The 41564-nt window shown below is 65.9% G+C and carries 38 protein-coding genes, 1 tRNA gene and 2 pseudogenes; 12 read left to right on the top strand and 29 right to left on the bottom strand.

Features of this window, described 5'->3' with window-relative positions; translation table 11 throughout:
- Positions 1-98: 98 nt before the first annotated feature.
- The 11 genes from KMW22_RS16735 to KMW22_RS19740 all read right to left on the bottom strand — a co-directional run bounded on the left by KMW22_RS16735 (position 99) and on the right by KMW22_RS19740 (position 10224).
- Positions 99-689, bottom strand: coding sequence for a DDE-type integrase/transposase/recombinase (locus KMW22_RS16735; protein WP_221091167.1), 591 nt, complete (start codon positions 687-689; stop codon positions 99-101).
- Positions 686-955, bottom strand: a complete 270-nt coding sequence (locus KMW22_RS16730; protein WP_221091166.1) for a transposase — start codon at positions 953-955, stop codon at positions 686-688. The genes KMW22_RS16735 and KMW22_RS16730 overlap by 4 nt, the downstream gene beginning before the upstream one ends.
- A gap of 606 nt (positions 956-1561) precedes the next feature.
- Complete coding sequence (locus KMW22_RS16725; protein WP_221091165.1) at positions 1562-2572, bottom strand: glycosyltransferase family 2 protein; 1011 nt, start codon at positions 2570-2572, stop codon at positions 1562-1564.
- Complete coding sequence (locus KMW22_RS16720; protein ID WP_221091164.1) at positions 2569-3876, bottom strand: lipopolysaccharide biosynthesis protein; 1308 nt, start codon at positions 3874-3876, stop codon at positions 2569-2571. The genes KMW22_RS16725 and KMW22_RS16720 overlap by 4 nt, the downstream gene beginning before the upstream one ends.
- Before the next feature lie 39 nt (positions 3877-3915).
- Positions 3916-4836, bottom strand: a complete 921-nt coding sequence (locus KMW22_RS16715) for a transketolase family protein (protein ID WP_221091163.1) — start codon at positions 4834-4836, stop codon at positions 3916-3918.
- Complete coding sequence (locus tag KMW22_RS16710) at positions 4833-5681, bottom strand: transketolase (RefSeq protein WP_221091162.1); 849 nt, start codon at positions 5679-5681, stop codon at positions 4833-4835. Before KMW22_RS16710 ends, KMW22_RS16715 begins: the two co-directional genes overlap by 4 nt.
- Before the next feature lie 3 nt (positions 5682-5684).
- Positions 5685-6647 (bottom strand): NAD-dependent epimerase/dehydratase family protein, encoded by a 963-nt coding sequence (locus KMW22_RS16705; RefSeq protein ID WP_221091161.1) that lies wholly within the window; start codon positions 6645-6647, stop codon positions 5685-5687.
- Positions 6647-7960, bottom strand: a complete 1314-nt coding sequence (gene rfbH, locus KMW22_RS16700; RefSeq protein WP_221091160.1) for a lipopolysaccharide biosynthesis protein RfbH — start codon at positions 7958-7960, stop codon at positions 6647-6649. Before rfbH ends, KMW22_RS16705 begins: the two co-directional genes overlap by 1 nt.
- Entirely contained in the window at positions 7957-8949 is a 993-nt protein-coding gene (locus KMW22_RS16695; protein ID WP_221091159.1) for a GDP-mannose 4,6-dehydratase, read from the bottom strand. The genes rfbH and KMW22_RS16695 overlap by 4 nt, the downstream gene beginning before the upstream one ends.
- Positions 8946-9719, bottom strand: coding sequence for a glucose-1-phosphate cytidylyltransferase (rfbF, locus tag KMW22_RS16690; protein ID WP_221091158.1), 774 nt, complete (start codon positions 9717-9719; stop codon positions 8946-8948). Before rfbF ends, KMW22_RS16695 begins: the two co-directional genes overlap by 4 nt.
- Before the next feature lie 25 nt (positions 9720-9744).
- On the bottom strand, positions 9745-10224 hold the full coding sequence (locus KMW22_RS19740) for an integrase core domain-containing protein (protein ID WP_407928456.1): 480 nt from the start codon (positions 10222-10224) through the stop codon (positions 9745-9747).
- A gap of 440 nt (positions 10225-10664) precedes the next feature.
- Between KMW22_RS19740 and KMW22_RS19775 the strand changes: the two genes are divergently transcribed.
- A complete protein-coding gene (locus tag KMW22_RS19775; RefSeq protein ID WP_235693075.1) occupies positions 10665-11129 on the top strand; it encodes a hypothetical protein in 465 nt (154 codons plus the stop codon).
- Here the strand turns inward: KMW22_RS19775 and KMW22_RS16675 are convergent.
- Entirely contained in the window at positions 11074-12222 is a 1149-nt protein-coding gene (locus KMW22_RS16675; protein WP_221091156.1) for a hypothetical protein, read from the bottom strand. The genes KMW22_RS19775 and KMW22_RS16675 overlap by 56 nt on opposite strands.
- Positions 12223-12562: 340 nt before the next feature.
- On the opposite strand from KMW22_RS16675, the gene KMW22_RS16670 reads away from it, so the two are divergent.
- The 4 genes and pseudogenes from KMW22_RS16670 to KMW22_RS16655 all read left to right on the top strand — a co-directional run.
- Positions 12563-14188 carry an AAA family ATPase gene (locus KMW22_RS16670; RefSeq protein WP_221091155.1) on the top strand — a complete coding sequence of 542 codons (1626 nt, stop codon included), beginning with the start codon at positions 12563-12565 and terminating at the stop codon, positions 14186-14188.
- Positions 14189-14308: 120 nt separating this feature from the next.
- Positions 14309-15811 carry an O-antigen ligase family protein gene (locus KMW22_RS16665; protein ID WP_221091154.1) on the top strand — a complete coding sequence of 501 codons (1503 nt, stop codon included), beginning with the start codon at positions 14309-14311 and terminating at the stop codon, positions 15809-15811.
- Complete coding sequence (locus KMW22_RS16660) at positions 15808-16617, top strand: hypothetical protein (protein ID WP_221091153.1); 810 nt, start codon at positions 15808-15810, stop codon at positions 16615-16617. The genes KMW22_RS16665 and KMW22_RS16660 overlap by 4 nt, the downstream gene beginning before the upstream one ends.
- A 180-nt stretch (positions 16618-16797) precedes the next feature.
- Positions 16798-17727: pseudogene (locus KMW22_RS16655) on the top strand (transposase); the annotation flags it as partial.
- A gap of 193 nt (positions 17728-17920) precedes the next feature.
- Here the strand turns inward: KMW22_RS16655 and KMW22_RS19455 are convergent.
- The 5 genes from KMW22_RS19455 to KMW22_RS16635 form a co-directional block, all read right to left on the bottom strand.
- A complete protein-coding gene (locus tag KMW22_RS19455; RefSeq protein WP_235693074.1) occupies positions 17921-18169 on the bottom strand; it encodes a transposase in 249 nt (82 codons plus the stop codon).
- A complete protein-coding gene (locus KMW22_RS19450; RefSeq protein ID WP_328774741.1) occupies positions 18166-18771 on the bottom strand; it encodes a hypothetical protein in 606 nt (201 codons plus the stop codon). Before KMW22_RS19450 ends, KMW22_RS19455 begins: the two co-directional genes overlap by 4 nt.
- A 158-nt stretch (positions 18772-18929) precedes the next feature.
- Positions 18930-19061, bottom strand: coding sequence for a transposase (locus tag KMW22_RS16645; protein WP_221091152.1), 132 nt, complete (start codon positions 19059-19061; stop codon positions 18930-18932).
- Positions 19062-19179: 118 nt separating this feature from the next.
- On the bottom strand, positions 19180-20022 hold the full coding sequence (locus KMW22_RS16640; RefSeq protein WP_221091151.1) for an SDR family oxidoreductase: 843 nt from the start codon (positions 20020-20022) through the stop codon (positions 19180-19182).
- Positions 20023-20168: 146 nt separating this feature from the next.
- Entirely contained in the window at positions 20169-20918 is a 750-nt protein-coding gene (locus tag KMW22_RS16635; RefSeq protein WP_221091150.1) for an enoyl-CoA hydratase-related protein, read from the bottom strand.
- A 104-nt stretch (positions 20919-21022) separates the two neighbouring features.
- Here KMW22_RS16635 and KMW22_RS16630 point away from each other — a divergent pair, with 104 nt between their 5' ends.
- Positions 21023-22555, top strand: coding sequence for a sensor histidine kinase (locus tag KMW22_RS16630; protein ID WP_328774740.1), 1533 nt, complete (start codon positions 21023-21025; stop codon positions 22553-22555).
- A gap of 270 nt (positions 22556-22825) precedes the next feature.
- Here the strand turns inward: KMW22_RS16630 and KMW22_RS16625 are convergent, their stop codons facing one another.
- On the bottom strand, positions 22826-23419 hold the full coding sequence (locus KMW22_RS16625) for a hypothetical protein (protein ID WP_221091149.1): 594 nt from the start codon (positions 23417-23419) through the stop codon (positions 22826-22828).
- Between the two features lie 140 nt (positions 23420-23559).
- Positions 23560-24447, bottom strand: coding sequence for a pyridoxal kinase PdxY (pdxY, locus tag KMW22_RS16620; RefSeq protein WP_221091148.1), 888 nt, complete (start codon positions 24445-24447; stop codon positions 23560-23562).
- 290 nt (positions 24448-24737) lie between these two features.
- On the opposite strand from pdxY, the gene KMW22_RS16615 reads away from it, so the two are divergent.
- On the top strand, positions 24738-25238 hold the full coding sequence (locus KMW22_RS16615; protein WP_221091147.1) for a hypothetical protein: 501 nt from the start codon (positions 24738-24740) through the stop codon (positions 25236-25238).
- Positions 25239-25361: 123 nt separating this feature from the next.
- Here the strand turns inward: KMW22_RS16615 and KMW22_RS16610 are convergent, their stop codons facing one another.
- On the bottom strand, positions 25362-26885 hold the full coding sequence (locus KMW22_RS16610; RefSeq protein WP_221091146.1) for a Ppx/GppA phosphatase family protein: 1524 nt from the start codon (positions 26883-26885) through the stop codon (positions 25362-25364).
- A 140-nt stretch (positions 26886-27025) separates the two neighbouring features.
- A complete protein-coding gene (locus tag KMW22_RS16605) occupies positions 27026-28057 on the bottom strand; it encodes a GNAT family N-acetyltransferase (RefSeq protein WP_235693073.1) in 1032 nt (343 codons plus the stop codon).
- A 250-nt stretch (positions 28058-28307) separates the two neighbouring features.
- On the opposite strand from KMW22_RS16605, the gene KMW22_RS16600 reads away from it, so the two are divergent.
- Entirely contained in the window at positions 28308-28862 is a 555-nt protein-coding gene (locus tag KMW22_RS16600; protein ID WP_328774739.1) for an endonuclease dU, read from the top strand.
- A gap of 172 nt (positions 28863-29034) precedes the next feature.
- Positions 29035-30135, top strand: coding sequence for a DUF4384 domain-containing protein (locus KMW22_RS16595; protein ID WP_221091144.1), 1101 nt, complete (start codon positions 29035-29037; stop codon positions 30133-30135).
- 72 nt (positions 30136-30207) lie between these two features.
- Here the strand turns inward: KMW22_RS16595 and KMW22_RS16590 are convergent, their stop codons facing one another.
- The 7 genes from KMW22_RS16590 to KMW22_RS16560 form a co-directional block, all read right to left on the bottom strand.
- On the bottom strand, positions 30208-31926 hold the full coding sequence (locus tag KMW22_RS16590; protein ID WP_221091143.1) for a M3 family oligoendopeptidase: 1719 nt from the start codon (positions 31924-31926) through the stop codon (positions 30208-30210).
- A gap of 129 nt (positions 31927-32055) precedes the next feature.
- Positions 32056-32928 carry a PSP1 domain-containing protein gene (locus KMW22_RS16585; RefSeq protein WP_235693072.1) on the bottom strand — a complete coding sequence of 291 codons (873 nt, stop codon included), beginning with the start codon at positions 32926-32928 and terminating at the stop codon, positions 32056-32058.
- Between the two features lie 157 nt (positions 32929-33085).
- On the bottom strand, positions 33086-33463 hold the full coding sequence (locus tag KMW22_RS16580; RefSeq protein ID WP_221091142.1) for a RidA family protein: 378 nt from the start codon (positions 33461-33463) through the stop codon (positions 33086-33088).
- A gap of 43 nt (positions 33464-33506) precedes the next feature.
- Positions 33507-34559: a PP2C family protein-serine/threonine phosphatase gene (locus KMW22_RS16575; protein ID WP_221091141.1), complete on the bottom strand. Its 1053-nt coding sequence runs from the start codon at positions 34557-34559 to the stop codon at positions 33507-33509.
- A 109-nt stretch (positions 34560-34668) separates the two neighbouring features.
- Positions 34669-35076: a methylglyoxal synthase gene (locus tag KMW22_RS16570; RefSeq protein ID WP_221091140.1), complete on the bottom strand. Its 408-nt coding sequence runs from the start codon at positions 35074-35076 to the stop codon at positions 34669-34671.
- 176 nt (positions 35077-35252) lie between these two features.
- Positions 35253-36140: a DUF1206 domain-containing protein gene (locus tag KMW22_RS16565; protein WP_221091139.1), complete on the bottom strand. Its 888-nt coding sequence runs from the start codon at positions 36138-36140 to the stop codon at positions 35253-35255.
- 152 nt (positions 36141-36292) lie between these two features.
- Positions 36293-36781 (bottom strand): YbjN domain-containing protein, encoded by a 489-nt coding sequence (locus KMW22_RS16560; RefSeq protein ID WP_221091138.1) that lies wholly within the window; start codon positions 36779-36781, stop codon positions 36293-36295.
- A gap of 97 nt (positions 36782-36878) precedes the next feature.
- On the opposite strand from KMW22_RS16560, the gene KMW22_RS16555 reads away from it, so the two are divergent.
- The 3 genes from KMW22_RS16555 to KMW22_RS16545 all read left to right on the top strand — a co-directional run bounded on the left by KMW22_RS16555 (position 36879) and on the right by KMW22_RS16545 (position 41367).
- Entirely contained in the window at positions 36879-37919 is a 1041-nt protein-coding gene (locus tag KMW22_RS16555) for a bifunctional nicotinamide-nucleotide adenylyltransferase/Nudix hydroxylase (protein ID WP_221091137.1), read from the top strand.
- Positions 37920-38590: 671 nt separating this feature from the next.
- Positions 38591-41239 carry a DEAD/DEAH box helicase gene (locus KMW22_RS16550; protein WP_221091136.1) on the top strand — a complete coding sequence of 883 codons (2649 nt, stop codon included), beginning with the start codon at positions 38591-38593 and terminating at the stop codon, positions 41237-41239.
- A 54-nt stretch (positions 41240-41293) separates the two neighbouring features.
- A tRNA-Gln gene (locus tag KMW22_RS16545) sits at positions 41294-41367 on the top strand.
- A 99-nt stretch (positions 41368-41466) separates the two neighbouring features.
- Here the strand turns inward: KMW22_RS16545 and KMW22_RS16540 are convergent.
- Positions 41467-41564: pseudogene (locus KMW22_RS16540) on the bottom strand (IS5-like element ISDge16 family transposase); the annotation flags it as partial.

Here is a 41564-nt window from a genome sequence, read left to right as displayed (position 1 = left end):
AACCAACGATCACGCTCGTCGGCGGTTGAGGCTTGGCGTTGACGACGCAGCAGTTCGTCTTCATCTAAGTGCTTCAGAGGAATGATCGCTTTGATACACTAACTATACTTCAAATTTGTATAACTGTTTAATCGGAATTCGTATGAACCATTGTCACTGCGGATGAATCCTGGTGGACCACGTTCAGCGATGACCTCGCTCAGGACGTCCTTCACGTCCGCGAACGTGAAGGAGTCGCGGGCCCGCACGGCCAACGACTGCCGGGTGAATTCGTCGGTCAAGGTCAGGATTTTCAGGGTGGTTCCTCTCAGGGTCCGGTCAAAGATGAAGTCGTAGGTCCAGATGTGATTGGGAGACTCGGCGCTCATTGGAATTGACGCTCCGGTGCGGATTTTTCTGCTGCACTTGGGTTTGATCGTGAGGGCTTCTTCGCGCCAGATGCGCCTAACCCTCTTGCGGTTGATGTGCTGACCTTCCTGGACCAGCAGCGCATGGATGAACCGGGAGCCGCACCGAGGGTGGAGCAGCGCTAGCGCGCGGATCCGTTGTCGGATTTCGCTGTCCTGGCGCGGTTGTGGTCGGTCGTGCCAGGAGGATTTCGGGAGGCCCACCAGCAAGCAGGCCCGACCGGGCCTGACCCGCGCGGTGATCCAGGAACTGATCACCGCGCGTTTCTCGGTGGGCGTCACCGCTTTTTCTGAAGCACACCCTTCATGGCGTCGATCTCCAGGCGCTGCTCGCCGACGATCCGCAGGGGACGGGCATTCTCCTTTTCCAGCTGACGAAGCCGTTTGGCTTCGTCCACGGTGGTGTCGCCGTATTTCTTTTTCCAGCCGTAATAGGACGCCGGACTGCATCCGAAGTCCCGGTAGAGCTCCTCGATCGGTTTCTCGCCCTTCTTAGCGTCCTGGAGCAATTTGATGATCTGGTCTTCGGTGAACTGGCGCGTTTTCATCGGTGGGCCTCGCTTTCCAGCCTAAGGCTGGGGGCGAGCCGGAGTCTCTATTTCATCCCGTCCAGTTTTCGGGGGGCAGACCACCCTGGGCGACTTGACGCCAATGGAAGCGGACCGCCAAGCTTTAGTGGCTTAACCACAAATGTGCACAATCGGGGTAACCCCACAGGGTTGAGAGCGACCAGGTAGCGGTACCGTCCTGTTCCCGATCTGGGGACGACGCGCCGTCTCCAAGATACGGTTCCGCTCAGCGGAACCGTACACGATGGGAGGACGTCCACCTGAACGTGTTTCGAGTGCTTTTAATCCGTGTGCGTTGAACCGCGAGACCAGACGCGCGACCCCTTCACCGGATCGACGTTCACACAGACGAGCCGCTTCGGTATAGGGCACACGCGTCGAAACCGCGAGTAACGTCTTCGCGCGCCCCACGACGATGGCGGCGGTGTGCTGCGATCAACTTACCCGTTCCAACACGGCCCGTTCCTCTTCGGTCAGGGACCGGAGTGGGTTTTTCTGAACACGGGGCGTTATCCAAGCCTATACTCGTGGCAACTGATCCACTAGAGATATGCCATGAGTCAGCTGATAAGTGACCGACCGGGATTACCTCCTGAGACTCGCCGCAGCTCGGCGGGCAATCTGCTTGGCATTGAACAGCAATCGCAGCAGGCCCGTCGGCAGATACAGGACCGGCACAGCCCCCAACCAGTAGGTGGCATTCGTACTGTACGCCTGGTAGAACAATCGCCGGGTTCCGGCCCAGTCAATATTGAAGCGCCCATTGCGGTTGATCCGATGTGCGATGACTGTCGAGATCAGAAATCCTCTGAGGTGCTTGGTACGAATCCGTGCCGCAGTAGCTGCGTCCAGACCCCGGCTACAGCCGTAGTCCAGCAGGCTATTGAAGCTGTTAACGAACACCTTGAAGTACGAATAACCTCCAGCGTTGTCATGACGCATCGAGAGCAGCGGTTCCGAGACGTACACCGTGCGTCTGGAGTGCAGCAGGGCGTCCATGAACATGTAGCTCTGCGGCAGGTTCGTGCCAAAGGTCGGCCGGTAGTCGATGTCCTGGGTCAGCGAATGGCGGAAGCACAGCACGGAGAGGAACGTGATCCAGGTTCCGAGTTCGCCGATCACTTCGCTGGGGCGCGTGTGTCCGTTCCGGTAGGCTGCGGGCAATACAGGCTGCACCAACCCGCCGGGAGCCCCCCCGTCAATGAAGTGGTTACACGTCACCACCACAGCGTCCGTTTCCGGATTCAACTCGGCCATCAGGCGGCTGATGGCTCCAGGGAGCAGCAGGTCGTCGTCGGAGAGTATCCAGACAAATTCACCCCGCGCGTAGTCTGTGACGATCTGAACGTTATCGGCGCCGACTGACACGGCGTGGTGGTGAATGTTCCAGGCGACCTCCGGGTACCGCTGCTGAAAGTCGCTGATCACGCTCCGGGTATCGTCGCTTGAGGCATTGTTCGCAATGACGATCTCAACGCCCCTGGCGTGAGGCATAGCGGCCAAATCGTTCAGAATGCTCTGGAGCATCTGCCGGAGTAGCCCGGCGCGGTTGTATGTGGGAATACAGAGACTCAGAAGCGGGGAGCGCAGATTCATGTGGCCTCGGGAGCATCGGCCGTTGCCGGCGAGAGGGGATTTAGGTGCCTACGCACAACAGCATTGACCTTGAACGTGGCGTAGAGGGCAATGGGCAGGATAGAAACGATGGCCCCGATCAGGACGCCCGGTACGCCCATCCGGTGGCCCAGGAAAACGCTGAGCGCGATGTGCAGCGCCGCAGCGGCGGCGGTGATCAGGGCCTGTCCCCGCACATATCCCAGACCATTGAGAACCACGGAATAGCAGTTGATCCAGGCATATATGGAAATCCAAAGCGAGAGCAGCGCCAGGTGCAGCCGCTCGGTACCCTGAACCCCGGTCCATAGCTGTACCAGAAGGTCCCCAAAAAGGATCATGACTGTCGATCCGGCCACGCACAGCGCGGCCGTCAACAGTACGGAGCGGCGCACGGCACGGGCGATCCAGGGCCAGTCACCGGCCCCGAGTGCGTGGGTGTAGGCGCTCCAGAGCGGGTTGAGCACCGTGAAATGCAGTGTGATCAGCATGATGAACAGGCGCTGATACACGGAAAAGCGGCCGCCTTCTTCCAGGCCTGCCACCCTCGAAACGATGATGGGATCGGTGGAGAACAGCAGGATCGCAGAAACGCCCAGAACCCAGAAGGAGACGCTCGATCCGGCAATGCTCGAAACCATCGCCTTGATCTGTGCCCATGGCAGCAGGGTAAGTCTCCAGCGGCGTAGAATCAGGAAAGCGGCCAGTCCGAGGATCGCCGCCATGTTGTACACGCCATAGTAAGAGCCGATAAATGGAGCAATGGGCAGGCTCGCGTACGCCGTGACCGCGAAGAGGAGAAGCAAGGCCACCTGCAGAAGATCAATCAGGCTTTTTTGCCAGACTTCCTGGTAGGCCATGAAGCCCGCGCTGTAGAGATTGAGGGGCAGATTCAGAAGCATCAGGATGATCACCATCGTGATGGCCCAGCGCGCAGGCATGAAGAGTTCGGGGGCGTTGATGCCCAGGATGTGCTCCCAGGGAACTTGCGGGACCAACGCAATGACCAGCGCCGAGAGGGACAGCGCGAAGAGCAGCAGCGCCGTGAAGACCGCAGAAAAGAGGCGCCGCTGTTCCGCTGCTGAGTCGGTGCTTGTGGATGACAGAAGGGCCAGCTGGTTGCGCAGTCCCTGGCCCAGCCCCAGGTCGAAGTTACCTGCGAAGCTAACGAAAGTGGCCATCAGTGTCCAGAGACCGAAATGGGCCGCATTCAGGTGCCGGGCAAGAAAGCCGATGGAAACGAAGCTGATGACCATCCCAAGTATTCGGGAGGCCAGCAGGGCCACCGAGCCGAGCGCGACTGTACGCGTTCTGGACGTCACAGATCAGGGCGCCTGGATCTGACCCAGGAACGCATCAACCTTTTCCCGGACCGCTTCGAGGTTCAGCCCGTGCTCGTGCATCAGGTAGTCGTAGGTGCCGCAGAACTCCGAGAAGCGGTCCTCAATGCCGATCCGGCAGACGTACGTTGGCGCCCTCGCCGTGACGATTTCCGAGACCAGCGAGCCCAGCCCTCCGGCGGTGGCGTGCTCCTCCAGAACCACGATCAGGCGGCTGTTCCGTGCAATCTGCGTCACCTGCGCTTCGGAGATCGGTTTGATCATGGGCGCGGTCCAGACGCCACGCGTGGGGTAGTGCGCCGCCAGCTGCCGGGCCGTGATGGCCATGGAGCCGGTCGCGATGAAGCTGATGTCCCCTTCCCCACGGTCCACCTGAAGCAGCTCACCCGCCTCAAACTCCGGCACCTGCGTATGAACGCTGCCCAGGTCGGCTTTGCCCATGCGGATGTAGGCAGGCCGGGCGCGCTCGTAGGCCAGCTGCATGCACGCGCGCATCTCATAGGCGTCGGCCGGGGAGTAGATGTCAATGCCAGGCAGGGCGCGCAGCGCGGCGATGTCCTCCGTACTTTGATGACTGCTGCCCAGGGCGCTGTACACCACCCCCGCGCCGTCCCCGATGAACGTGACGGGCAGACCGACATAGCACACATCCAATTTGATCTGCTCAAGAACCCGGACCGGCACGAAGGCGCTCAGACCGTACACCAGGGGCCGCAGACCCGCCTGAGCCATCCCGGCGGCCACACCCACCATGTTCTGCTCGGCGATTCCCGCGTTGATGAAATACTGCGGGCAGGTGCGCCGGAACTCGTCGAACAGCGCGTAGCCGTGATCGCCGGTGAGCATACGGATTCGGGGGTCGGACTGCGCCAGGCGCACCAGTTCACTGGAAAAGGCATCTCTCATGGCTGAATATCCTCAGCGATCTGCTGTTCGGCGGCGAGCTCGGTGTTGGCCAGGGCGAAGGTCTCGGGATTGAGCCGGGTGTAATGCCAGCGGTTGTCGTGCTCCATAAAGGACAGGCCCTTCCCTTTGACCGTCCGGGCGATGATGGCCTTTGGCCGGCCATCCTGGGCACGCAGCTCCTGCAGCGCAGCCGCAATGGCCGCTTCGTCGTGTCCGTCCGTGGAGCGGGTGTCGAAACCGAAGGCCGTGAACTTGGCGGCCAGATCGCCCAGGCTCAGGACCTCGTCGGTGGTGCCCATGGCCTGGAAGCCGTTGGCATCCACCAGGATGACCAGGTTGTCCAGCCGGTGATGGGCGGCGAACAGCATGGCTTCCCACATCGGCCCCTCGTTCATCTCACCGTCACCGACCACGGCGTAACAGCGCTGGGTGGTCCCCAGCTGCTTGGCCGCCAGCGCCAGCCCGACCCCCACGGACAGGCCGTGGCCCAGCGAGCCGGAGGTCACTTCCAGGCCGGGAACGTGCGCGTCTGAAAGGCCCTTGAGCCGCGTGCCGTCGGCAAAATAACGGTCGATGTCGTCGTCACTCAACCAGCCGAGCGCGTACAGACAGGCGTACTGGGCCATGACGCCGTGGCCCTTGCTCAGGACCAGATAATCCCGGTCCGGCGCCTGCGGACCGTTGCCCAGGTGCATCTCTTCCCGGTACAGCACCGCCAGCAGCTCAATAATCGAAAAGGCGCAGGCAATATGAACGGTAGAGCCGGCGTTGGCCATGCGGATAACGGTCCGGCGAAGCGCTCTGGCTTCCAGCTTTGCCTGCTCGCGACTCTGAATGTGCGGCATACCTTATTCTCCCTGTGTCTGAGCCTTGCGGGATTCTCCCTGTGTCTGAGCCTTGCGGGTGCGGTTCCAGGCGACAGTCCGGCGCATGCCTTCCTGAAGGGAAGTGGAGGGCTGCCAGCCGGTCTCACGCGCCAGGCGCTCAATATCGACGCGCAGACTCATGATCTGTTGTGGGCCGTACGCCCGGCGTCCCAACCCGAGCGGAAGTTGGGGATCGATAAGGTCCCGGGCCATCCGCACGTAATCCGCGACGGCCTGGGACTGTCCACTGCCGAGATTATAGGTACCCGACGCCGTAGGGGTGCTTGCCAGCGCCAGCAGGGCCTGGGCCGCGTCCTGAACGTACAGGTAGTCCCACAGCTGTTCGCCGGGCGTCAGCTCGGGTTCTCGCCCGTCCAGGTAGCAGCCGATGGCATACGGCAGCAGGTGATTGGGATCGTCGTATGGGCCGTAGGTCGCGGCCAGCCGCACCCAGATCAGCCGCATCCCGAGCTGCTGACACAACCCGGCCGCCCTCTGGTGAAACTGAACTTTCGCCCTTCCATACGCCGTTTCCGGGGCTGGAGGTAACGACTCGTGCAGCGGGGCGTCCGGACGCCCGTACTCGGCCTGGGACCCCAGAGCCACGCAGGTGGTCGCGCCCGCCTGGGCGGCCACACGGATCAGGTCCAGGCCGCCCGCCACGTTCTCATCGGCCTGGTTTGGATTATTCAGCTGGGCGTGGGTCACGCCCGACCAGGCGAGGTGAAAGAGCGTGTCCGGCCGGAACGCCTGGAGGGCCGGCAGGAGTTCGGGCGCCGTGGACAGTGAGCCGTGAACCACCGTGACCCGTGAGGCCAGATCCGTGAAGTCGGAGAGCGAACGCTCTGGGCGCACCAGCACCGACACCTCCGCGCCCTGATCAAGCAGGACTGGAATCAGCGCCCGGCCCAGGTGCCCGGTGCCGCCGGTGACGAAAGCGCGCATCAGCGCCGGCAGACTTCACCGATGGACTGCGCGATGAAGTCAAGCTGCGCCTGGTGCAGGCCTGGGTAGATGCCCACCCACAGGGTGCCGTTCATGATCTGATCGGTGACTTCGGTGCTGCCCACGACGCGGTGCTGGATGCCCTGGTATGCAGGCTGACGCAGCAGGTTTCCTCCGAACAGCAGGCGGGTCCCGATCTTGCGGTCTTCCAGGTGCCGGACCAGCTGGGCGCGTGTGAACGGCGCCCCTTCCCGCACGGTGAGGGGAAACCCGAACCAGCTCGGTTCGGCGCCTGGCGTCGCTTCGGGTAGGATCAGCCACTCCTGGTAGGGCTCCAGCGCGGCGCGCAGGTAACGGAAGTTCTCCTGACGGCGCGTGATGAACTCGTCAAGTTTGCCCAGCTGCGCCACGCCGACCGCCGCCTGCATGTCGCTAAGTTTCAGGTTGTACCCGATGTGCGAGTAGGTGTATTTGTGATCGTACCCATACGGCAGTTCGCCCAGTTGCCAGTCGAACCTCTTGCCGCAGGTGTTGTCCACGCCGGGTTCGCACCAGCAGTCGCGCCCCCAGTCGCGGAAGGATTCGACCAGTTTTTTCAGAAGCGGCTGGTTGGTCAGCACCGCGCCGCCCTCACCCATGGTCATGTGGTGGGCCGGGTAGAAGCTGACTGTCGCCAGGTCGCCGAAGGTCCCGACCTTCTTTCCCTGATAGGTCGCGCCTACGGCGTCGCAGGTGTCCTCAATCACCCACAGGTTGTGGCGCCGGGCGACGTCCATCACCGTTTGCAGGTCGAAGGGGTTACCCAGCGTGTGGGCCACCATGATGGCCTTGGTGCGGGGTCCCACGGCCTCTTCCAGGCGCTCGGTGTTGATGTTGTAGGTGGGAATGTGGGCGTCCAGAAAGACTGGAATCAGGCCGTTCTGGATGATCGGGTTGACGGTGGTAGGAAAGCCCTCGGCCGCCGTGATGACCTCGTCTCCCGGCTGCAGGCGGCGGTCGCCCAACTGCGGCGAGGTGAGCGCCGAAAGCGCGACCAGGTTGGCACTGGAGCCGCTGTTGACCAGCAGGCAGTGCCGCAGGCCGAACCAGCGGGCGAAGTTCTTCTCGAATTTCTTCGCGAATCTTCCGGTGGTCAGCCAGAAATCCAGCGAGGCGTCCACGAGGTGCTCGACCTCATCGGCGTCAAAGACCTTGCCGCTGACCGGCACGGCGGTGCTGCCCGGTTCGAAGGGACGCTCCGGCCAGTTCGCGGCGTGGTACTCACGGGTCAGTTTCAGAATTTCCTGACGGATGTCATCGGGTGAACGGCTCACGCTTGCTCCTTGAAATACTTGAGATACCAGTCCACCGTTTCACGGAGCCCGGCCTCGAAGGAGTACTCCGGCTTCCAGCGCAGCACAGAAGCTGCCTTGGTCGAGTCGAGGTACTGGTGCTTGATTTCGGCTTTCGCCTCGTTGCGGATGACCGGCTGCAGGTGGCCCTGGTCCATCACGTCGGCCAGCGCAGAAATAACGTCCAGCACGCTGCGCGGCTGATCCGGACCGAAATTGAAGATCTCACCGGCGACGTCCTCGCGGCTGGCCTGCTCGGCCATCAACAGGTAGGCCTGGACGGCGTCCTGGACGTACACGTAGTCGCGGGTGAGGGTGCCGTCACTGCGAACCACGGGGGCCTGTCCGTCCAGGAAGGAGCGGATCGTCCCCGGGATGATGCGGCTCCAGTTGAGGTCGCCGCCGCCATAGATGTTGCCGCAGCGCGCAATGACCACCGGAAGCCCGTAGGTGTGGAAGTAGGTCTGGCTGATCAGGTCGGTGCAGGACTTCGAGACGTCGTAGGGGTGTTTGCCAGCCGACGGCATGTCCTCGGTGTAGGGCAGCACCTCGCTGTCGCCGTAAGCCTTATCGCTGGAGGCCACCAGCACGCGCTGAACGAGATTGCGGTGCACACGGCAGGCTTCCATCAGGTTGTAGGTGCCGCGCACGTTCGCCTCAAAGGTGGGCAACGGGTTGCGGTAGGCGGTCCCCACGATGGTCTGCGCCCCCAGATGAAACACCGTGTCGATCTCGTGCTCGTTGATCGCCCGCTCCAACGCCCCGTAGTCCTCCAGTGACCCGCTGACCACGTTGACCCGGCTGAGCAGGCCGCTGCGGATCAGCTCGGTCTGAGGATCCCAGTCGCGCAGAAGCACCACCACATAGGCCCCGCGCTCCACAAGGGCGCGCACCAGCCACGAGCCGACCAGGCCCGAGGCACCCGTCACAAAAGCGCGCTTTCCGCGCCAGAAGGCGGCATTGTTCATCATTTCCAGACCTTCCAGGGTGCCTGACCGGACTCCCACATCTCGTGCAGCATCACCTTTTCACGTAGCGTGTCCATCGGCTGCCAGAAGCCCTCATGGCGGTAGGCCATCAGTTCTCCGCTGCGGGCCAGCTGCTCCAGCGGCTCGTGCTCCCAGATGGTGCTGTCGTCCGTGATCAGGTCCAGCACCCTGCGGTGCAGCACGAAGTATCCCGCGTTGACCCAACCCTCCCCCACCTGTGGTTTTTCCGTGAACTCCGCCACGCGCTCGCCCTCAAACACCACACCGCCGAAGCGGGCAGGGGGCCGGGCGGTGGTGACGGTCGCCTGCTTCCCATGCGCCTCATGAAAAGCGCGCAGCTGCGCGACGTCGATGTTGGCCAGCCCGTCACCGTAGGTGGCCATGAACGTTTCGTCCTCAGCGAATAGGTGGCGCAGGCGACCGAAACGGCCGCCGGTCTGACTGGTCAGTCCTGTGTCGATGAGGTGCACCTTCCAGTCGGTCTGATTGCGGTGCTGGATCGCCACCGAGCCGTCGGACAGGTCAACGGTGATGTCGTTGTCGAGGGCGTAGAAGTTCAGGAAGTATTCTTTGATCACCTCGCCCTTGTAGCCCAGGGCAATAATGAATTCTTTGATCCCCCCAGCGGCGTAAATATTCATGATGTGCCAGAGCATCGGCTTACCGCCGATTTCGACCATCGGTTTGGGTTTGATAGAAGTTTCCTCGGCCAGCCGGGTACCGAGTCCACCGGCAAGGATGACTGCTTTCAAGGGGTTCTCCACAACATGCTGCCCACTATAAGGTCTGGGTCATAGACCGCGCCGCTGGGCTTGGTCTGGCCCCAAAGTTTGGGCGGATTCGAGTAGAGATTCGTTCTATGAGCAGCGTACAACACAGACCTTCTTCACTTGCCCAGGAGTCGGGGCGACCGCATCCTCCGCGGTTCCTGTCCGCTGAGGGGGGCGGCAGTCCGGCTACTGGCCTGCTGGGCACACTCGTCGGGTGTGCGGCACTTAACGACGAATGTGACTGCCTAGTGTTGGAAAACGATCGCCAGTCATCCAGCAAGACCTGAGCGTGCCTGGCGGAGTAGAACACCTCCTGGTTGAGGCACTCGTCGCGCAGCCTGGAGTAGAAACTCTTGGCAAAGCCTTTCTGCCAGGGCGTTCCAGGTTGGATGAACCGGGTACCGATGTCCTGTACGGCCAGCCAGACGTCCAGGGCACGGGCAATGAATTCCGGTCCGTTGTCACTGCGGATAAATTTTAGGTGCACACGCTCGGCGATGACTTCATTGAGCACGTCCTTGGAGGTGAAGGGTGTCGAGACCCAGAGCGCGACGGACGGCCAATTCGGCGGTCAGGTTAAGGGTTTTTAGGGTGGTGCCGCCCAGAGTCTGATCGAAGATGAAGTCGGAGGTCCAGCCATGGTCGGGAGATTCGGCGCTCATCGGAACGGAGGTCTTGCGGCGCTTCCTAAGGGGTTTGGATTTGATGGTGAGCGCTTCCCGCCGGACCTTCTTGCGCTGGATGCGCTGGCCCTCCTAGACCAGGAGGGCGTGAATGAATCGATAACCCCGATGAAGGTGGAGCAACGCCAGTTCACGGAGACGTTGCCGCAATACGCTGCCCTGGCGGAGTTTCGGTCAGAAATGCCAGGACGATTTGGGTAAGCCCACCAGGAAGCAGGCCCGGTCGGGCCTGACGTGTGCCAGGATGAGCGCACTCACCGCGCCACGTTTCTGGGTGGGCATTCCCGCTTTTTCCCATCACGTCCTTCATAGGGTCGATCTACAGGCGCTGCTGACCCACGATGCGCAACATCCGGGCGTTTTCTTGCTCCAGCCGATGAAGCCGTTTGACTTCGTCCGGTGTGGCATCGTCGTACTTTTTCTTCCAGCCGTCAGAGGACGCTGGACTAAAGCCGAACTCCCGGCACAGGTCCTCAATAGGCTTCTCGCCTTTTTCGCCTTCCTGAGGCAGCTTGATGATCTAGTCTTCGGTGAACTGACGGGTTTTCATGACATGGCCTCGCTTTCCAGCCTACGGCTGGGGGCGAGCCTGACTCTTTACTTCATCCCGTCCAGTTTTCGGGGGCAGACCACCTCTCGCAAAGCGGCGCAGGTCAATCTGAATCTGGTAAGGTCGTCCGCTGTGTGCCAGCGGGAAGACCATTCCTGAGCGACGCGCTATGTAACAAAATGAGAATGACAAACCAGATCAGGATATTGGCGCGGTTGACGGTCAGTACAGGCCCGCCCTGGTTCGCCAGAAAGAGGAATACTGACATGGTAACTATCATCCGTCCATACACCTTCGTGAACTGGGAGACCCCGATGACAAGAAGATAGAATATTACGGGGATGAAGAGAATCAAGCCAACAATCCCGGCCTGTGCATAAGCGTCAAAATAACCATTGTCGATAGCTGTAAAACTCCGGAATCCAAAGCCGAACAGTGGCTCATCGCGAAAGGTCTGGGCAAGCTGCTCAAGGAGCAGTGTCTCTCCGCCAAAGCGCCCAGCGGTGTAAAGATACAGAGCACTCTCACCGCTGCTCTGACTCTGAAACAGACGCAGCAGATAGTCGGTTCCGGCCCACTTTCCAGCGACTGTCCACGCGGCAGCCCCCATAATAACTGTGAAGACAGAGATGGCGAGCCACTGCCGCAGGGTCAGGAAGAAGCCGCGCCGACTCATCTCGAACAAGATGGTCAGGAAAACGACGATCGGCACGCCAAGCACAAATACCTTAGAAACGCTCAGGGTACCGCCAATGAGCAAAGGGATCATGCAAGCCCAGGTCCAGAAAGTGTCCTTTCGCGTGACGATCGCCCGCATAAGCAGAGTGATACCCGCTACATAGGCCACGCCGGTTTCCAGCGGCTGATTGAATACCCCGGAATACCGCCCGTTTTCTATGCTGAGGCTCGCCACACTCGTTTCGCCCGGTGGCAACCAGAACTTGAGCCAGGCCGGAGAGCCAGAATAGATTTGGATCAGTTGAACTGCGACATTGGCGGTCAAAGCGATCAGAATCGCTTGCGATGCTGAAGCGAGTTGATGCTGAAAACGGTGAACGATCAGCACGATCAGCATTGGTTGAATCCAGTTGTCGGCCTGGGCGAAAATCTTGGCTGCGGACACAGGATAGCTGAGTGTCTGAAAGGCAGACATAATCAGAATCCCGGAAAAGCAAAGCAGAACTACCACTTCAAACAATAGAAGTTTCCGCCGGGCCTGGAGCAAAGTGAGCAGCGAATAGAGGCCCGCCAAGTAGAGAACAGGGTGCTCGAACCGCACTCCCTGCCAGATATAGGGTCCGAAAGCGGAGAGGACCACCAATACCGGGACCAGGCGACTGTCTATTTTCCATCGCACAGTCGGCCGCGCCTCCGAACGTGTGGCTGTAGAAAGCGGTTCATGTTTAACTGAGGTCAGCACTCTATCCCACTATAGACCTTGGCTACGGAAATGAGGTTGACCTTTCGTGTTGCAAGCCTGCGTAGGCTTTGGATCAAGCCGTATATTGAGGAAGTATGCCCCGAGCCCCCGCCAACAAGAACCCTGAAGCCTCCTTCGTAACGCGGCTGCCTATCAGGAGCCGAGCTGAGCTATGACCGCATCCACAAACGAGGTCGATTCGACCCTCCTGCTGCGCGGCCTACGCCGGCACTTCAAATGGATTCTGGCCTGTTCCGTTGCTGTGGCGGCCATCATGTATCTCCTCGCCGACGCCAAACCGCGTATTTATCAGGCGCAGGCAAGCCTGCTGGCCGCCAATGTCTCCCTGGGTAACACCTCGGTGGATACCGCCATCATCAAAGCGCCGCCTCTCCCGGAGGGTGCGATCGGTCAGGCCCTGATCAGCAGCAGCGTGATGGAGCCTCTGATCAAGGCTATCCTTGCCTCTGCCACCATCAATCCCGCCGAGAAGACACGCCTGCGTGACACGCTAAGGATGGAGCTGCGGACGCGCTCCTCCAGCACCGTGACGCTGAACTCGCAGGTTGACCCGTACGGCAACGGCATCTACACCGTGAGTGCCCGTGCCCGCAATGCCCAGGTGTCCCGGGACCTGGCCAACCTCGCGGCGTCGGCGCTGCTGACCTGGGACCGCAACCGCGCCCTGACCAGCGTGCGCCGGGCCCAGGCTGGTTATAAGGCCCAACTTACGCAGATTGACGATCAGCTCAGCCGTCAGTCGACCGGAATCGACCGCCAGACGCTGATCGCTCGCCGTGCCACCATTGTCGGTAACCTCAGTCAGGTCAGCATGATGGAGGATTCAGTGGCCGGGGTGCTCAGCCCACTGGCCGACGCTCAGGTTCCTCTCGCCCCAGTCTCTCCTAGGCCGCTGCGCGACGCCATACTAGGTGGGATCGGCGCGCTGCTCATTGCAACGCTGCTGTCGCTGGGGGTGACCGCGCTGGACCGCACGGTACGCAACGAAGAGGACCTCCTGGCTCTGGGAATTCCGACCCTGGCCACTGTACCCAGGATGCGTCAGCGCGAACTGATCATGATGGGACTCGTCCGGGCCGCCAGACAGGCTGGTCTCTATGAGGCCATTGGATTCCTGAGGGTCAACCTGCTCTCGGCGCTTCCGCAGGTCGCCCACCCGGTGGTGATGATCAGCAGCACTGGGCCTGGCGAAGGCAAGAGCAGCATTACAGCCGCCCTTGCAGACGGCGTGGCCACCAGCGGCAAGCGGGTGCTGATTCTGGACGCTGACTTGCGGCGCGGCACCCAGCGTGAGGTGTGGAAAAAGTACGACGAATCCGACAGGTGGCGGCCGCTGACCGGGACAGGGGGCGTTCGGACCGCCCATGAAGCCCTACTCAATCCGGACAATGTCGAGGTACTGGAAGTTGAACCCAACGTGGACATGCTGCCTGCCGGCTCAGGAATTCAGGATAGCTTGGGCGTGATCAACCAGGCCGATTTCGACCGCGCCCTGGCCCTCTGGCGCGTTAAGTACGACCTTGTTCTCATCGACAGCGCGCCGCTTCTGGCCCTGGCTGACGGCCTAATCATCGGCAAACACGCCGACGCGGTCTTGCTGGTGACTGAGTACGGCCGGACGAACATGCAGGGCGTCAAATCCGCGATCCGGCGCGCCGAATGGGCGGGCCTGAATCTAATAGGCCTGGTGATCAACAAGGCTAATGCACGCGAAGAAAGCAATTACGGCTACGGCTACACCTATCAGGCGCGCGACGGGGTGGTAGCCAGCAGATAACGCGGTGCTGACCCGCTGTGCAGGCGGAAGCCGGGCATCCCCCAGGGGTGTCCGGCGCCTGTTTTTCTGCTGCTCCTGGGCAAGGTCTGGCGGGCTGGCACGATCGCCTATAGTGGGCCGGTGACTGTCCCGGTTCCTTATTCCAGCAGGGAGCGTCTCACCGACCTGTGGCTGGCAGCTCTTCCGCCGCTCTATGTGCTTTCGCCACTGGCGCTGCTGTTTCTCCCCCAGTGGACAAGGCTGCGAAAAGAGCTTCAGGTGGTGATGTTGCTGTTCGTGGCCAGTCAATGTCTGCCCGCGCTGCTCGCGCCTGAGCCGCTCAGTGCTCTGCTGGGCAGCTCGGTGCGCTGCGCCCTGATTGTCTCCCTGATCCTGGGTGGTCTGGCACTAGGCGGCGGCGAACGGCTTAAACCCATGCTGATCGGTGTGGGGGCCGTGCTGCTGACTGCCGTTGTCTTTAGCAGCACCGCCCTGTCGGATCTGCTGTCCATCCGCCTGACCCACCCCTACATGACCCAGACGACCGTCGGTTTTGCCGGCGGAATTGGGTTACTGCTGGCGCTGTTCACAGGCTTAAAGGCCGGGATACGTTACCCTCTTGCACTTCTGTTCGCAGGAGCGCTATTGATGTCGGGCAGCCGCAGTGCGCTGCTGGGTGTGGGCGTGGGGCTGCTGCTGGCGCTCGTCCGTCATCAGCAGCCCCGGCGAATGGCCGCCGGTCTGCTGACCGTCGTGCTGGCGGTCAGCGCGCTGTACATCAGTGGCTCGAACGTGCTCCAGCGGTATGCGTCTATCGACCTGACCGGCAGAGACCTGATCTGGTCGAATACACTTTCCGTGATCCGGCACCATCCGCTGGGCGGCGTGGGCAGCTACGGCCTAGGGCGTTACCTTGAAAAACCCGGCGCCTGCGAATTCTTTGCTGGCTCTAGCGGTCAGGGTGCGGAATGCCCGGCCGTCGTTGCCCGTGTGCACAGCCCCTGGCTGATCGCCCATAACATCAGCCTGCAAGCCTTAGTCGAAACTGGGCCTCTGGGCTGGCTGGGGCTGGCTGCGCTGCTCAGCCTGATCTTCGTGACCGCGTTGTGGAAGGGCACGCCGCTGGAGCTGTCGTTGTTGACCTTTCTGTTGGCGGCGAACGTGGCAGATAACACCCTGATCGTACCCAGTCCGTTTTTCGCTGAGGTGTTCTGGCTGGTAGGTGGGGTCACCTTAGGGCGCGGCCTCGTCTGGAACCGCTCCGCAGGTCTGGTGAGCGGCCTCCTTGTTCTTCTGCTGTCGCTTCCGCTGTGGAGTCCGCTGGTCACCCGCGGCGGGACGCCCGGGGGACCCGGGACCATGCGCGTTCTGTACGCTCCGCCTACCTTCCAGACGGGTCAACCCTACCAGGTCTACGCTGGACTCCAGCTGCCACCCGGCAGCTACCGCGCCGCCCTGGTCGCTTGCAGCCCCACCTGCCGCACCGTGTGGCTCGCGCCATATCAGGCCTCTGCCGGGCCCGTCATGATCAGCACTCGCCTTCCGCAGGACACCTCCCTTCTGCGACTCAGCATCTATCCGGCACGGTCGTCTCTGGCGACGACGGCACTGTGGGCCTCCGAATGGCCGGTGGAGGCGAAATGACGCGCAGGCCTCCTCTCTCCTTTCTGGGCCCGCTGGCTGCCGCGGCAGTGGCCGCCGCAACGCCGCATCTCGTGACGCTGCCTACGCCTGCGCCTCTGGTCATAGCAAAGCAGGACTGTAGTGAGCAGTGGCAGCGGAGTGACAGCCAGGACATCTGGGATGGAAACGCCACCGCCGCCTTGACCGGTACCGTCTGGTTTGAGCGCCGGTTCTGCCGTGCCGGGAAACTGGCGCTAAACCTTCACGGTGAGGCAGCTGGTGGCGCGCCGGCTGTCCTGAGCATCATCGCGGACGGCAGCACCCTGCCGGACACGCCGGTTGAAGGACAAAAGGCGCTGAGCCTGGACGTGAAGAAGGGCCAGCTTCTTCAGATCGGCTTTTTCAATCCGTATCTCCGCCGGGAATCCCGCACTACAATCCTGATGGGATTCGAGCTGTCCGGTAACAGCTGCAAGTCCCTCCAGGTCGATTATCCGTCTGAGGCAGGTGGGCAGTGGTTTCCCGACCAGAACTCTGCCTCTCTTGTCTTCGACGTGCCCATGACGGTAACGCCTTGTGCCTCCGGCCTGCTGAAGTTCGTCACCACAGGACAGAAGGCGCGGGGGGAATATGCCCGACTGGAACTGACACAGAACGGTGGGAAGACCGTCCAGGAAATTCAGGTTGGCCGGGAGCTACGCAAACATACCGTTGAGCTGACAGGAGGCCCGCTCCACATCAAGATCAAGAATCCTTACCTCAATGTGAGCGAGATACGGCGCCTCACTCTTCAAGCTGCGCAGTTTACACCAGCGCCCTCCAAATAGAGGCAGCCAAAAAATCGTGCACAAAGTGCTCTTGAGAAGATGTCGATCTCAGCACCTGCTTCGTCAGAAAATTGACTGGCCAACGGGCTGTGACCTGATTCCGGAAAGCGAGGGCAGATGACTCAGATCTTGCAGCTGAATAGGTAGTCAGAAAGCGCGCCCAGACGAGAGAAAGAGGGTGTGAACGACCTCAGACTCTCCGGGAAGCGCGCTCGTAGTCTGGCAGATCACCTGCTCGCCGTCCCTCGCACGATCTACCAGCGGCGCAGCCTTGAGGCTGCACTCGGGCTGTTCGTCGATCTGGGGCGGAAAACAGCGCTTCACCGCGCCTCCACGGTCAGCGCCAGTGCCCTCAGTCGTCTCCTGAACGCGTACACCTGGGACACGCGCGCTTGCTGGAACTCCCTCCAGCAGACGCCGTGGGACTCGCTTCTTCTGGCTGCGCGCCGCAAGCGGCGCCCGCGACTTCACCTGTGCGTCGATCTCACCAGCATCCCCAAAACAGGCCGGAAGCTCCCTTCTGTTCGCGTGTACAACGGCGTGCACGGCATTCACCTCGTCGTCCTGTATGCCGTCTACGGCACACTCAAGTTTCCGGTCGGGTATCGCGTGTACCGGGGTCGGGGTACCCCGACCCCAGTCCGGCTCGCGTTGGACCTCCTCGCGACCGTTCCGCAGCCGATCCGGCGGCGATTCGACATGTGGGTGCTGGCCGACAGCGGGTTCGAGTCCGAGAAGTTCTTGCAGGGCGTGCGGGACGAGGGGTTCGAGTTCGTCGTGGGTGTTCGGTCGACACGGCGCACCGATCACCCAGGTCGAGTGACAGTGAATGACTGCGAGCACGGCAGCTGGCTGTCGCTCCACAACTGGCCGTGGGAGGTCGTGACGCTGGCCCGATTTGACCGGGGCGACCGGACCTTCTTCTCGGTGTCGTCGCAACGCCGCTCTGGCGACGTCGTCGCCAGAGCGGGAAAGCGCCGGTGGGCCATCGAATCTTTCTTCAAGGCGTCCAAGCACCAGTTCGGCCTGAATCGGTTCGCGCTGCATACCGCTCAGGGGCTGGATCGCTGGGTGCTCCTGGTGTGTGCCGCTTTCCAGGTGCAAGATCTGAGGATGAGCTTGCAGAGGTCATCCAGGCCTCCATGGCTGGCCACCACCCCCTCTCAATAGTTTACCTCCCGGGATACACTTCAGAATTCAGGCCCATTGAGCTGGGGTGACATGAACAAGAGCTTCCATGCGCGAGAGAAGAGCAACCAGAACGAAGGCCCAGGAGGCAGGGGGTAATGCTCCAGTTTTGACTTCAAGCGGCGTTACGAGTGTTCGCCGATGAGGTGAGTGTAGACCAGGGCGTGGCGTAGCCGAGCGCCGTGATTCGGCGCTCGTGGTTGTACCAACGGTGAAAATCCGGCATGGCCGCCCGGACATCGGTCATAGCGTGCCAGTCCTGGCGGAACGCGAACTGGTATTTGTAGGTGCGGTTGAGGCGTTCGAGAATCCCAGTGCCGCCCGGCTGAGGCACCTTGCAGCAGACCCAACTGCCATACGTCAAGCAGCCCTGCTGAAAGAGGTCACTGGTGAAATCGCTGCCCCATCACGCTGCACTAGGATGCGCTCCGCGATCCCCTGAGCGTGGAGCACGGTGATCGCCTCGTCGAGCGTCAATTTGGCGAGGTGCATCGACAGGCGCCGCACCACCCGACTGGCCAGCACCACCCGCGAGAGAACGTCCAGCACGAAATAGATCCAGCAGACCCCATCGGACAGCGACAGCCGTGTCGCATTAATCTGCACCCGTCGACCTTCAGGCCAGTCCTGTGGTGCGGAAACCTTCCCCGAAGGTTTCCGGGTCTTCCGAGGCTGCGTTGGGTGAAGGTGCAATTCGCCGAGGGTCACGCGGATCTTGTGCAATCCAATCTCTTCGCTCTGAGCTTTGAGTTCGTGGTACAGCAACCGATACCCAGCGGTCGGGTGGTGGAGAGCGACCTGCCGGATTTTCTCCTGTAATTCATCCCGCTGCTGCTGACGGGCAAAGCGCGCCGGCGCGCTGTTCTGATGATCCCGGAGGCGCCAGTACGGCACACTGGCGTACTGCGCGAAGCGCCGGAGGCTCAACTGGGGTCGGCTCTGCCAGAGGACGAGCAGTTCATCCACCGTCAGAGCCGTCGCACTTTTCGCGCGATATCGAGCTCCAGTTCCTTTTCCGCCAGGATCCGCTTCAGACGATCGTTCTCCCGCTCCAGGTGTGTGATTCCATGACCGTGTCGGTCGCCAACGAGGCGGGCCGCGCCCGCCTCGAGAAACTGGGTTTTCTACGTGTGGATCAGGCTTTCGTTCACGCCCTGCTGCCGGGCTGCTTCGGCGACCCCAAGTTCGCCTCGGAGCACGCCCAGGACGATGGCTTCCTTCACGTCGGTGCTCCAGGTTTTTCGCTGTTTCCCCATGGTGATCTCCAGTGTGCTCGTCCCTCTCTTCGAAAGGGTCAGATTCTGGAAGTCATCCCTGGAGCACTACCTCGAGACTCGCTTCGCTCGGTTGATCTCAAGATCAACTTCGAAGGACTTAGTCCTGCTTGGGTAGCGCCAGCCCCATCGCCTGGTACATCTGGTACTGCGGGGCGCCGCCCAGCATGTTCTGGCCGCCATCCACCGGCAGAATCACGCCGGTCACGTAGCTGGCCGCGTCGCTCACCAGAAACAGTGCGGCGTTGGCGATGTCCTGCGGCAGCCCAAAGCGGCCCAGCGGCACGGTGCGCATGAACTGGGTGCGGGTCTTTTCGTCGGGGGCGAGGCGGGCCATGCCCTCGGTGCCGTCAATGGGCCCGGGGATAATGGCGTTCACGCGAATCCCGCGCAGGCCCCATTCCACCGCCAGCGTGCGGGTCAGGGCATCCACGCCGGCCTTGGCGGCCACCACATGCGCCTGCATGGGCACCGGCACCCCGTAAGCGCTGATGCTCAGCACGTTCCCCCCCGGGGTCTTCAGGTGCGGGGCCGCCGCCTTGATGGTGTTGTAAGTGCCCAGCAGGTCAATGTCCACCACTGTCTTGAAGCCGTTGGGCGAGATGCCATCCACGGGCGCCGGAAAGTTTCCGGCCGCGCCCGCCAGCACGATATCGAAGTCGCCAAAGGCCTCCACGGCTTGCGCGGCGGCGGCCTGCAGCGCCGCAAAGTCGCGCACATCGGCGCTGACGCCCAGGGCGCGCCCCCCCGCATCCACGATGCCCTGCGCGGCGGTCTGGGCTTTGTCCAGGTTGCGGCCCAGCAGCGTCACGGCGCAGCCGTGGGCCGCGAAGGTCTGGGCAATCCCCAGGTTGATGCCGCTGCCGCCCCCGGTAATCAGGGCGTGCTTGCCGGCCAGCAGGTCGGGGCGGAAGGTGGGGGAGAGGGGGGAAGGCTGGGTCATGGGGGCTCCTTTTTAGGGGGGTCTAAGGGTCGAAGAGTCTAAGGGTCTAAGGGAAGTGCGGGCAGGTGTTGAAGGTGGGGGAGGTTGGTCAGGGTAGGGCAGTGGGGGACCAACCCAGATCGTTCGGGGTCAATCTGGGCTTGACCCTACGAGCCACGCCCCTTGAGGGCCGTCATCAGGCCGTCGGCGGTCATATGCTCGGCGTTCCAGGCCACGGCCTGTTGCAGGCCCTCGGCGTGGGGCAGCTCGGCAATCAGGGCGCGTTTGGTGCCTTCCAGGGCGCGAGGGGGCAGCTGGGCCAGGGTATCGGCCAGGGCCTCGGCGCGGGCAAAGAGGGCCTCGGGGGTGGGCAGCACCTCGGTCACCAGGCCCCAGCGTTCGGCGGCTGCGGCGTCAATAGGCTCACCGGTCAGGGCAAGGTGCGCTGCGCGGCCCCGGCCCAGCAGGCCCGGCAGGCGCTGCAAGCCGCCCAGGTCGGCGGTGATGCCCAGTTTCACCTCCGGCAGGCTGAACCGGGCGTCCGCGCTGCACAGGCGCAGGTCGCAGGCGCTGATCAGTTCCAGGCCCGCGCCAATGCACCAGCCATGCACCGCCGCAATCACTGGAATGGGCAGGGCGGCCAGTCCCTCAATGGCCGCGTGCATTTCGGCCACCACGGCCGCGAACGCCTCGGGCTGGCCCAGGGCCGGGGCGATGACCGGCGCGGTGGCCTTCACGTCCAGCCCCGCGCTGAACCACTCCTGGCCGCGCACGATCAGCACGCGCGCGCCCCCCAGCCCGGCCAGGGCAGGCGGCACCTCGCGCCAGAACGCCGGGCCCAGGGCGCCTTTTTTCGAGGTGATGGTCAGGGTGGCGACCTCACCCCGGCGGGTGAGCTGCACGCTCGTGTCGGTCATGGCGCTCACTTTACCCCGCTTTCGTGAACTCGGTTCAAAATCTGCGGGCGCGGGCCAGACCACGGGGAATGGGCGCTCATCAAGGCTGCTCTAGAATGCCCCCCGTGCTGCCGCTGCCCCCCGCTGCCGCTGCGCCTGCCTCCCCGGCGGGCGCGGGTGGGGTGCCGTTGCGCGACTTTCTGCTGCGCCCGCTGCTGACGCCCTTTGTGCTGCTGCTGGGCGTGGGCGGCGCGGTGATGTTCGGCGTGGACCGCAACGATCAGGCGCTGCAGCGGGTGCTGGATGCCCAGGCGCGGACCCAACTGCTCAGCGAACTGACCGGGCAGGTGTCGGCCATGGAAAACGGCCAGCGCGGCTTTGTCATCACCGGGCAGGCGGGTTTTCTGGCGCCCTACCAGGAGGCGCAGGCGTCGTTTCAGGCCGCCGCCTACGCCCTGCACGATCTGAGCGTGGACGACACGCAGCGCCGCACGCTGGCGCAGGTGCAGGCCCTGGTGGGCCGCTGGCAGCAGGAGGCCGCCCAGCCGGAAATCGAGGCGCGTCTGACCTCGCTGAACCGCGCGGCCACGCTGGTGGGGCGGGGGCGTGGCCGCGCGATCCTGGATCAGGCGCGCGGGCTCCTGAGCGTGATGGCCACCCAGGAAAACACCCGCCTGAGCGAGGCCACCCGCCAGAGTCAGGCCACCCTGGGCGCGGTGCGCTGGTTCAGCGTGGGGGGGCTGCTGCTGGGCATGGCGCTGCTGGTCATTACCGCCTACCGCGTCACGCGCACCGTGGGCCGCCACGTGCAGGAACTGGGGGCCGCCGCCCAGGACATGGCGCGCGGCGAATACACCCGCCGCATGCCGGGCAGCCCCGTGCAGGAACTGGGCCTGCTGGGCGCGCAGTTTGACCGCATGGCCGAGGCCGTGCAGGAGCGGGAGCGCCAGCTGCGCCGCAGCAACCGCGAATTGGAACAGTTCACCTACGTCGCCAGCCACGACCTGCAAGAACCGCTGCGCACCATCGGCAGCTACACCGAACTCCTCGCGCGCCGCTACGGCGGGCAACTGGACGAGCGTGCCGACCAGTACATCGCCTTTACCACGGCCGCCACCCGGCGCCTGAAGACCCTGATTCAGGACCTGCTGACCTACTCGCGGGTGCGCCGCGCCGAGCAGGACGCCGTGCCGGTGGACTTAGACGTGCTGGTGCGCGGTCTGCTGGCCGAGCTGCAACCCCAGATTCAGGCGGCACAGGCCCAGGTGCAGGTGGGACCGCTGCCCACCGTGACCACCACCCCCGACCTGCTGGCCCAGGCGCTGCACCACCTCATCAGCAACGCCCTGAAGTTCCGTGCCCCGGACCGCCCCGCCCGCGTGGAGATCACGGCGGCGCGGGACGGCGCGCGCTGGGTGCTGGCGGTGCGCGACAACGGTCTGGGCATTGCCCCGGAATACCACGAGCGCATTTTTGGCGTGTTTCAGCGCCTGCATGGCGCCGACGCCTACCCGGGCAGTGGCATTGGGCTGGCGGTCACCCGTGCCGTGGCCGAAGGCCTGGGCGCTGACCTGTGGCTGGACAGCACCCCTGACCAGGGCAGCACCTTTTCTCTGCGCCTGCCAGCAGAACCCTCTGAAGAGGTGGCGCCAGCGTAAGGGCCGGGGATCAGGTGGGCCGTGGAAAGGAAACAGCGCGCCCCAAGTAAGTCGGGGGCGCAATGAGGCTCGGTCTATGGCCCTGAAGGGGGCCCAATGCCCACAGATGATGGGTACGGCCAGAGCTGCTCAGAGCCTATAAAACGTCTGCCTACCAGCGTGCTCAAAACGTGTCCGCGTCAGACGGCACAGTGCCCCCTCTTGCTCCATCCAACGACCAACCCCCCGGCGGGCTGCAACCGCCGGGGGGCCTGGGGGGTCAAAGGGGGTTTACAGCGAGCTGCCGGTGGGGCTCATGGGGCGGCGGTTCATGCCGCTGTCGTCCATGATCTGGCCGCCGTGACGGGCGGCGGTGGCCTGCACGGCGTCAAAGGGCACGCTGTCTTCCACGCCCACCACGCGGCCACCGCTGTTCATGGTGTTGTGCATGTGGTCGTAGGAGGTGTGGTCCACCTCGTAGGTGTCGTTCATGCTGGTGCGGCCGTCGTGGTTCTCGTCCACGCCCATCGCGCCGCCCGTGGCGCCCACCGCCGCGCCCACGCCGGAGCCCAGCGCGGTCATGCCCAGGATCACGGGCAGGGCGAGGCCGCCCGTCGCCACCACAGCGCCCGAGGCCAGCACCCCGGCCACAGCCCCGGCCACGGCACCCACGCCTGTGCCCTTCACGGCGCCCGCACCGGCGTCTTCAGCGCCCGCGCTGGCGTCGGCGGTCACCGTGTCGGTGGTGGTGGTCGTCGTGGTGGCAGCGCCGCCGCTGCGCATGTAGCTGGCGCGGCCCAGCGTGGGGGCCACGAGGCCCTGCTGCTGCATGTCGGCAATGAAGGCGTCGGCGGCGGCAACGGTCGGGAAGATGACGTGTTTCATGCCTCCCAGTGTTCACGGCGCCGCCTCCCCCTTCCATGAGAACCGCCGCAACAGGCATTGGGCTCACCCTGAGGCCACCCTGAGACGCTCCTCACAAAGCACACCCCCTGCGCCTCAGTCGGGCCTCATAAAGGCCGGGGCTAGCCCACCTGCTGCGCTTCGAACAGCCGTGCAGGCCGCACAAACTCATCTTGCGAAGCCACCAGCTGAATCTCGCGCGTGCCCGCGAGGTGGGTGCGCTGCAGCAGGGCATAGAGCGCGCTCATGGCGAGGCTCAGGGCGCTGTCGGGGCGGCCACTGTGCAGGTAGTGCCCGAAGAACAGCGCGGCAATCGCGTCGCCGGTGCCGTTGCGCGGCGGGTCCAGGGGCAGCAGGGGCGTACGGCACAGCCACGCGCCGCCCTCGCCCACCACCAGGGTTTCAATACTGCCCTCGGGGGCGCCGCTGCGCACCAGACTGGTCACCAGCACCAGCCGGGGCCCCCCGGCGCGCATTCGCTCGCGCAGGGCACGCGCGGCGGCCAGGGCCTGTTCCAGCGTCTCCACCGTATGGCCGGTCAGCAGTTCCAGCTCAAACTGGTTGGGGGTCAGGATGTCGGCTTCGGGCACCGCCTGCACCCCGATCAGGTCCGGCAGTTCAGGGCGCACGAACACGCCCCGGCCCACATCGCCCATCACGGGGTCGCAGCAGTACAGGGCCTCCGGGTTGGCGGCGCGCACCCGGCGCACGGCGTCCACCACCGCCGCCACCGTGCCCTCGCTGCCCATGTAGCCACTGAGCACCGCGTGGCACTCTGGCAGCGCGCCGCGCGCCTCAATGCCGTCAATCAGTTCGGCCACCAGTTCGGGCGGAAAGACCGTGCCGGTCCAGGCGCCGTAGCCGGTGTGGTTGGAAAACTGCACCGTGTGAATGGCCCAGACCTCAAAGCCCAGCCGCTGCAGCGGAAACACAGCGGCGGCGTTGCCCACGTGCCCGTAGCTGACCCACGACTGAATGGACAGGATATTTCTTGGCGGCCCTTGCGTCATGCCGCCCAGAATACGGCCGGGCGCGGCGGAAAGACCGGCCCTGCCTGCCCACCGGTTTCCGGGCACAGGGCGCCGGAAAAGGAGCGATTCCCCGGGTAGGAGGTCTGAACGGCAGAGCAACCCGGGAAGCGCTACCGCTTGCTCGCCTGCTCGGGCCAGAGCCAGGACGCCGGATGAAGCCGCCTTCAGCCTTCTGAAGGACTCCGCCCAGTCAGAAGGCCCCAGGACCTGAACCGGGCTTCATATGCACTGTGCTGGGCCCCCGGATACTTCGCAGAACGGAGGCTGACATGAAACGACTGCTGCTCACCCTGGCCCTGCTGAGTTCCGCTGCCCTGGCCCAGACCGACACGACGAACACCACCGACCTGAGCACCCCGACCGGCACAGAAACGACCGGCGAGACGGGCACGGGTGACACAGGGACTACCGAGACGGGAACGGGTGACACCAGCACAGGCGACACCGGGACGGGTGACACGGGGACAGGGGACACCGGGGCGACCGATACCGGGACCACCGACACGGGCACCACGGATACGGGCACGGGCGATATGGGCACCACCGATGCGGCGGGCACCACCGGCACCGAGCCCAGCACCGACACCTCGCAGATTGGCAACCCGGCAGGGACGGCCACTGGCACGGAAAGCGGCACCCCGGGCAGCACCAGCATGGTCCAGGGCGACACGCGCGGTAACCCCTTTCCCTGGGGCCTGCTGGGGCTCCTGGGCCTGGGCGGGCTGATGGGTCGGGCGGCAGCGCAGCGGCGCGGGCCGGGCCGGGCATAAGCGGGCCAGGGGCCCCGCATAGATCGGCAGTCTGTTTGGGGGAGGGGCACTTCTGGCCCCTCTTTTCTATTGCGCTTCTAACGCCAATCCTGGTCAGCGCCTCAGCCGCTCTGGGCTTTGCGCTCAGGGCAAGGCGTGCAGGGTCAGTGGGCCGAACACGCGCGCCCAGACATCTGCCTTGTCGCGCGCCCCTTCCAGGTCCAGGGGCGTGGCGCCGCTGACGGTCAGGCGCCAGCCTCCGCCCCGGCGGTCCAGGGCTTCAATCTGTACCCCGCCCGCGTGCGAGCGGTCCAGGCCGTCGGCCACGCGCAGCACCGCCACCAGCCGGGTCAGCAGGGCCTGCTCGGGGCCCGAGAGCGCGGCGAACTCCGGGTGAGTGGTTTTGGGCGCACTCTTGCGGTGGTAGCGCGCCAGCAGGGCAATCCACTCGATCTCGCGTGGGGTAAAGCCGCGCAGCTCGGCGTGGCGGATCAGGTAGGCGCTGTGCTTGTGGTGGGCGCTCTGGGCCACGATCTGCCCCACCTCGTGCAGCGCTCCGGCCGCCGTGAGCAGGCTGCGGGCCTCGCCGTCCGGGCCAAACGGTTCGCCCGCCGCCTGCAAACCGGCCAGCAGGTCGCGGGCCAGCGCCGCCACCTGCCGGGCGTGCGACAGATTCGCCCCAAAACGCTCGGCGGTGCCCAGCACGCTGCGTTGCCGGGCGCTAATGGACGACTGGTAGGCCTCCAGGCGCGTGAGTTCCTCGATCAGCATGCCCTCGCGCAGCGCGCCCTCGCTGACCGTGACCTCGGCAGCGCCCAGCACCTCCAGGGCGGCGTGCAGGGTGGCCAGCCCGGCCACGATGGTGTCGGCCCGGCGTTCCAGGCCCGGCAGGCGGGCGCGCGCAGCCGCGCGCAGGCCGCGCACGTGTTCCAGCAGGGCCCCCAGTTCGGCCAGCGAAAAGCACGTGCCGTTGACGCTCTGTGCGTGTTCGCCCCGCCGCGCCAGGATCGCCACAGCGGCAGCTTCGGCGGTGCCGCTGGACAGCACCACCCGCGTACCGGCCCGCACCCGGAACCGCGCGGCGTGCGGCGCCAGCGCGTCCTGCACCGCCGCGCGCAGGGCCGCCAGTTCGCGGCGCCCCGGCGTTTCGGTAGGCACATGCGCCCGGGTCATGCGAATGGCACCCAGGGGCAGGCTCAGCACGTCGCGGGCCCGCGACGCGTCGCCGCGCACGAATTCCAGGCTGCCGCCCCCCAGGTCCAGCAGCACGTTGTCGGGGCCCAGTTCCACGGCGTGGGCGGCGCCCAGGTAGGTCAGTTCACCTTCGCGCTCGCCGCTGATGATGGCGGGGTACACCCCCGTGCGTGCCAGCATCCGCGCCGCCACCGCCGCGCCGTTGGGGGCCTCGCGCAGGGCGCTGGTGGCGTACACATGCACCTCGGGCACGCCCGCACTGGCAGCCAGGGCCCGGAACCGGGTCAGGGCCGACGACAGGCGGTCCTCGCCTTCCGGGGTCAGGTTGCCCGCCGCGTCCAGGCACTCGCCCAGGCGGGTGCGGTCTTTCAGGGCGTCCAGCACGCGGTAGCCGCCGGCCTCGCCGGCGGTCATGGCCTCGGCAATCAGCAGATGGCTGGAATTGGTGCCGACATCGGCCACCGCCACCCTCATGCGGCGTCCTTCCTCGTGCGGGCCTGCGTGCTCATGGGGTGCAGGGTAGCGTGAAGGGAAAGGGGCCATGGGCTCTGGGCCATGAGCCATGAGGGAACCCCCCCAGAGCTCATGGCCCATGGCTCATGGCCCGTCTGTCCTCAGGCCAACTTCAGTTGCCACTCGGTGAAGGTGGACCACGGCGCAAAGCCCAGGGTCACGTTGATGCCCAGCATGGCGGCGTTTTCGTGGGCGTTGTTGGTCTGCACCCAGCGCGCGCCCGGCACGGTGGCCAGGATGTGCTCCAGCATGGCGGCCTTGACCCATTTGCCCAGGCCCTGGCCCCGCGCGCCCGGCCGCACGGCGGTGGCGCCCTGGAACACCGGGCCCTGGCGCTCCGGGGTCCAGAAGATCTCGCTGTAGGCGTCCAGCGCGCCCGTGCGGGTGTCTTCAATGGCCATCATGGTGCGCACCTCGCCTGCTTCCTCAATCATGGCGTCCCAGGCGCGGATCATCTCGGGGGTAATGCGCCAGTCGTCCTGTTCCAGGTCGCCCTTGGGGGCCGTGTTCATCACCATCATCATGTCGGCGGCGCGGTCCAGGTACTCGTCGGGCACGGTGGCCCACAGGTGCAGGCGGTAAGGGTCGCCTTCGGGGCGCCCCTGCCAGCGGGCCAGCAGGTCGCGGTCCAGCCCAGAGAGGGGCAGGCGGCTCTGGCGCATGGGCAGCGCGGCCTGGGCGCCCGTGGCCTGCGCAAAGGCCTCGCCGGCGGGCGCGCGGCTGGTGGTGCCGAAGGTCAGCACGGTGCGGCCGGCCTGCACGGCCATGTCACGCAGTTGCCCGCCCAGGGCGCGGCCCAGGCCCTGGCGGCGGGCCGGCGGGGCCACGACCAGCCGGGCATGGGCCATGTGGGTGTTCTGTTCGGTGTCGTATTCCAGGCAGCCCCAGGCCAGGGCCTGCGCGCCCTGCCACACCACGAGGTGGTGTTTGCGTTCGGTGGGCAACTGGTGGCTCAGGCCCACGGCCTCCTGTTCGGGAATCAGGGGCGGGTCTTCGGGATTGGCGTAGGCAAAGCTGTCGGCCAGCAGGCGCCCCACAGCCAGTTTCTGTTCGGGCGTGGCGCGGGCCGGGTCAAAGAGGCTCACTGGCCAGGCGCCAGCGTTCAGATCGGGCAGGGGCATCGCGGAGGTCATGGGGGCAGTGTGACCCCTGGCGGTCAGAGGAACATGCGCCGGATGGCGGAGGGGGGCGTAGGCAAAGGCGGTCTCGCTTTTTAAGTTGCTCGCGGTTGATCCAGGGATCAACCGCGCGAAGCGAGGAGCGAAAACAGGGCCTCGCCCCGGGAATGGAAAGGTTTCTGCGCTCTTCTGAAACCGTGGAATGGGGGAGAGGCGAGGCCCTTCGCTGCCCGGTCAGGAGCGCGGCTGCGACATACTGCGCGGCGTGTTCGCCCACGCCATCGGCTTTGACGACGCGCCGTTTGACCGCGCCCACCGGGGCAACGTGCCGGTGATTGGCGCCGCGTACGCCCGCACCACCCTGCACGCCGTGGTGCGCGGGCACGTGCGCCGCGACGGGCGCAACAGCACCGCCGAACTGGCGCGGCTGGTGGCGCTGTCGCCCGAACATCTGCAGTTGGTGCTGCTGCAGGGCATTGCGCTGGCGGGCTTTAACGTGGTGGACCTGCCGGGGCTGCACGCGGCCACGGGCCTGCCCGTGCTGGTGGTGGCCCGCAAAGCCCCCGACCTGGACCGAATTCGCGCGGCGCTGCTGTCGCGGGTGCCGGGCGGCGCGCGCAAGTGGCAGCTGATCGAGGCCGCCGGGCCGATGGAACCCTGCGGCGGCGTGTACGTGCAGCGCGCGGGCCTGACGCTGGCCCAGGCCGAGGCCGCCCTGCACACCTTCACCGTGACTGGCCGGGTGCCGGAACCGCTGCGTGCCCCGCACTTGATCGCCCGCGCGCTGGTCCAGGGCCACAGCCGGGGCGGCCGGGCGTAGGGGGCGGCCGGGTCAGGGGCGCTGCTGTGCCCACCTCAACCCCCACTGAACTTGACCAACTCCTGCGGATTCTCAGCCTCCGGGGCCAGGACATTTACCGTCTGCTGAACTGTGAATGTTCCCGTCAGGTGGCGTCAGCACGGCGTCATGCGGGCCCGGCACACTGCCAGTCATGAAGAAGAACTCGACCGTGACGGCCCTGCTGGCCCTGGGCACCGCTGCCACCCTCAGCGTGGCGGGCGCGCAGGCCAAGATCAGTGCGCAGAGCATCATCGTGAACCCCACCCAGCCGGACCTGTCGGTGAACGTGCGCGTGGACAGGGACCCCAGCGGCAACAGCAACCCCGCCTACCGCGTGGGTGAGAACATCACTGTGAGCGCCAGCGTGAACCGCGACGCCTACGTGTACCTGTTCAACGTGAACCCCGACGGCACGGTGGACCAGATCCTGCCCAACCGCCTGAGCGGCGAGAACTTCGTCAAGGCGAACACCACCAAGAGCTTCCCGGCGCCCGGCGACAACTTCACCTACTCGGTGGAAGGCCCGGTCGGCCAGAACAAGGTGCTGGCCTTGGCCAGCCTGACCCCGCTGAACCTCGACCAGATCAGCTCTTTCCGCACGGCCCAGGACCAGTTCGCCACCGTGAGCACCCAGGGCGGGCAGACCGGGCTGGCGCAGGCCCTGAGCATCGTGGTGAACCCCCTGCCCCAGAACAGCTGGGTGAGTGACACCGCTTTCTACACTGTGGCCGCGCAGACCCCGGTGAGCACCGGCAGCCTGTTCGTGGGCACCAACGTGGCGGGCGCCACCGTGATCCTGAACGGCCAGCGCCTGGGCGGCGCCAACGTGACCTACAGCAACCTGCGCTCCGGTACTTACCCCGTGCGGGTGCAGGCCCCCGGTTACGCCGACTTCAGCTCCACCGTGACCGTGCGTGCGGGCACCACCACCAACCTGAACGTGGAATTTGCCCAGCCCCTGAGCGTGGCCCCGGCGCCCGTCAACACCGGCAACGGCGTGCTGGACTTTATCGGCAACCTGCTGGGCGCCATTGCGGGCACCCAGCTGCAGGACCCCGCCCGCAGCGCCTACGACCAGAAGGTGCGTGAACTGCAGGCCGACGGCTACGCGCTGCAGCAGAGCCGCACCACCGGCACCGGCTACAGCGGCACCCTGGTGCGCGGCGCCAGCACCGTTACCCTGACCGTGGACCGGGGCGCCAACCGCACCGTGCGCGTGAACGTGAGCGAAACGACGACGTACCGCTACTGAGACAGATGGCCGAAGGCTGATGGCCTAAAAGAAGGGCCCCTGGAACGTTCCGGGGGCCCTGTTCGTGTGGGGTTAGGCCTGGAGCTGTTCGGTGAGGAAGGTCATCAGGCTGCGGATGTGGTCGCGGTCGAAGCGGAATTCGGTGCCGGCGGCGCGGTAGAGCTCCGGGACGGGCACGGTGTTGCCCAGGCGCAGGCTGGCCTTGTAACGCTCCAGGGCGCCGGCGGCGTCCTGCTGGGCGCCGCGCCAGACCCCCACGGCCGCCAGATAGCACATGGCGTATTCGATGTAATAAAAGGGCACCTGGAAGATGTGGTAGTACTGCCAACCCTTGGCGCGCAGGCGCTCGTCCAGGCCGTCCCAGTTCACGAAGGGGTGGAAGGTGCGGTCCAGTTCCAGCCACTTGGCGTCCAGATCGGCAACCGTCACGGTATCGGGGGCCTCGGCGTACAGCCAGTGCTGGAAAGCGTCCATCTGGGCGGCCCAGGGCAGGAAGGCCACCACGCCCTGCAGCTGCTTTTCGCGGTAGCGCGCCAGGTCGTCCGGCGAGAACACGTGCCCCAGGTGGTCCAGGGTCAGGAATTCCATCGCCATGCTGGGAATCTCCACGAATTCAATGGGGCTCCAGCGGTTCCACACCAGCGGCTGAGTATCGCCGCTGTAAAAGCCGTGGAAGGCGTGCCCCACCTCGTGAAACAGCACCCGCACGTCCTCGGCAGTGCCCACCACATTCATCAGCACAAAGGGCTCGTTGGTGGTCGGAAAGTACGAGCAGTAGGCGTGGCTCATCTTGCCCGGGCGCGATTCCAGGTCCAGCAGGGCCCCGGCGCGCATCTGGGTAAAGCGGGCGGCCAGCCCGGAATCCAGGCCAGCAAAGGCCGTCTGGGCCAGGGTTTCCAGTTCGGCGCCCCTCTGGAACGGGGTCAGCGGCGCGCGGGCCTGGGGGTCCAGCAGGTTGTTGCGGTTGTAGTCCCAGGGGCGCAGGGCGCCCAGGCCCAGTTGCGCGGCGATCTCGGCCGTCATGCGCGAGAGCAGCGGCACCACCTCGGTCTGCACCGCCTCGTGGAAGGCGCGGCAGTCGGCGGGGCTGTAGTCCACCCGGTCCAGTTCCTTCCAGCGCAGGTCGCGGTAATTGGTCTCGTCGGCGTTGCGCGCCAGCTGCCAGCGGGTGGCGATCAGGCGCGCCATCACGTCGTCCAGTTGCGGGGCCACCTCGGCGTTACTGGCGGCCAGGGCGTGCCACGCGGCCTCGCGCGCTGGGCGGCTGGGGTCGTCCAGGCGCTGCTTGATCTGGGGAATGGTCAGTGTCTCGCCGCCCAGCTGCACCGTCTGGTTGCCGGTGATCACCGCGTATTCTTGCTTCTGGGCTTCGTGGGTGACCTCCAGGTCCACGTTGGCCTCGCGGAACAGGGCGGCCTCGTCCCGCATGCGGCGCAGGGTCAGGGCAAAGTCGGGGGCCGGCACGTAGTCGGGCACGGCCAGCAGCTTCTCTTTCAGGGCCTGCTCGGCGCGCGCCCACTGTGGCAGGGCCTCGGCCACAAAGGTCTGGTAGCGGGCCTGGGCGTCCGGCTGATCGGTGTGTAGGTCGGCAAAGATCGAGAGCTTGGCGCCCACGCCCTTCAGTTCGCTGCTCAGGGCGCTCCAGGCGGCCAGCCAGCCGGGCACCGCCTCAGCGTTCAGGGCCTGGGCCTGCAGCGACTGAACGCGCGGCGCGTAGTGGGCCCACTCGGCCGCAGGGGCAGGCACCGTCAGCGTCTGGTCGGCGGTGGGCTGGGAAGGCACAGGGCTCATGCCCGCGAGTGTACTGCGCCCCCCACGCGTCCAGGCCGCTGCGGCGCGGGTGCGGCCGTGCTCCTGTTCGGCCCCAGCGGACGCGGGGTCAGGGGCCGCCAGCCGGGCGCAGCGCCAGGGGCTGAACCCTTACTCGCTGGGCGCTGGGCGGGGGCCCTTGCCGGGCCGGCCCTGGGGGCGTCCACCTTCGGGCAGCGCGCGCACCTCGGCGTCGGTCATGCGGCGCAGGTCGGCGGCAGGCACGTTCTGCAGCAGGCCCTGATCGGTCGCCACGTCCACCGTGCCGCTGAGGGGATGCAGCTTGGTCACCTTGCCACAGGCCCCCGAGCCCTCGTGGCAGACCTTGGCGTTCTTGCGCGGCAGGTCCTTGAGGAGTTCGAGGTACTGGGTGTGCTCGAACTGCAGGCAGCACAGCAGGCGCCCGCAGGGCCCCGAGAGCTTTTCCGGGTTCAGCGGCAGTTGCTGGTCGCGCGCCATGCGAATGCTGACGGGCGCAAAGTCCTGCAGGTGAGTGGACGAACAGTTCTCGCGCCCGCAGGCCCCCAGCGTGCCGATCATCTGCGCCTGCTCGCGCGGGCCCACCGCCGCAAAGTTCACGCGGGCGCGGGTGTGCGCGCGCACCTCGCCAATCAGGCTGCTCAGTTCAATGCGCTCGTCGGCGCTGTAGCTGACCGTCACGAGGCTCTCGTCCAGCGTGAATTCTGCGGCCACCACCTTGACCGGCAGGCCACGCTGGCGGGCGCGGGCGCGCAGCAGCCATTTCAGGTCCTCGCCCGCGCGGTGCAGGTCTTCCCAGCGCTTCAGGTCCTCGGGCGTGGCGGCGCGCAGCACGGCGCCGTAGCGTTCCTGGGCCAGTGGTTCGCGGGGTTCGCCGCGCACGGTGGCCACCTCCGGGCCGCGCTTGCCCTGCACCACCACGCGCGTGCCCACAGGATGCGCCTCCTCGCTCAGCATGGCGTGGAGACGGGGACTGCGCTCAAAGCGGATGGGCAGGACAACCATTCGCTGCAGGATGTCACGGCCAGCCTGGGGCCGTCGAGACACGAGGCACAAAGGGGAGCGAGAGGTGGGGGTTTGATCGGCCAGAGGCCTGCCCCCTCTACCAACAAGCGGGGGCTGGTCGCGGTGTGCGCCAGCCCCCACAGCATTGCCCCGAAGCTCAGTGGCGCTCGGCCAGCACCTCAATTTCCACCCGCACGTCGCGCGGGAGCCTCGCCACCTGCACGGTGCTGCGGGCGGGGTAGGGCGCGCGGAAGTGCGCCTCGTACACCGCGTTCATGGCGGCAAACTCGTTCATGTCGGCCAGGAACACCGTGGTTTTCACCACCCGGTCCAGATCGGTGCCGGCAGCGGCCAGCACAGCTTTCAGGTTGGCGATCACCTGTTCGGTTTGCTCGGTGATGCCGCCGGCCACCAGTTCGCCCACAGGCGTCAGCGGAATCTGGCCGCTGGTCACCACGAGGTTGCCGAAAGTCACGGCCTGGCTGTAGGGCCCGATGGCCGCCGGGGCGCTGTCCGTCTGCACAATCTCTTTCATGCCCCGAGCATACCGGGCGGTGGCCTGCCGGCGCGCCCGTGCCCTAGGGCCGCGACTCGCGCACCGGCAGTTCGGGCACGCGGGCGGGCAGCACCGCGCTGGGCGGCCCCAGCGGCGGCGGCGCGCGCCCCACGCTGCGGTGCCCCACCATGATCGCCAGCAGCAGCACTGTGCCCGACAACCCGATGGGCACGCGGCTTTCCGGGACCAGCATGATGCCCAGCAGCGTGAAATACGCGACCATCAGCAGCAGGTAGGTGACCAGACTGTTGCCGCGCTGCGCGCTCAGCAGGGCGTCCACGTACGTCGGGCCGTCCTCGCGCCGGGGGGGTAGCGTGTAGGGCGGCAGGCGCCCGCTCCGGTGAATATCCACGATCAGCGCCGTGATGTTGTCGGGGCCGCCCTCGTCGTTGGCGGCGTTGACCAGCAGACGGGCTGTGGCTTCGGGCGACAGGGGCCGCGAGAGCAGCCGCAGCAGCACGTCGTCGGTCACCACGCCGCTCAGGCCATCGGTGCACAGCAGCAGGCGGTCGCCAGCCTGCACCGCCAGCCCGAACAGTTCCAGCCTCACCCGCTCCTCGCCGCCCAGCGCGTTGCTGACCACGCTGCGCCACTGGTGGTCGCGCGCTTCATCCTCGGTCATCAGGCCCTGGCGCACCTGTTCGGCCACCCAGGAGTGATCGTCGGTGAGGCGGTGCAGTTCGCCGCCGCGCAGCAGGTAGGCGCGCGAATCGCCCACATGGGCCAGCAGCGCCGCGCCCCGGTCAATCAGGGCGGCCAGCAGCGTGGTGCCCATGCCCACGTATTCGCCCACCGCGTGGCGCAGCACCGCCATATTCGCCGCCTGCACCGCGCTGGCCAGCCGCACCGGGGGGGTGCCCCGGCTCTCCAGATACGCCTGACTCAGGGCGTCCAGCGCGAGGTTGGCCGCCAGTTCACCCGCCGCGTGCCCGCCCATGCCGTCGGCCACCGCGTACAGCCCGCCCTGCGGCAGGTCCAGCGCCAGCGCCGCGTCCTGGTTCACGCCGCCCTGGCGCTGACGACCCACATCGGTCAGAAGGCCCGACGTGAGAGAGGGCGTCGCGGGGGCGCGCATGAGACCAATATAAGCCACGCGCCTCCCCCTTCACCCGCTGGGGGCGCAGAGGGTGGCTGGCTGGGCTGGAGCAAGGTGAGCGGGCCCCCTCACCCCGGCGCCTGCGCTGTCAGGACGAGGGCTGGCCCCGCAGCCACCCCAGCAGGGCCTCGGCGCTGGCGGGGTTGGTGGCCAGCGGCACGTCGTGGACGTCGCACAGGCGCACCAGGGCCGTGACATCCGGTTCGTGGGGCTGGGCGGTCAGGGGATCACGGAAGAAGAACACCGCCAGCACCTCGTCCTGGGCCAGCCGCGCGCCGATCTGCTGGTCGCCGCCCAGCGGCCCGGACAGCACCCGTTCGATGGTCAGGCCCGTCTGTTTTTCCAGCAGGCCGCCAGTGGTGCCGGTGGCGACCAGATGAAAGCGGCCCAGCACCTCGCGGTGGGCCAGGGTGAACAGAGCCAGTTCCAGTTTCTTCTTGTCGTGGGCGATCAGGGCCACCTGACGGCGGCTGGGAGGCGGCGGGGCAGCGGTCATGCGGGGATTGTGCCACGGCCTTCAGCGGGGGGCAGCGGCCCTGCCCAGCGCGACCAGACAGGGCCGGCGGCGTGGAAAGACGGCGGCTGTTACAGCGTCGGCCACTGACAGACACGGACGCTGCTCGGCCCAGAGTGGTGAAGGATCAGCCCCCGGGGTGGCTCTGGGTGCCGCGCTCAGGCTGCGTCTTCCACGCGAATGCGGCGGTACAGCGCCTGCACCCCGCACCACACGCCATAGCACAGCGTCCCCAGGGCCACGGCGCCCAGCAGCACGTTGCCGGCCGGCTGGTCGCGCAGCCACGTCAGGGCCTCGGACACGCCCACGGCCTCACGGGCGCGGCCCCGCCACGCCGCCAGCAGGGCAAAGCTGCCAATCACCAGCATCAGCAGCCCGCGCGCCGTGATGCCCACCTGCCCAATCTTGACCAGCACCCCGCACAGCCGCTCGCTGATGTCGTGAAAGGCCATGCGCTTCATAAATTTGGCGCCGTAGGCCACGTACAGCTGATTGGCCGCCACGCCCAGCAGCAGCAGGCCAATCGCGGTCAGCAGCAGGCGGCCTGCGGGCAGGTTCAGCACGGTGGCGGCGGCGCGGTCCTCGCTGTTCTGCTGGCGGGTGGCGACGCCCAGCAGCGCCAGCCGCGCCGAGAAGATGGCCAGGCCCGTATTGGCGATGCCACTGAGCAGGTACCCGCCGCGCTTGCCCAGCCCCTTGGGCCCGGTGCCCTGCCGCTCCGGGTCCAGCAGGGCGCGAATCAGCTGCCACGTGGCGTAGCCCAGCAGGCCCAGGGCCAGCAGCCACAGCAGCGGGCGGCCAGCAGGAATGTCCTGCAGCCGCAGCAGCGCCCCCTGCATGTCGGTGGTGGCGCCGCCCCGGCCCAGCGCCACGCCCAGGGCCAGCAGGCCAATGGTGCTGTACACCACGCCCTTGCTGGCGTAGCCCACCCGGGCCAGCAGGTCCAGCGCGGGGGCGGCGCGCCCCGTCACGGCGTGGGCACCCCGCGCCGCGCCACTTTTCAGGCCCGAGGCCACCTCCTGGCCCACATTCTTCAGGTCTGCCATTGCCCCTGCAGTGTGGGCCCCTGCCCCCAGGCGCTGGGTCTGAAGGCCCAGAAGCCCGCCTTGACCTGACGCGGCGGTTTTCTTCATGTTGCCCGGGCGGCCACGGCAAAACCCCCGCTACAGGGGGCGGGGGCCAGGAAAAGCAGTACGACTTAGGGCAGTTCCATCTCGAAGTCGGCCACGTCGCCCAGGTACTCGGTCATCCAGGCTTTCACGGCGGCCTTGGTGTAGCCCCCGGCGATGGGCATGGTGGAATCCAGGTAGTAGGCGCCTTCGTAGATGTAGGCCTGGGTGTAGTAGTTGCTGTTCCAGTCGTTCACCAGTTCGGTGTCCAGGCTGTCTTCGTCGTCGCTGTAGTCCCACGACACGCTGGCGGTGGCGCGGCTGCACATGTTGGCCTTGCAGCCACTGAGCCACACCGTGACCTCGTAGTCGCCGGCCATGATGGTCATGCTGGGGTCGCTGTCGGGGTCGGCGGGGTTCATGGTGACCCGATAGCCGGCTTCACGCAGGGCCGCCGACATGGCCGCCGGGGTGGCGGGCTGCACCTGCGAGCCCATGGGCGCCGCAGCGCCGCCCGCCAGCGCGGCACCGGACAGAGCAGAGAGCAGGACAGACGCCGACAGAATTTTTTTCGTCATGCCTTACAGTACGACGCCGGGTCGGCAAATGTGAGCGACTTTAGAATGAGTCAAGAACTCACGCTGCTCATGAAGTGGGGTGCATACCATGAGGATTATGGCGACCCCCCCGCCCGCGCGGCGCAAGCGCACCTTTGGCGTGTACATTGGCCGGTTCGAGCCGCCGCATCAGGCACACCTGCTGGTGATGCTGGAAGCCCTGGAGAGCGTGCAGAAGCTGATCGTGGTGATCGGCAGCGCGCGGGCAGCGCGCAACATCAAAAACCCCTTTACGGCCGACGAGCGCCAAGAGCTGATCGCGGCGATGCTGCAGGGCGCCGGTATTCCCCGCACCCGGGTGCTGTTCGTGCACGTGCGCGACTACTTCTACAACGAGGCGCTGTGGCTCTCCGAGGTGCAAAGTGGCGTGCATGCCCACACCCGGGGCAGCACGGATGTGGCCCTGATCGGGCATATCAAGGACGAGAGCAGCTATTACCTGCGCACCTTTCCCGCCTGGGAGTTCATTCCCACCCATGTGGTGAGCCCCCTGAGCGCCACCGACGTGCGCAAGGCCTACTTTGAAGACCGCCTGGCCGACGTGCAGGGTATGGTGCCGCCTGCCGTGCACGCCTTTCTGGACCGCTTCCGCGCCACACCCGAGTTCCGCGAATTACAGGCCGAATACGCCTATCTGAAGCAGTACCGCGCCGCGTGGCAGGACGCGCCGTACCCGCCGATTTTCGTGACGACCGACGCGGTGATCGTGAAAAGCGGCCACGTGCTGCTGGTGCGCCGGGGTGGGCTGCCAGGGCGGGGGCGGCTGGCGATGCCCGGCGGTTTTCTGGAGCAGGATGAAACCCTGTTGGCCTGCTGTGTGCGCGAGGTTCACGAGGAAACCGGCCTGGGCCCTGGCATTGACCTGGGGGCGGCGCTGCGGGCGCAGGCGGTCTTTGACTACCCGGACCGCAGTCTGCGGGGGCGCACGGTGACCCACGCTTTTCACTTTGATCTGGGGATTGGGCAGTTGCCGCGCCTGTCGGGGGGGAGTGACGCGAGTGAGGCGCTCTGGGTGCCGCTGAGTGAGGCGCTGGGGCAGCCGGAGCAGTTTTTTGAGGACCATCACGCGATCATTGAGCATTTTGTGATGCGGGGGTAGGGGAGAGGGGGAGTTGTTTGGGCGAGTTCGTTTGCCTGCCTTTGCCCCACCCCCCCAGCCCCCCTACCCCGGAGGGGCAGGGGGGAGTTTTCCGCTGCGCTCGGCAAACGTTGACTGACGGTGTGAGGCGGCCCGGCTTCGCCCCGCGCCGTACGCGTGGCCCCTCTCCGCCCATCGCCTCACGCCCGCGCGCTGCGCGCACGAGGGCTTCCGTTGCTCACCCCGCAGGGGTGAAGGGTGGGGACGCTTAGGGCGCGAGGTTCTACTTTTGAAAGGCAAAAGCAGCTATGGCCTTTGCTGCTGTTCAAAGTAGAACCTTCTGGGCCGCACCAAGCCTTCCTGCCCCTCCACCGCCCGAGTTCAGGCGAGGCCGTCGTGCGCGGAGCGCGCGGGCCATTGCGCTGGGGCGGAGGATGGCGTCGAAGCCGGACACGTCAACGAATGGAGAAACCCAGCCGACTCCAGTAAAAACTCTTGCCCAGTGCCAACGTCGCTCCCCCCTGCCCCTCCGGGGTAGGGGGGCTGGGGGGGTGGGGCAACGCAGGCAAACGAACCCGCCCAAACAGCCCCCCAAAACCCAGAACCCCCGCCAAACCCGCACCCCCCCCCAGCCCCCACACCGTGACCCAATCCCCCCTCCCCGCCACTGCCCCCCCTCTACACTGAACCCCGTGCTCCCCGCCCGCTCCCCCTTCGCCCGCCTGGACGGCTTTCTGCGCGACACCCTGGGCAGCGGCGCCACCCGGCTGCACGAGGAAGAGGCGCAACCCGCCCGCACCGTGCCAGTGGCCGAACTGGGCTGGAGTGACGCGGTGGCGCGCGGCTTTGGGTTCCCGGAGGTCTACGCCCACCAGGCCCAGACCTACCGCCTGATGCGGGGCGGCGAGCACGTGATCATCACCACGCCCACCGCCAGCGGCAAGACCGGCGCCTTTTTCCCCGGCGTCTTCGACCGGCTGGAACGCGACCCCCGCTCAACGGCGCTGTTTGTCTACCCCCTGGTGGCCCTGGGCCAGGACCAGCGGGACAAGCTGCTGACGTTTAAGGAGCGCGGCGGGTTTCCCTGGGAGGTGGCGGCCTTTCAGGGCTCGGCCCAGAGCGGCGAGGTGTTCCGGCCCGGCGTGCGCATGGTCACCGCCACGCCCGACAAACTGCACTGGTCCCTGACCCAGCCCGGCATGCGCGAATTCCTGAAAGGACTGTCGTTTCTGGTGCTGGACGAGGCCCACACCTACCGGGGCGGCTTTGGCTCCGAGGTGGCGGGGATGCTGCGGCGCCTGCTGGCCCTGGCCCGCGCGCTGGGGGCGAGCCCGCAGGTGATCCTGAGCACCGCCACCATTGGCAACCCGGCCGAATTTGCCCGCGAACTAACCGGCGTGGATGCCACCGAAGTCAGCGAGTCCGGCGCGGCCCGCCACGGCAAACGTTACGTGCTGGCCGACCACCGGGGGCAGCCCCGGCGCTTCTGGAACGCGGTGATGGACGCTTCTGAGCGCCACGACCTGAAGGTACTGGCCTTTTTCCGGGGCCGCTCGCGCGCCGCGCGCCTGTACTCCACCTACCGCGCCCAGCCGGGGTACGCCCGCCGCGCCCACCTGTACATGGCGGGCACCAGCGACCGCGAAGGCCGCCTCTCGGAATTTCGCCGCGCCCGCAGCGGGGTGATGTTTGCTACCAATGCGCTGGAAGCCGGGGTGGACATTGGCGATCTGGAAGTGGTGATTATTGACGGCTACCCGGGCAGCCGCATGGCCTTTCGCCAGATGGCGGGCCGTGCCGGGCGCATTGCGCCGGGGCTGGTACTGTACCTGCCCGCCCTGAACGAGCAGGGGGTGCCGCTGCCCGCCGACGCCTTTTACAGCAACGCGGGCAATTTTCTAGAACTGCTGACCGGGCCCATTGAAAAGGCGGTGGTGGAGGCGCAGAACCCCTACCTCTCACCCCGGCACCAGGCCCGCGCCAACGAGGAATTTCGGCTGGCGGGGCTGGCGCTGCCCCACGAAGCCGGCGCGGCCCCGCGCTACTGGAACCTGCGCGGCGAGGGCAGCCTGAAATACGCGGTGGTCGAGGCCGCCGACTGGGAGCGCCTGGGCCCCAAAGCCCTGGACGCGCCCCTGGAAAGCCCCAGCCAGCACTACGCGCTGACTGAAAAGCACGAGGGCGCGGTGTTCACCCTGGACGGCCAGGGCTACAAGGTGCTGCGCTGGGACGAGCACCCGGCGGGCACGGCGATTGTGGTGGAAAAGTACGACGCCGCCAACCTCTTTACCCGGGGACTGCACGCCACCCTGGTCACCCCGGTGGGGATGGGCGAGTGGATTCGAAAGGGCCCGCTGGCCTACCGCTGCGGCGAGGTCAGTATTCGGCGGCGGTATGCGGGCTACCAGATGCTGCGGCAGGTGTTCGAGCGGGTGTGCGTGGGCTGCGACCGCGAACCCGGTCCCACCGAGCGCAGTTGCGCGCGCTGCGGGGGCCGCATTCAGGACCGCATGCAGGACCACAAGCTCAGTGAGCACCTGTACGAGCAGCCCACTGAACTGCCGCCCTTTCGCACCAGCGCCCTGGAAATCGGGGTGGACCCGCGCGCCACCGAGCGGCCCACGGCGGTGGCCCATACCCTCAAGCACCTGCTGCACAAGGTGACCCCCGAGCGCATTGCCTGCGACGAGAACGACCTCGCCAGTGCCTTCCGCGAGGGCCGCGACACCTACTTTTTCCTGTACGACGACTGGCTGGGCGGCCTGGGCGTGGCGCGGCGGGCCTTTGAGCAGATGGACGACCTGCTGGACCGCGCTCTGAGTCTGGTGACCAAGACGTGCTGCCAGAACGCGCATGGCTGCTACGAATGCATTGCGGTAGGCCGCTGCTTTGCGCCCACCCTGCCCAGCGGCGAGCGCCGCCCCACCGACAAGCACGCCACCCGGCTCTTTCTGGAAAGACTGCCCGGCATCCGGTTGCCAGAGGCGGTGCCCGCCCCCGCCACCCTCCCCGACGCGGCCCCCCTGCCCGACGACCTCGCCCTGCCGCCCAGCTGGCCGCTGCAGGCGCGCGAACTGCTGGATCTGCACGGTCTGTCCCTGCCCGAAGTCAGCGCCCGCCTGGGCATTCCCAGCCGCGAGTTGCAGCGCGCGGTGAGCACCACCGAGCCGCTGCGGCTACAGCACGCCAAATTTGGCACCGGGGTCTTCATGCAGGGTTTTCATCAGGGCGAACGCCGCGAGGTGCTGGTGTACTTTCCCGGCGTGGGCCAGAAGCGGCTGCTCCTGAAGTTTGCCGGTCTGACGGTGGTCGAGGGCGCGGCCGCCGCCCCCCTCGCTTGACCCGCCCCGGGGGGCAAAGCTATACTCGGGCCCGCCGAGAAACGGCGACTTCATAGGGATATGGTGTAATGGCAGCACAACAGATTTTGGATCTGTTTGTCTAGGTTCGAGTCCTAGTATCCCTGCCAGAACAGCGCGGCTCTCCAAGAGATCGGGGGGCCGCTTTTGTTTGTGTGGCCGGGCGTTCACACTGCTCAAATGGCACTAGGGTCTGTCTGGGTGAAGGTTCAGAGCCAGAGCAGGATACAAGCGACGTGGACACCGGCTAAAAACTGGTATCCACGCTTCTCGTATCGGGTGGCAATCGCCCGAAAATCTTTGAGGC

Origin of the sequence: Deinococcus aquaedulcis, from assembly GCF_019693445.1 — a bacterium.
Taxonomy (GTDB): Bacteria; Deinococcota; Deinococci; order Deinococcales; family Deinococcaceae; genus Deinococcus; species Deinococcus aquaedulcis.
This window is presented reverse-complemented; position numbering and strand designations above follow the sequence as displayed.

What these genes read in the sequence shown, in the direction of transcription:
- KMW22_RS16730 (WP_221091166.1), bottom strand. Translation starts at nt 955, where the DNA reads ATGAAAACGCGCCAGTTCACCGAAGACCAGATCATCAAATTGCTCCAG.
- KMW22_RS16725 (WP_221091165.1), bottom strand. Translation starts at nt 2,572, where the DNA reads ATGAATCTGCGCTCCCCGCTTCTGAGTCTCTGTATTCCCACATACAAC.
- KMW22_RS16715 (WP_221091163.1), bottom strand. Translation starts at nt 4,836, where the DNA reads ATGAGAGATGCCTTTTCCAGTGAACTGGTGCGCCTGGCGCAGTCCGAC.
- KMW22_RS16710 (WP_221091162.1), bottom strand. Translation starts at nt 5,681, where the DNA reads ATGCCGCACATTCAGAGTCGCGAGCAGGCAAAGCTGGAAGCCAGAGCG.
- KMW22_RS16705 (WP_221091161.1), bottom strand. Translation starts at nt 6,647, where the DNA reads ATGCGCGCTTTCGTCACCGGCGGCACCGGGCACCTGGGCCGGGCGCTG.
- KMW22_RS16695 (WP_221091159.1), bottom strand. Translation starts at nt 8,949, where the DNA reads ATGATGAACAATGCCGCCTTCTGGCGCGGAAAGCGCGCTTTTGTGACG.
- KMW22_RS19775 (WP_235693075.1), top strand. Translation starts at nt 10,665, where the DNA reads ATGAGCGCACTCACCGCGCCACGTTTCTGGGTGGGCATTCCCGCTTTT.
- KMW22_RS16670 (WP_221091155.1), top strand. Translation starts at nt 12,563, where the DNA reads ATGACCGCATCCACAAACGAGGTCGATTCGACCCTCCTGCTGCGCGGC.
- KMW22_RS16660 (WP_221091153.1), top strand. Translation starts at nt 15,808, where the DNA reads ATGACGCGCAGGCCTCCTCTCTCCTTTCTGGGCCCGCTGGCTGCCGCG.
- KMW22_RS16645 (WP_221091152.1), bottom strand. Translation starts at nt 19,061, where the DNA reads ATGGGGAAACAGCGAAAAACCTGGAGCACCGACGTGAAGGAAGCCATC.
- KMW22_RS16640 (WP_221091151.1), bottom strand. Translation starts at nt 20,022, where the DNA reads ATGACCCAGCCTTCCCCCCTCTCCCCCACCTTCCGCCCCGACCTGCTG.
- KMW22_RS16635 (WP_221091150.1), bottom strand. Translation starts at nt 20,918, where the DNA reads ATGACCGACACGAGCGTGCAGCTCACCCGCCGGGGTGAGGTCGCCACC.
- KMW22_RS16625 (WP_221091149.1), bottom strand. Translation starts at nt 23,419, where the DNA reads ATGAAACACGTCATCTTCCCGACCGTTGCCGCCGCCGACGCCTTCATT.
- pdxY (WP_221091148.1), bottom strand. Translation starts at nt 24,447, where the DNA reads ATGACGCAAGGGCCGCCAAGAAATATCCTGTCCATTCAGTCGTGGGTC.
- KMW22_RS16615 (WP_221091147.1), top strand. Translation starts at nt 24,738, where the DNA reads ATGAAACGACTGCTGCTCACCCTGGCCCTGCTGAGTTCCGCTGCCCTG.
- KMW22_RS16610 (WP_221091146.1), bottom strand. Translation starts at nt 26,885, where the DNA reads ATGAGGGTGGCGGTGGCCGATGTCGGCACCAATTCCAGCCATCTGCTG.
- KMW22_RS16605 (WP_235693073.1), bottom strand. Translation starts at nt 28,057, where the DNA reads ATGACCTCCGCGATGCCCCTGCCCGATCTGAACGCTGGCGCCTGGCCA.
- KMW22_RS16595 (WP_221091144.1), top strand. Translation starts at nt 29,035, where the DNA reads ATGAAGAAGAACTCGACCGTGACGGCCCTGCTGGCCCTGGGCACCGCT.
- KMW22_RS16590 (WP_221091143.1), bottom strand. Translation starts at nt 31,926, where the DNA reads ATGAGCCCTGTGCCTTCCCAGCCCACCGCCGACCAGACGCTGACGGTG.
- KMW22_RS16585 (WP_235693072.1), bottom strand. Translation starts at nt 32,928, where the DNA reads ATGGTTGTCCTGCCCATCCGCTTTGAGCGCAGTCCCCGTCTCCACGCC.
- KMW22_RS16580 (WP_221091142.1), bottom strand. Translation starts at nt 33,463, where the DNA reads ATGAAAGAGATTGTGCAGACGGACAGCGCCCCGGCGGCCATCGGGCCC.
- KMW22_RS16575 (WP_221091141.1), bottom strand. Translation starts at nt 34,559, where the DNA reads ATGCGCGCCCCCGCGACGCCCTCTCTCACGTCGGGCCTTCTGACCGAT.
- KMW22_RS16570 (WP_221091140.1), bottom strand. Translation starts at nt 35,076, where the DNA reads ATGACCGCTGCCCCGCCGCCTCCCAGCCGCCGTCAGGTGGCCCTGATC.
- KMW22_RS16565 (WP_221091139.1), bottom strand. Translation starts at nt 36,140, where the DNA reads ATGGCAGACCTGAAGAATGTGGGCCAGGAGGTGGCCTCGGGCCTGAAA.
- KMW22_RS16560 (WP_221091138.1), bottom strand. Translation starts at nt 36,781, where the DNA reads ATGACGAAAAAAATTCTGTCGGCGTCTGTCCTGCTCTCTGCTCTGTCC.
- KMW22_RS16555 (WP_221091137.1), top strand. Translation starts at nt 36,879, where the DNA reads ATGGCGACCCCCCCGCCCGCGCGGCGCAAGCGCACCTTTGGCGTGTAC.